Raw genomic sequence first — 50,312 nt, forward strand, 5'->3', positions numbered from 1 at the left:
CTATTTCTTTTACTTTAAATTTATCCTGAAACTCTAATAGAAACTCTTGCTGTGGTTGCTTATTATATTTTGCATACCCTACCTGCCCATTACTCTTTACTTCTATAGAATAATTAAACACACTCCAAGGATTATTGGGGTCTGCCGTTCCTAAATATGTCTGATTTTCAATATTAAAATATCCTTTATATGTTGATGGTATAAGGTCCCAACTTCCAGAACTTATATCTTCCGAGTCCCAAACAAAAACAAGTTTATTGTTTGGGTCATTGTTATATTGACCACAAACCAATGGCTTATTATAAGACTTTGAATAAATCAAATATGGTATTCCACTACTAGGTGGCAAAATCTTTAAATAGAATTTTGAAGAACTATAAGCTGAAAGTATCAATTCTTTTCTCATTCCTTGAGTAGAAAGATAAGGCTGTCCAACCACTCCACCTCCTCTGACTTTCAACGCAAAAGGAAGCTCTCTAACAGCATACATATTTGATGAATAAAATTCATCTGTCTCAGGATAATAAGAATAAGATTTCGTTTCTGGCTTTTTTTTAAACTCATCTATATTAGAAAACAGACTCACAGAGTCAGCAACAGAGATAGCTCTTGACTGGATTGAACTTTCTGATGTTTCCGAAAAATCATATAAAAGTTCAGAACTTTTTTCACAAGAGACAAGACCAATAGTCATTGCTCCTACCAATAATTGACTTACGCCCCAAAAAGAATAGAATTTTTTTTTCATAAATATAGTTTTAAAATTATGTCCTTAGAAACAAATACACAATAGAGTTCACGTAGATTTACTTTCTGACGCACGCGAATACGCCACATATACAAAAGGACGAAGAGAAAACAAATCCATGATGCCAAAAACTTTTAGGTAAATATATAAATAGCTCTTACAGCATATTACGTTAAGAGCTATTTATCCCAAAAAGTCAGTTATATTTTACTTAATTTCCCGAAAGACTTAGCCAAAGACGAACTGTTCTTTTAGCCTTATTCTGTTCTCCTTCTAGAATCTTTGCATCACCTTTCTTATAGCTTATTTTTAATTGAGAATCAGTCTGTATAGCATCATATAGAGGAAGCAAAAAGAAATTATCTTCATCTAAAAGTTTTTCCATTATTAACGGAATAATATTTTTACCCATCGCTTGCATTTCTTTAAACTGTGGTAATGTTGTATAAGCGAGAGTACTTGAACTATATTTAGTTTGTGGATTTATTGAAATTTCTTCGTTCCATGAATTAAACAAATCGTTAAACTTAGTCTTTACCTCACAATTAATATTTGCAGCTTTATCAATGACAGCTTGTTTTTCTGCATCAGAAAGTTCAATATCTTCTTGTGCTATCTGTTTTGCAAGTTCCTTTATCTCCGACATATCAGTCTTTGTTCTACTCTCGATAAAAGAAACCAAAATTCTACCATACAAAGTGCCAGATAGCTCACTCCTTTTATGGGTAATACGCAAATAACGCCCAAGTTTTGACTCCCAAGTACCGCTACTATATACAACACTTCCATGAGTCATATCTATACTACTTGTTCCCCAACCATCAACAGTAGCATTGCTACCTTCTGTACTAGTCTGTTCATAATTACAAGACGAACCATATAAAGTTTTAGCATTTTTATACTGTTCTATAAAATCATTGTAAAAAGATTCTGGGTCAATCCATTTGTTAGTTATCCCCATAGAATAAGCAATACAATTATATGTACCTGTTGCTTCTCCTGTTACAGAAATATTATTTACATCTAAATTTGGGAAATCCTTTTTAAGATTATCCTTTTCCGCTTGTGTAGGAACCCTTCTCATAGAAGCAGCTCTAGTAGTAAGTTCGTTTGGATTGGCATTATCCTCCACAGAACCAATCTCTTCGTTTTGCTGACAAGCAATAAGACTAAAAGAGAAACCTAATAAAATTAAAATTTGTTTTCTCATAAAACGATATTTTTAAGTTAGTAATTATTCAGCAAATGCATTTGCATATCGCAAATATACAATACAAATTGTATATAATATAAGAATTATATTGTTTTTTCCACTGTTAATGCTTAAAAACATAATATATTTGCTATTTTTGCAATATACAATCTAAATTATACTAATATGGAAAAAACTTATCATTCATTAAAAGACTTTGAACTATCCTATGGGAAAAATGCTATTGAGAGAGCAAATGATTTCCAGCAGTACATTGAGCAACTAAATGATTTCGGATGTAAAAGCTATTGGATAACTTCACATACAGGTATCGGTTCAACAATGGCAATTGAAGGCTTCAACGAACCTGTTATTGCATTTATTTCTAATGATTATTTAGGTATGTCACAAAGAGAAGAAACTAAACAAGCAGGTATAGATGCTATAAAAAAATATGGAACAGGTGCTTGCGCTGCACAAGTAATAGGTGGTTATCTCGACATACACCAACAGCTAGAGAAAGAAATAGCTTCTTTTGTAGGACAAGAAGAAGCTATTTTATTTTCTTCCGGATTTGGAGCAAATGCCGGAATACTAAGAGCCTTATTGGGTCAAAATGATATTGCATTGATAGACCCTTATATCCACACAAGCGCAATGGCTGGACTAAAAGGAACAAATATAAAACGAATTGGGCATAACGACCTAGAATATTTGGAGAAGGTACTAAAAGAAGTCAAAGGGCAATATCAAACTAAACTTGTAATAATAGATGGTGTATATTCCCAGGATGGGGATTTGTCTTTACTTCCGGAAATTATTACTCTTTGCAAGACTTATGAAACCATGCTGATGTTAGATGATGCACATGGAATAGGAGTAATGGGAGCCAATGGCAGAGGAACAGCTGAATACTATAACTGTTTAGGTCAAATTGATATTATTACTGGCACATTCAGCAAGTCATTTGGTTGCGTAGGGGGATTTGCAGCAGCTTCGAAGAAGATAATACAATACTTGAAATTTTATGCGGACAGCAATGTGTTTTCAGCAGCCCCTACCCCACAAGTCACAGCATCCATACTAAAAGCTTTAGAGATTATAAAAAAAGAACCACAAATAAGAACCAAACTTTGGGAAAATACGAACTATCTTAGAAAACGGTTGAAAGAAGAAGGGTTCGACATAGGAAAATCTGTTTCCCCTATTTTTCCTATTATGATAAGAGATAATAAAAAGGTTTACGAAATTGCTAAAATGTTGCAAGAAAAAGGTATCTTTACAATTGGAATTGTATATCCGGCTGTAAGAACCAAAGAAGCAAGATTAAGGGTCAGCGTTCTTGCCACGCATAAACTTGAACAATTAGAATCTTTAGTCAATACTCTTAATGATATAAATAAGAACATAAAAATAAAATAATAATGAAAGAAAGGAGAAAGCGAAGAAGTGCCAAAGACATAAAGGAAAGCATTATTAATGCGGCAACCCATTTAATTGAAACTGAAGGATTTTCTAATCTAACAGTTACAGGTATTATGCGACAAGCTGAAATTGAGCCTGTACAATTCTATAACAGATATGATGATTTGAATAAGTTCATTGACGAGTATGTAAAAAAATACGACTATTGGTTTAGCGATATTGTAAAATCACAAAAACAATCTAGTAACGATAAAGCACTATATATGAACATTCTTGTAGGTTTATTTCAATCTTTATCAGAAAATAAAATCATGCAAGAACTTCTAAAATGGGAACTAGCTAATAACAATGAAACTAGTCAACGTACCGCTCAACTACGGGAATTGCACACGTTACCTTTATGCCAAAAATTCTCAAACATATTCTCCAATACAGATATTGACATTGTAACTATATCTGCACTAATAATAGGAGGAATATATTATCTTATTTTGCATGATAAACTTTCAACTTTCAGTGAAATAGACTTAAAAAAAGAATCTGACAAACAAAAAGTTATTAAGGCTATAAGCAAATTGTCAGACATTTTATTTACGTTTATACCTTCTTCTATTACTAAAGAAAATATTGATATTATAATAAAAATGAGAGAAGATAATATTCCTGTAGAAAAAATAGCATATTATACAGGAATCCCTAAAGAAATTATTGTTTCTATCTAAAATATCCGTCCAATGAGGAAAAACCCATTGGACGGGTCTATAGCCTAACCAAAAATCTTTTGTTTCACAAAACGACCCTTTTTCTGTACTAAAGAAAACGGTTCTTTTTTTGCTTAATCAAAGAACTTATGTCGCTACGGTGTTTAGTTAACCAATCTTCCAAAATAAACGAAACTAAAGATGAAATAGGTATTTTGGCTTTAGCTTTGAGCAACCCAAACACCTCTTTTACATCTGTATCAACATATAGAACTTCCTTGCAATTATAATTTTTTCCTTTAATGTACTCTAATAAGTCCGTCAAATCCATTTCACTAGAGCCATTAAAATTAAAAACTTCCGAAGAAGTTGTTTCCATTTCTACATGAAGTGGTTCTTTCTCCTCTTCAACTTCATATTTAGCTTCTTGAATAGGAGCTTCATTTATACTACTCCCATGCAATTCTTCACCTCTTATCATTTTAGCTATTTCCAGAACACTAGAAATACCTTCATTTTGCTTTTTCCTTAATTTATCAGCCATGTGCAAATATATACAATAAATGAATAACTTTATAACAAATATCTATTAAAAGAATATTTTATTTTATTGCTCCTTCTTGAATGATATAATCATAAGCATTCTTCACCTTATCAATACACTCATTACTAATTGCTAATGTATTTATACGTTCCATAGCAACAGAAGCTGGTATTTCATCTGTAACAAAACCAACTTGCTTAAGAATATCAACTACCTGTTCTTTTGTTTCATATCTTACCGCAGTTCTCATATTGTTAGGTAAAAAGAATATTTTAGCTTTTACATTTAAATACTGTAACACTTGGATAAAAAAACCTGTACTATCCATTGTAAATTTATCGTATTTAAATGGGCATATTATTATATCCGCAGCTTTAAGAATAGTTCCCAGAGCATCATCATCAATCTTACCAGGCAAATCTATTAATAGATTTCCTTGCTCAACCTTAGTAAAATCACTAATAATTTTAGCAACATTAGATATATCGGTTTGTATAACCTCATATTTAGGTTCATTATCATAGGTCGCAATATCTTCTTTTCTTCTATCCGATAATGAACGCTGAAAATCTAAATCCAATACTAGAACTTCTTTTCCTTTTTCTACTAGATAGTTGGCAAATTGTATGCAATTAGTCGTTTTACCACAACCGCCTTTCTGATTCCCAAATAATATTATCATATCTTACTTATATTTATTAATTTTGTTGCTGTCCTCTTTTCTTTTTCCTATTAGGAGATTTATCTTGCTGTACATTTATATGCTGGCTAAGAATATCACAAATAGCATCAATCAGATTAAATCCCCTTGCCAGTTCTGAATCTTGTTCAACATTTATTCTTTCCATCTTATCAAGAGTAACTAGAGTAATCCTATCTTTACTATAGCCATCTTTTATAATATTGATTCCTAAATCATCAGTACTTACGATTACTTTATTCTTTTTATCTATTAGATAAACTAAATTATCATCTTCAACAAAAAGAATTCCTTTTTCTCTTAATGTAGAATGTAAATCTGAACTATGAGCCAAATAACTATTTATCATATCAGTATAGACAGTATTTTTTTTATCCATATGCTCTTGAATCAAAATATCATCTTTTTTCACATGATAAATTCTACTTAACAACTCGGCTTCTTTAAGTGTAGCAACATTAAATTTATTTGCTTCATACACTCTGCTATTATATCTAAGTTCTTTCAACAGTTTTTTATCAAGAACCAATAAAGCCTTATCATCACCATTTATAAATATTGTGCCATTCATTGAAAACCTATAACCGTAATCTAACATTAATTTCTTGAAACTATCCATTGTATATTTTGTTCCATCTTTCAAAAGAAGATTAATTATACTATTACAGTGTTCAACTTTTGCTTGTTTATTAGGCTCTACTAAAAGTTCCTTCAAATCCATAACTTCCCCACCTTTCAAAACTCTCTTATTTCTATAATCAATTAATGTATATCCATAAGGTTTAGTATGTCCTTTTCCTGTATGAAAGACTAAATTTATACCAAACTTATCTTTCATCAAAGTTTGAAGTTCTGTATAGGAAAGTCCTTGCTTATATTTAAATAAAAGAGCTGTTATCTGTTTTCTTCTTTCTTCATCAGGTGTATATTGTTTAGCTTTATCTTTTATCTGCTCTAATTGAATTGAAGCGTGCTTTTCACCACCCTTATACAAAATTAATAATCCATCCTTTTCTCTTAATTTCCATCCTGATTGTTCAAGTAACAACTTATATTGCTGCACTGTAGAAAAAGAAAACTCCATGTATTTTGAAATATCATCTTTAGCCTTCAAAGCTAAATCAACATTCATTATTTGATTTATGACTTTCTGTGAGCGCACAGCTTCCATATTATCTTTTACCTTCTGTCCGTTCTTCTGTACTCGTGTAGAAACAATATGTACATGATTATTTTCTGTATCAGAATGAAAATATATCATATAAGGATTATTTCCATAACCCATTTTATTTATATATTGCAAAGCTACATTTTTCAAATCCTCTGCCGAATATTCACGCCCCTTACATGAAATCACTGCATGAAATTGTTTTGCCTTGACCGCTGGATTAGTCCTACAGACAGATTCCATATAAGCTATATAATCCGACTTCTTCAAATTATCTGGATTCATAGCAAAATTTTCTGCAACAAGAAGTTCACTCTTGCCTTCCTCATTCTTTCGCTCATTATAATCAATACCAGCGAAAGAAGTTGCCGCTTTTAAAACTACTACTACCATATTTATAACTTCACACCGCAAATATACAAACAAATATTCAATAAAAGAATATTTCAATATAATTTATTCATACAATAAATATACAAATATTATATATTCATATATTATTTATATATATAATATTTTCCCCTAAAGTTTTTGGTATCATAATAATGTTTTCTCTTCGTCCATGCCGGGCAGAACCCGGAAAAGTACGGTATCAAATACCTTCCCGGTTTCTCTCCAGTGCAGGCAGAAAAGGTATCAATTAGATGCAATCCTTTTGCCGATGGGCGGTAGTTCCTGAATGGTGTCGGTGTCTTTTCTTTTATGATGCAGCCGTTTTCCTGTATTCAGGTATAGAGAGAAACGACACAAGGAACTTTAGGGAAAAGAAATAGTAACGCTGTCTTTATCACTAAAATTATATATATAAATATTATATATACATATATTATTTGATTGACATCAACTTACGCCAAGTAACATTCAATTTATCTTGCATAATTACATAGTCTGCCATTTTCTTTTCTACCTCATTAAGAACCTCTTGATTAACTTCTTCCTTATGAATATTTACATACCTAGCCAACTGATTTATATTATTTCCTATACGTTTCATTTCCAAACAAATTTCATCCATCGAACGAATAAATTCTTTAGGGTCAATAAGACCAACTCCTTTCCTAAAGACTCTCTGTCTAAAATAATCTGACATACATTTGCTAGATTTAGAAGCTTTAGTTAGTTCTTCATATTCTAAATTCGTTAAGCGAACTTTCACTATTCTATCTCTTTTATTTGCTTTCATACTATGATACTAAATAATATATGCCCCCAAGTTGCGAGGGGGCTAAACTCCTGATTTATCAGGCAAGATTTGGTTTTTGTGTCCACAAAAACACATCTTGCTATTAATTTCTACAAACGCAAATATATAAATTACTAAACACCCTCCCAAACAAAAGGGAAAAAAATACAATTAGATAAGTTTTTTTGGTATCATAATAATGTTCTCTTATCGTCCATGCCGGGCAGAACCCGGAAAAGTACGGTATCAAATACCTTCCCGGTTTCTCTCCAGTGCAGGCAGAAAAGGTATCAATTAGATGCAATCCTTTTACCGATGGGCGGTAGTTCCTGAATGGTGTCGGTGTCTTTTCTTTTATGATGCAGCCGTTTTCCTGTATTCAAGTATAGAGAGAAACGACACAAGGAACTTTAGGGAAAAGAAGATTTTTCGTGTGGCTCTTTCTGGAACTCTGGAAGTGAAGCGTGTTAATCACATATTATATATTATTTGTTTATATATTATATATTCACATATTATTTATATATATATAATATTGTATTTTGTTCCTGTTCTTTTTCCCTAATGTTTTATGGTATCAATTTTTTGCGTCCGGCTTCCGGCTGCTTTTTGTATTTGGTATCAAAAGGTCGTTCTACAGGGTGTGCCAGGAATGATAATTCGGTATCAATTTCTTTCCCTACAGTATATCAAAAAAGCATAGGGACAAAAACCCAACTTTTTAAAATATGTTTTTTTTAGATAGGGACAAAAACCCAACTTTTGATTGATTATTTGTATCATATAGTGTCTTTTTTTGTTAATAGATGTTCTTTTCCCTAAAGTTTGTGTTAAGATTATGAGAAAAGTTCCTTTTTTATGGGTTTATGTAATAAGAAAAGTTCCTTTTTTGTGTGTTGGTATGATTATCAGGTTTTTTTTATCAGCTAGTGATGGTAGTACCCTTAAAAATGAAAGGGTAACTATCTGAAAAACAACAGATAATGGTAAAAAATCAGGGACAAAAACCCAACTTCTTAGGGACAAAAACCCAACTTCTTAGGGACAAAAACCCAACTTCTTAGGGACAAAAACCCAACTTTTAGACCCCTCCTAGGGACAAAAACCCAACTTTTATTCATCTTCTTTTTCTTCTCCAATCATTCCGGGGAGTATTTCTACTTCTTTTAATAATACGGATAAACAATATTCTGCTTTATTTGAAATTTTATTCCAGTTATCTCTAACATATTCGCCTAGATAAAGCATCTTAGTTACTACTGCTTTATAGTTGCTTAATGTAATCTGTGGAATAAACTGCTGCAAATGCTCGTCCTTCATTGCAAAGTGCAAAGAACAAAAATTCGTTATCATCTTCTTTTGTCCTTTTAATAGTTCTTCTTCCTTCTTTGATAATGCAGACTTAATAACTTTGAAATTAAGTTTATAAGGCTGTGTATCGCCTGAATTACGATAAACTTCTGCCATTTCAAACCAGCAATCAGCCTGTTCAAACAAATCATCGTAAACAGGGCGTATTACACGTTTATACAAATCTTTAAATTCGGGGTATTTATCTTCTAATTTTAAGAATTTCCGAAATCTATCCACATAGATAGAAAAACCACCTTTTTCTTTCCATGAGCTAATCAGCATATACATTCTTATTGTATATCTACTTTGCGCTCTTAAAGCTATCTCTTTTATATAGCGTGTAAAACCTCTATCAACATTAATGAAAACTTTAGCAACCTCTCTATCCATTTCTAAAGAAAAACCTCTTGAATAAGGAGTTTTGGGTATATTTGCCTTAGTGAATAAACCAGTAATAGACCAACTATCCTCACCTGTTATTGGGTCTTTAACATCAAGCTCTACAGGAATACTGATTAATTTACGAACCATGCTTTTTACTTCCTTGTATTGGTCTGGATTAACGCCCAAATCCCGATATGCGATATCTACTCTTATACGGTCTGAATATTCTTGAAATAAAGATAATTGCTCGCATGGAATAGATGTACCATATTTATCTAGATGCTGAATACTTAATTCTATGACATCCTGTAATTTCTCTATAACAGCAATTAAGATTCTAATCTGTACTGTCTTAAAATCACCAGCCATTAATGTAACTACATTAGGTTGTTTCAGCCATGTGGGATTTTCTGGGAGTTTCACAGGAAGATTTGTACGAGGATGCCCTTTCCTAATTCTAACAATCTCACCGTCTATTTCTTCTTTTTCTTCTTTCACCGCACGTTTTCGGGCTTTTATTTCTCTATTTACCATCGCTTATTATTTTGACTGATTAATACTCCAAAAAAAAGTAGAATAAAGAACACAAACATAAACTTGGCTATATAAAATAGCCCTATGAAAATCATTCTAAAAATAGCAATGATAATTTCTAATAGATTTCTTATTATGTTCCTCCAGTCCATTTTCTTTGTTTTATAATTCCTGTCGCCAAAGCTCCGGCTGCACTATTGTATAACCAGCACTTTGCAAATATACTCTTTTAAATTCATCGGGCAACGTTCCTTCAAGGAATTGCTTTTTATGCCTTGATGCAGTTCGGCGGTCATATGGACTATTTTTAGACCAACCTCTTTTAAGAATTAGTTCCTTAAAGCATTCATCTAATGTTTTTGCTTTATCTATCATAATCTTTTCGTAAAGAAATTATAGGGTTTTTCATCCCTTTATACGTTTCACAAGGATTTCCTAACAGTTCGCACATAACAAAATGTACAATTTTTCCTTCATCCAATGATAAATTCGATTTATTTGCTAATTCTACAACTAATGTATATTGATAACTATAGTTCTCAACAACAATTTCTTTTTCATTGGAAACTTCATTGTAAATCTTTCTATACTTATGCCATAAAGACGTATTAAAAAGCTCTACCGTAAGAAAATTGTTTACCTGCTCTGTTGTATAGTCTTCTGGCAAACGTTTCCCTGTAAGTCTATAAACAGCCTCCATTTTTGCTTTTTTTCCTACAAACTTTTTTTTCCCAATCATCTGACAAGAAGGAAGTTCATCCCTAGATATAAAAGGCTTCAAATCTGACACCCTACGATATACCTTATATTCAATAAACATTCTATCTATATTTTGATTATATGACATCTATTCCCTTTCACACTATTCGAAAAATTATGGTCATTTATCCCAATCATAATTATCGTAATCTATTTCCTTTCCTGTAGCATGGCATTCAGCCACATAATCAGCCCATTTTTTTCGCTTCGTCACATCAAAAGGCATACGTAGAAACTCATCCTTCCAAGGCTGTATAAAGTAACCAAAATCGTGTTTGTTCGTTACATACTGAACAGCATCTCTAATGGCGTTATACTCATATCCTTCTTTCAACAATGGTTCGTCACCCAGTTTAGAGTATATGTTTGCCACTTCCCGAAGCATCTTTGCAAATTCTTTGTATGTGGCAAAATTCTTTTCTTTTTTATCCATAATCATTCTTTTTTGTTTTGAGTATTAATTTTTTTCGATGAAAGTATTGGTTGTATTCAACACCCCGGCTGAATCTCGACTTTTGCCATCTCTTATGAAGATTCCTTCTTCTTTCAACCGTTCATAATCAAATTCATTCATCATGATAATGACAATATTTTCATTTGTATATAGCTTACACTTCATAAATTGAGTACCTTCTATTTTTCCAATTACGTCTATTTGGATTGTTCTTTCATTCATAATTCGTTTATTTATATATCGATTTGAGGATTATTCTTGTTTTTTTACTTCATATCCCTTTTCTCTGAGATACGCTGCTATATACTCATCATCTCCGACATCATTAAGGACATCGAAAAGATAACCTTTTACATAACTGGCTACTGCAACCGCATTTGCATACTCGATGTTCTGCGAAATGAATCTCACTTTCTCTGTTCTTCCTAAGCCTCTGAAGGCTTCTTCAATTTTGCTCATATTTATACTGTTTTACGCTAATTCTGTTTCAATAAACTTCATCATCTGATTGTGAAAAGAACCACTCCTTTTTTGCGCAGCCTTACAATCATCAATGGAAAGATTCGATTCCTTAATTATCCCTATTGCGATTGCTGGCATATCTCTGACTACTACAATATGCTGAACAGCAAACCAAATACCATCAATAAATTCATTATTCATATCTTCATTTTATTGGTTAAAACTCATATTCACTTTCATTGAAATTTTCGATTGAATAAATTAAACCACCGAAGTCACCTGCTGAGAAGCCTCCAGTAATATTACTTCGATGTGTTCCCTTATACTTACCAAAGGTTAATGTTCTTTCTTGATTCATTACTATTCTGTTATGCGTTATTTGGTATGATAATCCCATTTTATCTTGACTTATATATCTGGAAAAGAGACCTGTGAACTAAAGACTACTCTTTCTTTTCCTTACGCCTCGATTTGAGAAATTCTTTAGCCGCTTCTTTGTCCTCATGTACTTCATCTGATACATAATATATTATAGCCTTTGAATTGTGAGGATTGTTTTTCCACTTTCTTCCTATTGCATCCGGATTTACAACATATCCTTCTTTTGCCCATTGCAGGGCTGTTAGGCTCTTTTGGTTCATTCTCTTATACCAAAGAACCTTACGATGCATTTTTGTCCGGGGAGTAATTACTCCGTCTGCACATACCAGTCCTTCACAGTTGTAACCGGGGCTTTCCAGAAATTCAATTTCTTTTTGAATTTCTTTTATGCTCATTTTCTCGATGCGTTCCATGTATTGTGCAATCGTTTCATCTGTCATATCCGCTGCCATATTTCATGAATTTATGTATTAAAATAAGGCTATTAACTAGTTTAATAGCCCATTTTTGATTTCAAATACTATCAAACGTATTTATCCAATTCTTTTTCTAGCTTTTCCCTATCAATCTCTGGAAATAGTTCAAGAACAAGACTTAGCGAATCGCAATAATTGTTTGCATAGTTTTCTGTATCCATCAATCGTAACACCATTGAACAAAAAATACTCTTTTCCTGCTTAAAAGTACGATTTAACACAGAACTAGATAATCTGAAAATTTTCTTCTCTACTCCAATCATAAATTAATCCTTTCACATTTCTAATAATTGACTATCAATCTGTAGTTTTCTTCAATGCTTCAAAAGAAGACAAGTAATCATCAACAGCTTTATTTAACGCTGCATATTTATCTTTCCACGTCCTTATTTGCCGTTGTGTTTCAATATACCTATCATTCAAAGTTGCATAATTCTGAATAGCAAATCTAATAGCTTTAGCATCTGTTTTTTCACCAGATAATTTTTTTAGATTTTCTAACTCTGCGCAGGCTGCATCGTCTAAGCGTAATGTAAACTCTTTTTTCATAAAAAAATGATTAATGAATTAATACTGAAAAATAGCACTAACAGTTGGCTACGAAATGGATTTAAGAAGCAATGTTTCATGATTTTGTTTGCTGTTCTTTATACTGGCAGCCAAACCAGCTTTAAAGGTTTGTTTATCTCTTTATTTTCAATACTCAAAGATAGTGATTTTCTATAAATGTCGCAAATAATAGGACAATTATTTTTGTTAAAAATGGTTTTAGGTTTATAGACTGCCGAGGTTTTATTTTTCCCTAAAGTTTTTGGTATCATAATAATGTTCTCTTATCGTCCATGCCGGGCAGAACCCGGAAAAGTACGGTATCAAATACCTTCCCGGTTTCTCTCCAGTGCAGGCAGAAAAGGTATCAATTAGATGCAATCCTTTTACCGATGGGCGGTAGTTCCTGAATGGTGTCGGTGTCTTTTCTTTTATGATGCAGCCGTTTTCCTGTATTCAAGTATAGAGAGAAACGACACAAGGAACTTTAGGGAAAAGAAGATTTTTCGTGTGGCTCTTTCTGGAACTCTGGAAGTGAAGCGTGTTAATCACATATTATATATTATTTGTTTATATATTATATATTCACATATTATTTATATATATAATATTGTATTTTGTTCCTGTTCTTTTTCCCTAATGTTTTATGGTATCAATTTTTTGCGTCCGGCTTCCGGCTGCTTTTTGTATTTGGTATCAAAAGGTCGTTCTGCAGGGTGTGCCAGGAATGATAATTCGGTATCATTTCATCATGCCATGTTTACCCATCAGTGCCGGAACTCCGAAAAGTACGGTATCAATTTCTTTCCCTATAGTTCTTATTGGGTTAGACAACAAGACGCATTAAAATGTATTCTCAAAGTGAGAATGTATTTTAATTTGCGTCATGTTTCCGCTTCTGCAATGCTTACTAAAGTGGAGTTACCTAAAAGGTAGTGGAACTTTACTAAGGATTGCAGAAGGGATAAAGAAACATACCTTAGAAGGGTGGGTGGGTTTACCGATAGCAAAACTATTGGAGCGTAACAAAGTGAAGCGATTAAGCCTTTTTGGTTCTTTTTTGGCGTTTGAAAAAAGAACTCCCCCCAATGAGGGGGGAAGGAACCTTTAAGCAACCTTTGTATTTTTCTCTTCTTCAACTTCTTCCACATCTAGCCTTATATTTAGATGCTGGGCTATGAATTTACTACCTTTAATAGCATCTGCCAATACAGTAAATAAAAATTTAGGTTCTTCTTTTATTGCTTTGCACCATGATTTTAAATAAGCCGCATTTTCTTCTCTGACGGTTACAGAAATACCCAAATATACACCAGACAAAGCCGATATTAATTCTGCTACAAGTTCTTCACGCCCATAATTGAATTTATCATTTTCATAAAATCCTTTTCGATTTAGTCTATTTTTAACACCTGTACTATGTCCCATTTCATGTAATTCTGTACCATAAAAACTTTCTCCGTCCTTAAATTGGCTCTTTAAAGGTAAAGTAATGCTATCATTTGATATTGAATAAAACGCACTATCACTAGAAACCGTTTGAATAGGACATACCCAATTTTGATTCTTATTCATTTCATCAAGTATTGGATTTACATACATTTCTTTCTCTTCTTGTGGCTGTTCCTCTCCTGAAAATTTAGCCTTTAATATATCCCATCTATTGGGATATTTTTCCGCAAAGTTTGTTTGGTCTAAATTAAAAACTTGGAAATATTTTGTATAAGCTGCTAAACGGTATTCTTTTTGTTCTTCTTCTGATAATTTGTTATATTCATCATATGAAATTTTTTCATTTGTCTGACGATGATAAGCACAAAATAATGTATAATAAACAGGAAAAGCAACAGCACCTTTTAGAACATTAATACCTTCGTTTCGTGCTTGATTGAATGTCAAAAAAACAGGAGTTTGATAATTATATTTTTCACACAAAAAATAAAGTAAAAAAGCGTTTCCACCACTATAAGTACGACCTGTTAAATTTTGTGGTAAAAAGTTCTGTTTAGAGTTGACTTTAGAGAACCAAGGTTTTTGCCAATTCATAGACAAGCTTTCAATTTTTTCAACCATAAGGTTTACAAACTTCTCTGCATTTTTATCAAAAGTAGATTTCATAATTTTGTTTGCTGTTCTTTATACTGGCAGCCAAACCAGCTTTAAAAGTTTATTTATCTCTTTATTTTCAATACTCAAAGATAGTAATTTTCTATAAATGTCGCAAATAATAAGACAATTATTTTTGTTAAAAATAGTTTATAATCGGCTGATTTTTAACGTATTATCTTTTCCCTAAAGTTTTATATATTTTGGGTGAGAGATAAGGTTTTATAAACGGAATATTCCCTTTAGGGAACATGAAGTCTATAAAACCGAATATCCAATGCCTTGCTTTTGTAGGTGCTTCATAGAAGCGGTGAAAAAAGCAAAGCATTGGATATACCTTAGAAGGGTGGGTGGGAAAATGCGTTAGGGATTGCAGCGGAAAGCCCACAGCGTAGCGAGGACTTGCAGCGAAAAGCCCGACCTGAAAGGTAACGCCCTATTTATTTCTTCTATTCATCAATCTTACTTTTTCATAGCGTAAATACCTATACAAAGTAGCCTTACTTCCAATGTGTAAAATTCTACATATTTCATCTATAGAATAATCCCGATTTTCATATAAACGCTTTGCTGCTATAGCTTTTCTCTTTGCATCTTCCGATAACCCTATAGGTCGTCCCGTAAGTTTCCCTCGTTCTTTTGCAGCTTGTAATCCAGCCCTAGTTCGTTCTACTATTATTTCACGTTCATATTCAGCCAATGAAGCAAAAATTCCAAATTGACATCTTCCTAAAGCACTATTAGTATCAATACCATCAACTATGCTTTTGAATGCAATTTTTCTTTTCTGCAAACAATCAACTATATAAACTAAATCTTTCAAAGAACGTCCTAATCTATCTAGCTTCCAGATAACAAAAGTATCACCTTCTCGCAAATATGCAAGGGCTTTATCTAATTCGGGTCTATCCTTTACTCCTGATACTTTTTCCTCAAATATAAGTTTGCATCCGGCTTCTTTTAAAGCATCTAGCTGCAAATCTAAATTCTGTTCCCTCGTTGAAACACGAGCGTAGCCTATTATCTCCATTTTATTTAAATCCAAGTTTCATAAATTCAACTATTCGCGAAACTATTTTAAACTAGGGCTTTCCCCCCTGTTATTACCTCTAGTACTATTATAAATCAAAAGTACAGAAAAAGGGTCGATTAATGAAACTTTTAAATTTAAGAATATGAGTTATTCACAATTTATCATGGCTGTATTTGCCATTTATGTAGTTTACTACGCTGCAAACATCCTGTATGATGCTTTCCTAAAGCAAAGCAAAACCAATACAGGTGAAGAAGAAGAAATTATTTCAATAGGAGAGGAAGAAGAAATACCTCACAAAGTTGTAGATGAAGATTTTGAAACAGGCTCATACGAAAAAGAAGATGAAAAAAAAGAATCTGAACAGAATTATGTATCTGTAAATGAATCTATTGAAATGGAAGTTGAAACACAAGGTATTCCAATGGAACAACTTCTTGCTAAAGGGAAAAGCATGTTTTCACACGTAAATTTTAACAAATAAACAACTAATTTTTATTCAAATGAAAAAGTTTTTTTCAAAAATTGCTCAAAGAGCATTCGCTTTAGCCATTAGCATAATGGTAGTAACTAACACTTTTGCACAAGGTGCTGCGGGAATTGATGCAGCTAGTTCTGAACTTGCAACCTACATGGACCCCCTAGGAAACATGATGATGATACTAGGAGGTCTAGTAGGATTAGTTGGAGCAGTGCGAGTTTATTTAAAATGGAACTCTGGTGACCAAGATGTACAAAAGGCTGTTATGGGCTGGATGGGGTCATGTATCTTTCTGGTTGTATCAGGTGTTGTCGTAAAAGCATTCTTCGGAATCTAATATGTCGAAAGAGTATCCAAGTTACAATGTATATAAGGGGCTACAAAAGCCCCTTATTTTCAAAGGATTTAAAGGCAAGTTCATATATATCGGTGGAGCTTGTATTATTAGTGCTTTACTTTTATGTGCTATTGTTTCTACTCTGGCTTCTTTTATGTGGGGAGGTATAACTCTTGTAATAGTTATGTTTGGAGGGTTAGGAATAACATCGCAATTACAAAGAAAAGGGCTTCACAGGAAAGATAAACGAAAAGGCATATATATAGTATCACGCACTTTTATAAGAGATAGAAAAAAATAAAGCTTATGAAAAAGAAAAGTGAATTTGAAGCTCCTTATATTGGTATTGAAACAATAGACAATACTCCTATATTCTATAACCGAAGGGGCGACTATTCTGTTATCATTAAATGTGAAAATCCTATAATACAGTATTCAGCAGATATGGATGCTTACTATGATTTTCACCACTTATTTACTAATATCCTCAAAGTATTAGGAACTGGATATAGAATACAAAAACAGGATATTCTATGTAAAAAATCATTTTTACCACCCCAGAATAGGAAGAACGACTATTTATCAAATCGTTATTTTGAACATTTTAAAGGACGAATATATACTGATATTTCTACTTATCTTGTTATTACAGGAGAAGTAGAAAGGTCTAAATTCTTTTCTTTTGACCCTCGAAGGTTTGATACTTTTATTAGAAACATCACAAAAGTATTAGGACTATTCGCTAACAGAGGAATAAGAGCTAAACTATTAAATGAAAATGAAATAGAAATATATATAAAAAGATTTCTATCTATCAATTTCAATCAGCAAACAGTAAGCCTAAAAAATATCAAAGCAAGAGAAGAAAATCTTATAATTGGAGAAAAAAACGTACAGTGCATTTCTCTTGTAGATATTGACGAAGTTAATTTTCCTTCTGTTATAAAACCATATAAAGAGGTCAATATTGGGCTAAGGTTTCCTGTTGACTTACTCTCTTTTTTGCATGATACACCAGGTATAGACACAATTATCTATAATCAAGTAATAAATATTCCAGACCAACGAAACGAAGCAAACAAATTAGAAGGCAAAAAGAAAAAACATAAAGGAATGCCTGACCCTGCAAATGATTTATGTGTAGAAGACATAGAACGAGTGCAGTCGGATATTGCCAGAGAAGGGCAAATGCTTGTATATGCACATTATAATATAATTCTTGCTGGTCTTGATGATATTAGTAAGGCTATCAACTATGTTGAAACATCTCTTTTTGATTGTGGCATTATTATTAATAAACAATGCTTCAACCAATTAGAATTATTCGAATGTGCACTGCCAGGAAACGCAATCAACCTAAACAGTTATGACAAATTTCTAACAACTTCCGATGCTGCAATTTGTCTTTTGTTCAAGGAAAAATTACAAGTAACAGAAAACAGCCCTTTTCTTACTTATTTTACAGACAGACAAGGATTGCCTGTTGGAATAGATATGTCCGGGAAAGAAGGTGAGAAAAAATATACAAATAACTCCAACTTCTTTGTTTTAGGTCCAAGTGGTTCTGGTAAGTCTTTCTATGTCAACTCCAAAGTAAGACAATGGGTTTTAGATAACACTGATATTGTATTGGTAGATACAGGGCATAGTTATTCAGGAATGTGCGAATACTATCATGGCAAATACATTACTTATTCTGAAAGCAAGCCTATATCTATGAATCCTTTCCGAATTACTGAAGAAGAGTATAATGTAGAAAAGAAAAACTTTCTTAAATCATTAATTTTCCTGATATGGAAAGGTGCAAATGGTGAGGTCAAAAAGCAAGAAGAAGAAATTATGGATATTACCATAGAAAAATACTATTCTTTCTACTTTCATCCCTTTAATGGTTATTCAGATGCGGAAAAAGAAGCCATACGTGAAAATTTACTACTCGAATTTCAAGTCAATGAAGAAGAATTTGAAAACGAAAGGGAAAAAGAAGAACGCAAGATACTTTCCGAAAAAATAGAGAAATTACAGCAACTAGTAGAAAAAGGAGAAGGCGGAGAAAAAACCAACGCAGAAAAAGCGATACAAAACATTCTCATCGAAAAAGGCTTTACACGCCAAGAGCTTGATAATCCTGAAACTAGATTACTTTCTATAATAGAAAGACGAATCCAGAAGAAGGAAGATATATTGAAAGAAATAAAAGTTGAAAGCTTATCTTTTAACTCTTTCTACGAATTTTCCCTACGCATTATACCTATCATTTGCAAAGAGAACAAAATTGATTTTGATATTACTAACTATAAGTTTCTATTAAAAAAATTCTATAAAGGAGGACAGTTAGAAAAAACTCTTAATGAGGATTTTGACACTTCCCTTTTTGAAGAACCCTTTATAGTTTTTGAAATTGATGCAATTAAAGATGACCCTGAATTATTTCCAATAGTAACCTTAATTATTATGGACGTTTTTATTCAAAAAATGAGATTAAAAAAGAACAGAAAGGCATTAATAATTGAAGAAGCATGGAAAGCCATAGCTAGCCCTATGATGGCTGGCTATATACTCTATTTGTATAAAACAGTTCGTAAATTTTGGGGTATGGCAATGGTTGTTACTCAAGAACTGGAGGACATAATTAGTAATCCTGTAGTCAAAAACTCTATAATCAGCAACTCCGATATTATATGCCTATTAGACCAAAGTAAATTTATAGACAAATATCAAGAAATAGCAAATCTTTTATCCCTAACGGAAGTAAATCAAAAGCAAATATTTACCATAAATCAACTTCCCAATAAAGAAAACCGTAATCGGTTTAATGAAGTATTTATAAAAAGAGGAAATTATGGAAATGTATTTGGAGTAGAGGTTTCTCTACACGAATATTTCACATTTACTACAGAACGAATTGAAAAAGATGCTGTTGGATATTATCATATCATTTATGGTAGTTTCCAAACAGGATTGGATAATTTTATAATAGACCTAAAATCTTCCAAATTAAAAAATATGGATTGGGTTTTACAAGTCAATAAGGTACTAGGGTATCACTCCGATGATGGAAGCCTAAAAGATATACTTAACATCATAGGGGAACAACCATTATATAAGTATATCCTAGATAAATACAAATGGATTACAAACCGTTAAAGATAATATCATGAAGAAAATCCTATTTATTTTAGTGGTAGCATCTACTTTAACCCAAGTTGCATATTCGCAAAAGGCAGTCTTGGATATAACCTGTATGGAAACACTTATAGCTAATCATAAGGTGCAACATACTTCTTTCTCTAAAGTGAAAGAGAATGAAGCTCAAATAAGCCTTATACAAAAACAAATCAGTGAAAAAATGGTTCAGATTGAATTTTTCCAAAGCAAATTTTATAATAGCCTAAAATCTGTAGAAGCCATCATAAAAACAGGAAAAGATATTATCTACTGCACTGATATTGCAGCAGATATTGGTAAATATCAAAAACAAATGGTTGAACTTGCTGTAGGTGACCCGGCTTTATTATTGGTGTCAGCAAAAACAGAGCTAGAATTAGTAAATCGCACTGCGGATTTGACACAATACATTTATCAGGTCGCTATTGTCGGGACAGATGTAAACCTTATGGATAATAAGCAAAGAATAGACTTGCTTAAGTATGTTATTAATGAACTAAGAAACATGAGAGGTATAGCATACGCTGTATGCCGACAGATGAAAACAGCAAAAAGAAATGGAGTATTACAAACATTAGCTCCGGGGGTATTTAAATACAAAGATAATCGTTCAAAATTAGTTGATGATTTATTACAGAATTATAAAGTAAAACCTAAAAGATAATATGAAAAGAGTGCTTTTATTTTTTTCCCTAATGTTGATTATTGGTACTTCTAATACCTATTCCCAAATGCCTGTAAAGGATAAAGGGAAATGGAGCGTGCTTAATAATATGGAATTTATGGATAGAGTACGACTACAACCAGAATGGTATCATTACTGGATATGGTATAAAAAGGTTTTGGGTATTAAAATTCCTTTGCCGGGCTTAGGGTTACACGACAAATACGGGAAGGAAGATAGACGTAATTTCCAGTTACAAGAAATTCCCATGATGGCAGCCGTAGAGTACAATAAATCAGAAACAGAAAAAGAAGGGTATAATGTTGATACCATATATAGACAGGAACTCTTCAAATTTGGAGATAAAGAAATTGATTATCAATATACTTTAACTAAAAATCGTAGAAATGATATTCTTAATGATATAAATAAAAAACTTGTCGAATATTCTTCTAATGGCGGTAATAAAGAACATGTTGAAGTTATAACTGATGAAGTTACTAGAATAAAAAAGAACATAGATATAATCCATGATTCACATATGAGTAACTCTAAAAAAAGGGAAGCCTATTTAGATTTTGATAAAGAACTAATAGAGGTTCTTTCATTAATAACAAGATTGAATAATATAAATAAAACAATAATGAGCCATGAATGAGTTAATAGATAAATTCTTATTTGAATTATTTGATGGACTAAGAGATAAAACAACTGTTCTATTCGGAGAATTTATTGCGGATGCACAAGCATTGGCAGCAATCTTTATGTTGTTATATTTTGGAGTAGAAAGCTTCAAAATGATGAGTGGAGATAAAAAATTAGAGATTATCCCGTTATTGCGTCCATTCGCACTGGGATTGGTTCTTATGTTCTGGATTCCCTTTATTAATCTAATCAGTTATCCCGGAGAGTTATTAACAGCACGAAGCAAGGCTATGTTTACGAATCAGATAGAAGAAGTAGAATTACTTTCTCGTAATAGATATGCACTCATTGATAGCGTAGCAGTAGAGTTATTACATACTTCATTAGAAGTTGAAAGAGCCGAAAATGAAGTTAAGGATAAGAAATGGTATGATTTTAGTATAGACTTCTCAGCTATTGGAGACAAGATAGCTGGATTATATGTATATGTAGTCGCTAAGGTTAAAATGATAATGTTTAATATCATTGAATTTATTGTCGTTACTTTTTGGCAAGTATGTACCTATTTTGTCTTTTTCCTACAAATCATATTCACAGGAATATTAGTTATTCTTGGTCCACTAGCTTTTGCATTCTCTGTTTTACCTGCATTTCGGGATGCTTATATACAATGGATAGCTCGTTTTGTCAGTGTTAGTTTATATTCATGTATTGCATATATAGTATTATCAATTTCTTTAGTAGTAATGCAATATGGGATAGAAAGAGAAATTGAAATTTTAGAATATGCGCTTAGAAATGAAGCTGCATTTGTCATGTATGTCGGAATGACCTCTGGAGGTGTCAATAGCTTCCTTCTTACAGCATTACTTGGAGCATTTGCCATGCTTACAATACCTTTTGTTTCTACATGGATTGTAAGTACAACTGGAGTAGGGCAAGCAGTAGGAGGCATGGTTGGAGGAGCAGCCATCGCAACCAAAGCTGTAGCAGCTCCGGCTACAGGTGGAGCCAGTGCAGCTATGTAAAAAGATTCATTAAATTTTAAATTCACATAATCATGATTATTAAAAACTTAGAAAATAAAATCAAATTAGCCGGAATTTTATCCATTGGCTGTTTTGCAACTAGTATAGTTATTTCAGGTATGGTACTAGCCTTTTGTTTCTCTTTAGTAAAAGCTGAAAGAAAAAAAATATATGTTTTGGATAATGATGTCCCTGTACTAGTAAAACAAACTGGTACAGAAGTCAACTTGGAAGTCGAATGTAAGAGCCACATAAATCTATTCCACACTTTATTTTTCACATTACCACCAGACGATGAATTTATAAAATACAACATGGAAAAAGCCATGTATCTAATTGATGATAGCGGATTAAAACAATATAATAATTTAAAAGAAAAAGGATATTTCAACACCATATTAGCGAGTTCTGCAACAGTAACAATTATGACAGATAGTATCAAGGTGGACATGAACAACCTATCTTTTGAGTACTATGGCATCCAACGTATAGAGCGAGAAACCTCTATTCTAAAAAGGCAACTTGTAACTACAGGGAAATTAAGACAAATTCCACGTACTGAAAATAATCCTCATGGACTTATTATCACAGATTGGAAAACGATACTAAACAAAGACCTAGATTATAAAGTAAAAAAGAATTTCTAATGAAACTGTTTAAACATAAAAAGAATGATAGAAAAGAAAGTATCAAGACTAAAGCCGAGCAAGCTACAGTTGTTCTTCTTACTAAAATATTTCAAAAGTTCGGAGTTAATAACGCTTGTGAACGCTTATTGGCGTGGGCTGATATACACCGTAAAGCTATGTTTGGAATTACGATTTCATTCCTTTCTTTCGTCACAATTCTATCATTAGTAATGCGTCCAGAAAGAAAGCCAATGCAAGTTTTCAACGAAGAAAAAAGCAAAGTACAAATTAACATTGATAGTACCCTACAAAAAAAACAAGTAGGAGTTCACGACTTGTTAGAAGTGATTAAAATGCAAAATGAAATTAATGAGCTAAGAAAAAATGGGAAATTAACTCCAGAAGACACTATACGAATAAAAAATTTATACAATAAATTAAATAAATAGCGTATGAAACAGATTGATATTAAAAAGCCTAAGTACATCATTCCGATACTCATCCTACCTTTTATTCTAGGGATAGGATGGCTAGTTAAGGATATGATAAACTCTGCCCCAGCAGAAGAAACTACATTAGTAGAAACGGAAGAATTAAATCTTGATATTCCTGATGCTAATTTAGAAAAAAGAGAGATAAAAAGTAAATTTGAATCACTCAAAGGAGCTTTCAATAAATCTTCTGATTATTCATCAATACAAACCATAGATAAAGAAGAAGAAGTTAGCGAAATTGAAAGTTCTGGTTCTCTTTACTCCAATGATGAAATAAGGCAAATTGACAGTTTAAATCAAGCTTCTAGAATCCGAGAAAAGGAATTGGAACAACAAATAAAAGGATTTCCTACTATAGATGAATCAAGTCAAACAGAAACTAGGAAAGCTCCTGAAAAATCCAAGATGCAAGAAGAAATGGAGCTTTTTAAAATGCAAATGGCTTATATAGATTCATTACAAAATCCACGTCCTAGAACACCTCAAAAAAAACAAGATGAAAAGCCAAAAGAAAAGGCTATAGAAGTTGTAAAAGCGAAAAATCCCGCAGAAGTATATTTTAATACTGTAGGGAAAGAACAAAAAACTTCACTAATCACAGCTATATTAGATGAAACTTTAAAAGTAACAGATGGTAGCCGAGTACGCATACGGCTTCTAGATGATATAATGATTAATGACGCTCTTTTAACTAAAGGCACTTACCTATATGGGAATGTATCTGGCTTTAAAGCTCAAAGAGTACACATTAATATTTCCTCTATAATGGTTGATGGCAGACAAATGAAAGTAGATTTATCTGTATATGATAATGACGGACAAGAAGGTTTCTTTGTTCCTTCATCAGCTTTTAGAGATTTGAGTAAAGATGTTGGAGCGCAAATAGGAAGCCAAACTATACAAATGAACAGCCAATCAGAAGGAGTAGAACAATTCGCTTTAGGTGCTTTACAAGATGCTTACCGTAGTACAACCCAAGCTCTTTCCAAAAACATCAAAAAAAACAAAGCCAAATTAAAATATAACACACAAGTTTTTTTAGTAAACAACAAAGATAAAGAACAATAATATGAGAAAGATTTTTATTGCATTATGCACAATGGTTTCTGTTATTACAGGAAATGCACAGAACACCCCTATTGGAGAAAACATCGAGCTTGCAGGTGAAAACCCAGAAGAACTAAAGGTTATATACGTCAACAAAGATGTTTCAACGCATTTTATAGCTATGGAAGATATAAAATATGTTGATATATCAGTCAATGATATTGTTGGCGATATTCCTACTGGTAACTCTCTTAGAATAAAGCCCACAAAAGAAGGAGCTAGTGGAGTTATCACCATTGTTACAGAAAGATTTTTCGTACAATATATGCTAGTATATAGTAGCGATTTAGCAAAAGCATACACTCGCTTTAATATCCCTTATGCTGATTTACGTAGCTATATGAATCCAGAAGTGAACTTAACCAAAGCACAAATGTATGATTACGCACATAGAATGTTTATTTCAAAAAATAAATTCTATGATGTTTCCAGTAAAAGTAACCTAATGAAAATTGTACTAAACAATATCTACACATTAGATAAGTATTTCTTTATTGATATTTCTATGATTAATAAAACAAAAATACGATATGATATAGACCAAATACGCTTCAAAATAGAAGATAAAAAACAAACAAAGGCTACTAATTTTCAATCTATAGAAATACTTCCATTGATGCAAGTTAATAAGAATCTTGTTTTCAAGAAGAACTATCGAAATATTTTTGTCTTTGAAAAATTTACTTTCCCAGACGAAAAAGTTCTTACCATAGAAATATCTGAAAAACAGATTTCAGGACGTACTATAACATTAAGAATTGATTATGCAGACATTCTTCATGCAGATGCTTTTACTGAATAAAATTTTACGATTATGAAAAGAATAGCATTTCTTGTTATCACCTTATTTTTTTCCCTAAAGTCAATGGCTGGTGATGGTGATAAGTTTTTTAATATTTCAGGAGGTTGGCAATGGAAAAATACCGTCAATGCAGTTGTAGGGCTGGAGTTTGAAGGTAAATATCACAATGCTTATGAACTATATATTGATTTAGCTACAGCATATGATAAATGCCCGGTATGTAATAAGGTATGCTCTGATAGTTTCTGGAGCTATAAAACATTCGGCATAGGTGCAGCATATAAACCTACAATCTCACGAGGCAAAAACAGTAATTTAAGATGGCGGTTTGGAGCAGATTTAGGAGCTAACAGAAAAGGGTTTCAGGCTTCCATTGATATAGGTTTAGAATATAGCTATTCATTTAGAAATGGAATGCAAGTCTTTGTAATGCAAAAAAATGATTTTGTCTTTTGGACACGTGACCATTTCCGAAATGGATTATTAGTAGGTGTCAAATTTCCAATAAATAATTAAGTATGAAAAAAATATATATAATTCTATTATCCATTATAGGGGTAATATCATCATGTACAAAACACGAAGATATTATAGACACATCATTACAGCCGGGTAGTATCTTATGTAGTGATGGAAGTATAGTGCATCCCTCACTTTTTTCACCCAATGAAAAAGAAGCCATTGGAGTTGTATTTTGGTGTAATGATGGGAATAATCCTGATATAAAAGAAACCGCTTATGCCGTTTCATTAGAAGATTTAGAAGAAAATCCTTTAATAGATACAGACGAGGATATAGCTAATGTTTCGGAAGATGAAAACAGCTTTGATGGAGCAGCTAATACTGCCGCAATAATGAACTTTGCTATAAAAGATAGTTTAGCTTATCCAGCAGCTCAAAAAGCTATAGAATACGCACCAAAAGGTGTTACAGGTTGGTTTATTGGCTCTATCGCACAAAACAAAGCAATCTCTAATAATCTTGAAAAGGTATATTCTTCTTTCTCAATCATTGGAGGAACGCACTTTGATGGTTGGTACTGGAGTTCTACAGAAGATGGAGCAGGAAAAGATACTCCTAAAGTGTTTGCACTAATTTCTTCATTAACAAAAGGAAGAGCAACCAGTACAAGCAAAAGAAATTCATTTAAAATCAGACCTATTATAGCAATAAGATAATCATGAAAAAGAAAATAATTATACTAGCAGCCTTCGTTGTTACATTTTTTACCGCATGTACTTCAACGCATATGATAACTTTCAGTAACGCTGAACTAAGCGACAAAGAAAAAGACATGATAGAAAATAATAGTAACTATTCAACCGCTTCAATAGTTGGTGGAAGTGCAAAATTAGTTAAAGAGGAAAGAGATAAAGCTATCCAAGAAAAGATAGAAGCTAGAAGAAATAAACTAAAAGCTATTGATGGCTTATCAATCTCCAGCTATAAAGATAAAAATGGAAAAGAACAGTTTAAAGCAACAGCTCAAAGTGAAATCCTATTCAAATTTGATTCATATGAATTAAATGAAGAAGCTCAAAAAATGCTTTCTGACTTATGTAATATCATTAGTGAAATACCCAATACTAAGATTAAAATAATTGGGCATACTGACAATATAGGAGAAAAACAATACAATATCATACTTTCTAAAAATAGAGCAGCAGCAGTAGGAAATTACCTTAGAACCGCTGGTATAGAAACAAACAACATAACAGAAGATGGAAAAGGATATAGCGAACCCATTGCAGACAATACAAGTGAAGCTGGACGTGCTAAAAATAGGAGAGTAGAAATATTTATCACAAATGATGAATATTAAAAAGAGAGATTTCTATTAACAAAGACCGGGAGGTAAAACTCTCGGTCTTTGTTTTATAGTCTGGAAAGAAATTGATACCGTACTTTTCGGAGTTCCGGCACTGATGGGCAAACATGGCATGATGAAATGATACCGAATTATCATTCCTGGCACACCCTGCAGAACGACCTTTTGATACCAAATACAAAAAGCTGCCGGAAGCCGGACACAAAAAATTGATACCATAAAACATTAGGGAAAAAGAACAAAGAGAAAACACTATATATAAATAATATATGAATATATAATATATGAACCTATAAACATATAATATATGATTAATATACTCCACTTCCAGAAAGAGCAACACGAAGAATCTTCTTTTCCCTAAAGTTCTTTGTGTCGTTTCTCTCTATATCTGAATACAGAAAAACGGCTGCATCATAAAAGAAACGATACCGACACCATTCAGGAACTATCGCCCATCAGCAAAAGGATTGCATCTAATTGATACCTTTTCTGCCTGCACTGGAGAGAAACCGGGAAGGTATTTGATACCGTACTTTTCCGGGTTCTGCCCGGCATGGACGATAAGAGAACATTATTATGATACCAAAAACTTTAGGGAAAAATAAAACTTCGGCAGTCTATAAACCTAAAACCATTTTTAACAAAAATAATTGTCCTATTATTTGCGACATTTATAGAAAATTACTATCTTTGAGTATTGAAAATAAAGAGATAAATAAACTTTTAAAGCTGGTTTGGCTGCCAGTATAAAGAACAGCAAACAAAATCATGAATATCTTAAGATTTCTTTTAAGTAGCTTTTTATGGGCTATGGGTGGAATTTTTGTATTAGCAATCTATGCGTATAGTGAACTAGTCTATTTGATTTTTATTTGCATTGCAATAGTAGGATTAACCATCTACTACAGAAAATCCATAATAAAAATGTACGCAGAAATCTTTAATGAGTTAGGAATCAATAAGTATGTTATACAAATTAAAAATCTAAAGAAATACAAAGAACCTATTTACAAACTAATCAATACAATAGGTCTATGATGATTGTTTTTTCTCTATCTTTGCTAAAGACATCAGCAAGATAGCTATATAAAATTAGAAAATAAATAGTTATGGAAACTAATCAAACATATCAAAATGAACTTGGTTCGGCTATGCTCCCATTTGTTATGAGAGAATTGGTTGATACAGTCATGAAAAGAAAAACGCTACCTTTAGAAGATGCGTTATACTATATATATTCTTCCAATTTGTACAAGGCATTATTGGACGAGAACACAAAACTATGGTATTCAAGTACATTATCACTTTATGAAGCATTAGAAAAAGAGAAAACAGAACAGAAGAAAGTACAAAAGGACAATCCAAAGATATTGCTTTTTCAAATGTTTTGTGCTGAAAATTACAGGGAAACTAAAAATATAAGTGCTAAAGAAACTCTTTTGCTGTTTTCCAATCATGGCGTTTTTGAATTTCTATATGAAAATTTTGAAATGCTGCACACACAAGATACAGAGTATATATTAGATACTATAATAACTTATATCAATAAAAAGGCATGAAACTATATCACGGCTCAACAGTTACCGTCAAATCCCCTAATATACAGAAAGGGCGTAAAGCTACTGACTTTGGAAAAGGATTCTATACGACAACTAATTTTGAACAGGCTAAGAAGTGGGCAATACTCAAAAGAAATCGGGAACATGGTAAAAAAGCGGTCGTTTCAGTTTATGAAGTCCCCGATAATATTCTTGATAGAGAGTTTTCAGTCCTTCGATTTGATGGGGCTACAAAAGAGTGGCTGGAGTTTGTAGTTAATAACCGCAGAGGAAAAGGAAAAAACAGCTATGATTTAATAATGGGACCCGTTGCCAATGACCAGTTATATGCAACAATCCGGCTTTATGAACAAGGTGTTGTTACGGCTGATGCAGCGATTGAAATGCTAAAGACCCATAAGCTTTTTAACCAACTTTCATTTCATACAGTGAAAGTTATTCCATTATTAAAATTCACAGAATCTATTGAAGTATAAATCATAAAACTATAATGAACCATGAATAAAGAAATGAGCTTGGATGTTGCGCTCGACATTATCGGGACACTCCGCATGATGAAGATAGATGAAATATCAGAAGAGAAGGATGAAAACAGAAAAAAAATACTGCAAAAAGAACTTTCTGTTCTCAACACAGAAGAAAAAATAGCAAATGGATTGTTGCAGTTTGAAGTTTCTGAAAATGTGCGCTTATCAGTCATGGATAAGATACAAAACTATTACGCACCTAAATTGAAAGCATATTATGCAACGCTATGAAGTAGAAGCCATCTTTGAACAAAAAAAAGATGGCTTATTTGAGGACATCAATATATCATCACAAAAGCCTATTGCTATAATCTTAGGTGGACAACCAGCTTGCGGAAAAAGCACTCTTATAAATGTTGCAAAGAAAGACCATCCTAACTTAGATTTTCTCACTGTTAATGGTGACCTTTACAGACAGTTTCACCCCAATAAGGAACTAATAAAAGACCCTATTAAATACCCCATTGAAACCCAGATTTTTTCTAGCGTTTTTACAGAAAGACTAATAGAAGAAGCCATTAAACGGAAATGCAATATTATTATAGAAGGAACTATGAGAAATCCAGATGTACCTTTAAAGACAGCACAAAAATTTAAAGATGCAGGATTTAGAGTTGAAGCATATATTATTGCAGCCCCCAAGGAGTTTACCCAACTAGGACTTTACAACAGGTATCAAGAAGAAGTACTAAGTAAAGGACAAGGACGATTAGCCGATATTGATTCACATAACAAAGCCGTAAATGGACTAATGAAATCTGCAAATCAATTATACAGTGATAAGGCTGTAGATAAGATTTCTATCCACACCTACTTAGCGAAAGAAAGAATTAAAGATTTCAATCTAGTAAATGGTGAATGGAGTTGCAAAAGTATGCCATCTATTTTTATAGATGAAAGTCGTTCAAAACAGATGAAGAATAAAGAAATACTTAACACTAACATTCAAAGAGGAAAAGAGCTTATTGAATCCGTAACGAATCCTGAAGTAAAAAAAGGAATGAAAGAAGCTCTGTCACAACTTCAATCTTCACTAGAAAAAGTTCAAAGACAAGAAAAAGGATTAAAAAAAGGTTTCTTCTGATTCTTCCAAAAAGAGAGGACTGGCTTTTCCAATCCTCTTTTTCTATTTATTTGCGTCTTAACTCATTATCTATTTGCTGTGAAATTTGTCCTTTAACGGTTCTGATTACCTCATTAATATAATCAAGAATTGGCTTAGGGTCTATAGTTTTATCTTTGTATTCCATTTGAAAATGTAAGTGTTCTCCTGTGCTGCGCCCGGTACTTCCACTAATGCCTATTGGTTGCCCAGCTTCAACAGCTTGTTTCGCATTTACAAGCACACTGTATAAATGCCCATAGATAGAAGTAAAATCACCATGACGCACTTCTACATAATTGCCCAACCCTTTATTTTTTCCTGTTTTTACAACCATTCCCGGCATTATCGAATAAACATAGTCGTTGTTGCCTTTAAGGTCTATCCCTCTATGATTTGCTATTTTTCCAGTAAATGGGTCTTTTCTTTTACCATAATGGGAAGTTATCACCATTGAATCAATGGGCAAAGATAAATACCTTCTTTGCTTCCAGTATGCAAGTCGTTCTGTAGTCAAAGCATCATTGACGACAACAGCCTTTTCTTTTTCTTCTATCAATTTATTTTCTGTCGTTGCTAATACAGGTTCCGCTTTAGGAATATCCTTTTTCTGTAATACCGTATTAAACTGACAGTAGCCATTCACTGAAAAAAACAATGAATAAGTAAAAAACATGATAAATTTATTCTTCATATTGATATTTTTATTACTTTTGAGCAAAAATATACATTACATGGATAAAAAGCAAGCTATTTTTAATGAAAATGATATTCCATATAAAGAATTAGAACTAATAGGAATATCAAAAAAACAGATATGGTCTTTGGATAAGGCAAATATCACAGCTCTATTATCTGGAAAGAGAACCAGTTTACTAGACCTTTCTTTTCACGATAATAATGGAGAAGAAATAAGTATGAAAGGAAAAATAAGTTTGTACTGGAAAGATAGCAACAATGCTGGCGTTAAAGTTCATCCAGTCAGACCAGAAATAATGAATGATATAAACCTTAAACCAAAGGAGTTAGAACGACTTCAAGATAACGAGATAATAACAAAAACTATTAACAATGAAAAATATCTCGTACAATTAGACCCTGAAACAAACGAATTGCTTAAAACAAAAATCAAAAGTATTTCAATACCTTCAAACATAAAAGGTGTTGAGCTGGATAAGCAACAAAAGGAAACTCTAAAATCAGGTAAGGAATTAATTTTGAATGTTGACAAAGAAAAAATTGCCATAAGATTAGATTTAAATAATCCAAGAGGAATAAAATTCCTAGACTTCGAGCAGAAACAGAAAATAGCTTATGACCGGCATAACCCACAAATTATAGGAACTATTCATACTGATAAAAACAGAAATGAATATATAGAATACATGAAAGGACAAAAAACAACACTTGGAAATGAATCGCAATCTAAAGTAGAACATAAATTCAAATTATAAAATGGAAGAAAAGAAAAAATTTGAAGCTTTGCAATATAGTTATGAAAATGCCGGACAATTCCGAGCAATAGCAGCAATTCTTGGATATTCAGAAGAATATCGGAATGGTGATATTACCTTTTCCAAAGGTAATGAAACATATACTTATCCACTGAATACACTTAAACTTGGCAATTTAGGAGATAATAGAGAATCTTTATTAGAGCAATCTAAAGAAAGAATAATCAGTTTCTTTGATAAAGAACAAGCTAGCAATAATTTCCAAGAATATAGCCAATATTTACGAGAAAACCACAATGTTGCAATTATAAAATGGGATGATATAAAACAAGGTACTAACAAGAATGAAGGATATAAAGACGGATTTACAGTCATTGACCTTGAAAATAAAATTGCATATAAAGGAGAAGACCTTTATCGATATGCTTATGAACAAAACCAAACCCTAGATGGTAAAGGTTCATATGTTGATATAGACTGGAACAAGTTTAATGAAGTAGGAGTTAAACCGGAAAATTTAAGCCCCGAAGATATTGCAAACATCAAAAATGGGAAAAAAACAGGTATGCTAAATTTTTCCATTGAAGATACTCCCGGTAATAGAACACTTCTAGACAATGAAAAAGTGTCTTATAAAACAGAAAATGGAAAACTCCATTTTGAGGGGAAAGCAACAACTCTTAAATATATAACAGCCGAGAATACACCTGAAAATAAATCTAAATTAAAAACCAACGAAATTGATTTCAAAGAAGAAGGTAAACGCATCAAAATTGATGGTATCAATGCTAGAAAACTAGCAATCGCAGCTATTACAGTAGTTTACCCAATCGCTGGGATTGCTATCTTGCTCATTCCTAAACGACAAGAAATAAAAAATGATTTATCCTTTACTAAGGATGAAATAAAAGCCCTAAAAGCTGATAATGTCGTAGTAAAGACTAATTCAAAAGGAGAAAGAACATTGCACCAACGTGACAAAGATACTAATGAGATAGTATCAATAAAAGCAAAAGACATTCATATTCCCCAAAAACTTGGAGGAATAGAGCTTACTCCTATGCAGCAAGAAAATCTCAAAAATGGAAAAGAAATTACCATTGTAAACGAGGAACTAAACAAAGCTGCAAAAGTAAAACTAGATTTGAATGCCAGAAATGGATTATCAATCAAAGATGCAAATACTATAGAAATTAAAGCGACTGAAAAGAAAGAACAAACAATAGGGAAAGAAAGATATATATCTGATAAAGAAAGATTAGAGTTTGTAGCCCAAAAAGGAGCTAAAGGGATTGATGAAATTTTTAAAGATAAACCCACCGAAATGGCTGCCTTTTTAGAGAAACATAAACTTTCTAAAGATTATGCTTCTTACAAGGAAGTAGAAAAAACATATTCCAGCTCTAGGGAAGCTACTAAACAAACTGTCGGAGAACAAATATCTACCCAAATGGATAAAATAGATAGTTCTATTAAAGCAACAGCGAAGCAAGAAGCATCTATTCTCGGATATGGTAGAACCTACGGAAAAAATAATGATACTCCAACAATGAAACTATAATATTATGCTAACATTTGACGATTATAAGGCTAAAATATCCATCATTCAAATACTTGAAGATTTAGGATATAAACAAGACATTAGCAAAGGAAAGGTTTCGCCTGTTTTTAAACTGACAGACGGAGCAGGTAACAAGTTGGATGAAATCATCATCAAGAATCCTCATAGTGTACAAGAACACTACTATGATAGGAATTATAAAGGTGGAGATTTAATTCAGTTCATCAAAAATCATATTAACGACTTCCCACAATTCCAACATCAAAATACATTTGTGCGAATCAATATGATTTTAGGACATTACGCAAATGAGCCTTATAGTCCTAAATATGAAGCATTCAAAGTTGTAAAAGCAGAAAACAAATCTTTTGACAGAGATAGATATAAAGAATTTCCTACTACACTCGCTGATTTAAGATTTCTCACAAATGAAAGAAATATAAATCATCAAGTCGTAGAAAAGTTTCTACCATTTATCACAAGGGTTAAAGACTTACAAGGAAACGGCAATTATTATAATATAGGTTTTCCCTATATTAATCCAAAAGATAAAGACAACAAAGTAACAAATTACGAATTAAGAAACTATGGATTCAAAGGAATGGCTGCCGGAGGTGATAAAAGTAACTCGCTTTGGATTGCTGATTTTTGCCCACACCCCCAAATGGCAAAACATATATACTTTGCAGAATCCGCTTTAGATGCTATGAGCTTCTATCAGCTCAATGCTAACAAAATCAAATTAGAAGAAAGTGTTTTTTGTAGTGTAGGAGGGTACATTTCAGTTAATCAAATAAAAAACACTTTATTGCGATACCCACAAGCTAAAGTACATACCTGTTTTGATAATGATTTAAACGGTAATTTGTATGACATTAAAGTGTCTGGAATCATTAGTAATACAGAAATGACAATAAAAGAAAATAAAGATGATGTGCTGTTTAAAACTAAGGGTAGAGAATTCACTATTAACAAAAATGACGTTTCACTAGAAAGTTTTAGGGAAAAAAGCAAAATAATAGCTCCTATGATTTCTCATAAAGCAGAAAAAGCAAAAGATTTCAATGAAATTCTAATGAAACAACATGAACAAAAAAAAAGTATTAAGTTATGAATGATGGAACAAACATAGCTTCTGATGATATTATATTAAAGCCTAAATTCCGATATTGGTTAATGAAGAATTTCCTTTTAATCACATTAGCGATTTTCGTATTCATTTTTAGTAAATATATAAGAGAACATGAATTATTAAAATTTATCAGTGGAACGATATTAGTATTGTTGATATTTATAATTTTCTACAGATATATTTCAATGTTACTTTGTACAAAATGGATTATAACTAGAGAGCAAATAAAAATATATCAAGGAGTGCTTTCAAAAAGGATTAACTACATAGAATTATATCGTGTATATGATTATGAAGAAAAGCAAAGTTTTATCCAGTCTTTAATAAACAACACCAATATCTACATTTATTCTGGCGATAAATCAACACCAGAACTACTGATGAATGGTCTTAAAGCTAATAGTGATATAATTCAAACCATCAGAAATAGAGTAGAAGAACAAAAAAAGAAAAAAGGAATATATGAATTTACAAACAGATAATGATATGAAAAGAGTGCTTTTATTTTTTTCCCTAATGTTACTGTTAGGCAACATAAAAGGACTAGCACAATCTATTGTCATTGACCCGGTAATGATTGGAACATTGGTTTATTCCCATCAGGAGCAACAAGGTGTATTGAAAGACATACAAAGTGAGGAAACAAAAATCCGCAACTTTCAAATTTTAATCCAACAAAAAATGAATCAAATTCAATCCTTACAGGAGAAGACATACAACTATCTTTCTACAGTTAATGCAGTTGTGAAAAATGGAAAAGATATTATTTATGCTTCAACCTTAGCTAGAGACATAGCTAAATACCAATCCGAAGCAGCTAAATATGCAGTTGGAGACCCTAAATTATTAACCATAATTGCAAAAACAGAGTATGAGCTTATCAGTCGAAGTGTAGATTTAATGATATACATAAACAATATAGCATTGCAAGGCGGTGAAAAAAATCTTATGGATAATAAGCAAAGGATAGATTTATGTATTCATGTGGTCAATGAACTTAGACGAATGCGAGGACTTGCATACGCTGTATGCCGACAAATGAAATCCGCTAAAAGGGCTGGAGTACTAAAAACACTTGTACCCGGACAATTTAAATATGTAAATAGTGGGAAACAAAAAGTAGATAATATTTTAAACGGTATTAAATGGATTAGTAAAGGAGGATATTAAATGGATAATGATACAATCAAAGATTTAGGCTTATGCCCTATTTGCCAGAAAGGACACATAATGAAAGGCAGTTTAGGATATTCCTGTAATTACTTCAAAAACATGAATGACAAATGTACATTTAATATTTATCATTCATATTGGGGAAAAGAGATTACAGAAGAAATAGCCAGGCAATTAATAACAACAGGGAAAACAGATATATTTCATGACTTCCATAATAAAAAAGGAGTTCCTTTTTCTGCATATCTGACTATCGAAAATGGAATCGTTATTCCTTCTTTCGTAAATGAAGTATTAGAAACTCCGTGTCCTGTGTGTGGTAGAGAAATTGAAATTTTACTAAATGGATATGCTTGTAAAGGGTATTCACAAAAGGACAAGGACAACAACAGAGTTTGTAACCTCTATATACCCAAAACTATTGCACAAAGAGAAATACCATTGGAAGCAGCAGAAATACTTGCCAGAGGAAAAAAAACACCGTTTATGACTGGATTTAAATCAAGAGAAGGAAATGATTTTTCTTCACGGCTGGTTCTAACAGAGAACTTAGATATTTCTTTTGACAATACATTGTGTAAGTGTCCTAAGTGTGGAGGAAACTTATATATAAACAAAAAAGCCTATAATTGTTCCAACTATAGAAATGAAGCCATAAAATGTGATTTTGTCATTTGGCGTGAAATGTCAGGACGTTCTATAACTCCCGAAGAAGCAATAGAACTTTGCGAGAAAAAAGAAACACCTGTGTTAACTGGATTTCATGATAAAAACGGGCAACCGATGGAAAGAAAGCTTGTACTGAACGATGATTTTAAAATAAAACTAATATGAAAATAGAATTTATAATTTATAGCCATTTTTTTAAAGAGAGAGGAATGAAGGTAAAGGGTGATTGGAATTTTCCGCATCTTCCAAGGATAGGCGAAGAAATTTCACCTCACATTATAATGTTTCAGAATGAATTTACCTATCAAAATTTATTAGAATATCTAACAGATGAAGCTAAAAGTGATTTTAATAAATTCAATGATGGTGAAGATGATTTAGAAGGGAATTTTAAAGCATGGGTATATGATGTTATCTGTGAGGTCAATATAGTTGAATCAATACATTATAGACCAGATACAGAAGACTATACCCAAATTATTCCTGAAATTTGTTTAAGTGATTTAAGTAATTAAATATTATTGATATGCAAATGAATAAGACTGATTTAATCAAAATGGTTGCTGAAAAGGCAAATAAACCAACAAAAGAAGTAGCAGAAATAATTGATAGTTTTTTCAAAGAATTATCTCAAAATCTAAGAGAAAAAGATGTTTCTATAAAAGATTTTGGTACTTTCAAAAAGATTATTCAGCCAGCTCGGATAGCTAGAAATCCGGCAACTGGAGAACCTGTAGAAGTTCCAGAAAAGGAAGTTGTTAAATTTAAGCCGTCCAAAAATATACTAAACATGAAATGGCTATGATAGAAATAAACATCCATATTCCTATAGATGGTGTGAACAATATTTCTATACCAATCCAATTACCTGTAGTTCCAAGGGTTGGAGAAAAGATTTATCTATCTGACAAACAAATAAATAATTTGATAAGTCTATTAGAAGAAGAATATTACCACAATCCACAAACAGAAGAATGGAAAGAATCAATAAGACGGTTCACCAATATTGAGGAAGTAGCATATAATGCTGCAAATGGAACGATACACATTGAATTATCAACTATTTAAAAGAAACAATATGAAAAAGTATTTATCATTAGTAATGATTGGTTTAAGCCTTATGTTGTCTGGATGCAATAAAGACGATAACAACGACCCTGATACTCCACCTACAGGAGATACAGGAAAAGTACGTTATGAAGCTACCGTAAGCGACCCAGAAAATTTCAAACTTCTAATACATTATACAGTAGGAGTAGATATTTCTTCCGAAGCTCCCGAAGAAGCTGCCAAAGAAACTATTGTAGAAAGTCCATTCACATTTGAGCAAGAAGCCAAACAAGGAACATATTTATGGCTATCTGCCTACCCTATACCTAAAGATGAAGAAAACCTTGAAAATTTACAGCTACCTAAGACAGTCGAAGTAAAAATTTTTATTGATGATAAGCTGCATAAGTCTAACAGTGGTGAAAATTATGCAATGGTTCAACATATATTCGGACAGGAAAATTACCAGTAGAATTGATACCTTTTCTGCCTGCACTGGAGAGAAACCGGGAAGGTATTTGATACCGTACTTTTCCGGGTTCTGCCCGGCATGGACGATAAGAGAACATTATTATGATACCAAAAAATAAAAACCAATACCACTCTCACTGCATAAAAGAGTGGTATTTTCATTTGAATTAATAAAATGAAAGACCAAAAAAGATTATTACACAAGTGCCTATTAGAAGACATTCCAGCTTTTGTAATATGCGGAACAGATATTTGTTCCGTCCAAGCAATGGAAGCATATTACCAGATAGCAGTAGAAAAAGGTTGCAATAGCAATTTTTTAGAAGACTTGAAATTAGCTATAGAAGATTTCAAGGCTTTTCAATGTGAGGAACCTGAAAAAGTTAAAATACCCGATTAAATCATGGAAGAAAGCAAAGAATTACAAAAACTATATGGATTCATGCAAGCATTCATTTATATAACTGTTTGCATAGAGATTCTACTATTTGTTCATTTTCCCTTTAGTGAACAAATTATGCCCTTATTATCAAAAATGGCAAAAATTCCTATCTATTCTAATATTCTTTATAGTAAACTATTTACATTCTTTATTATAATGGTTACTTGCATTGGAACACGTTCAAAAAAGGATTTAGAATTAGACCCGACTAAACAAATCATTTTTCCTTTAATCTTTGGATTCATAATGTTCTTTGGAAGTATATGCTTTCTTTTCTTTAAAGAAAAAGGAGAAACTAGTTTAGAATGGTATAATATAGCTTACATTATACTATCAATAATTGGAGCGACATTAATAAATTCAGCTCTAGATAACATTTCCAAACGTATTAAATCAAACTTTATGAAAGATAGATTTAATATAGAGAATGAAAGCTTTGAACAATCTAAAGACAAGGTAGAAACAGAATTCTCTGTCAATATTCCGATGAAGTTTTTCTACAATAGAAAGTGGCATAATGGGTGGCTGAATATATGTAACTGTTTTCGTGGAACTTTCGTAATAGGAACGCCTGGAAGTGGTAAATCTTTTTCTGTTATAAATTCTTTTATAAGACAACATTCAGCTAAAGGATTTGCAGAAGTTGTTTACGACTTCAAATTTCCTGAACTTGCCAAAATTGCATATTATAATTATCAAAAGAACAAGCAATTAGGAAAAATACCAAGTAATTTCAAGTTCAATGTCATTAATTTTTCTGATATTGAATATAGTAGAAGAATAAACCCATTGAAACGAGAATATATAGAAATCCTAGCAGATGCAACAGAAACGGCAGAAGCATTATATGAGAGTTTACAAAAAGGCGACAAAGGAAGTGGAGGTAATAGCGATTTTTTTAAAACATCAGCAGTAAACTTGTTAGCAGCTTCTATTTATTTTTGGTCTAGATACGAGAATGGCAAATATTCAGATTTACCGCATGTACTGGCTTTCCTTAATCAAGAATATGACGTACTTTTTAAAGTCCTCTTTTCCGAACCTGAATTAAAATCACTAGTTTCCCCATTTGAAGCTGCATATAAATCAGGAGCAGTGGACCAATTAGAAGGACAGATGGCAAGTCTAAAAGTACAGTTATCAAGACTGGCTACTAAAGAATCTTTTTGGGTATTTAGTGGCAATGATTTCAATTTAAAAGTATCAGATAAAAAAGACCCTAGTTATCTTATCATTGCAAATAACCCTAAAACACAAAGCATGAATAGTGCTTTAAATGCACTTATCATTAACCGATTAACTAGACTTGTCAATACAAAAGGTAACTACCCTACTTCAATCATAGTAGATGAATGTCCCACATTATATTTTTATCAACTTGCAACACTACTTTCTACTGCACGTAGCAATAAGGTTTCAATTTGTTTGGGATTACAGGAACTACCGCAATTAGAAGAACAATACGGCAAAGCTACCGCAAAAACTATAACTTCTATTATAGGTAACACTTTATCCGGGCAAGCTAAAGCTCCTGAAACTTTAGATTGGCTACAAAAACTATTTGGAAAAGTTAAGCAAGTAAAAGAAGGTGTTACTATCAGAAGAAACGAAACAACAATTAATATGAATGAACAAATGGATTTTGTTATCCCGGCATCCAAAATATCTTCATTACAAGCTGGTACATTAGTAGGGCAAGTTGCATTAGATTTTGGACAAGAAGATAATTTTCCAACAGCGATGTACCATTGCAAAACCAATTTAGATTTAAAAAAAATTAAGAAAGAAGAAGAAGCCTACAAAGAACTGCCAAAAGTATATAACTTTGGGACAGCAGATAATAGAGAGAAATTACTGCAAAAAAACTTTAAGAGAATATACGACGAAGTAGAAACAGTAATAGAACAATATGTATAACATTACATTACCAATTTTAGGCACAAGGTTAAAGCAAATCCGAGAGCATATAGGATATTCCCAAGCTCAATTAGCAGAACAGCTGAACTGTAAACAAAATGCGATTTCAAATCTTGAACTAGGAAAAGGGGGCAGCCTAAAACTTTTATTTCAAGTGCTGAATTTTTATTCTAACTATGTTTTTATAGATTTAATATTTAGTGAAAAGTTTTATCTGATTTCTAATACAGAAGAAGATGAAGCGCAAAAAGCCAATTATAATTCTGTTATAATAGAAATTATAAGACAATCAGAAAAAAACTATGAGGATGCTATGTCAAACGCTAAAAAAGAGCTAGAAGCTAATCTTCAAAAAGCCATCAATTTATTACAGCCCTAATAAAATAAAAGAGAGTACAAAATACTCTCTTTTATTTTCCAATATTACTTTAAAGAATTTGTGATACCTATTCTTTTGGAGTTCTGGCACTGATGGGCGTATATAGCATGATGAAATGATACCGAATTATCGTCCCTGGTACACCCTGAAGAACTCCTTTTTGATACCAAATACAAAAAGCTGCTGGAAGCCGGACACAAAGAATTGATACCATAAAACTATAGGGAAAAAGAAGAAGGACAAAATGCCATATTATATATAAATAATATGAATATGTGATTAATATCCTTCACTCCCCGAAACCCAGAAAGAGCAACACGAGAATCTTCTTTTCCCTATGTCCATTTCATAAAAATGATACCAGTATAATAACAAATACTTATAATATGAAAAGAGAGCATCCAAATACATACCTTTTAACAATACAATCGAAATCAATCTATCCTATCTAATTCTATTATAGCTACTTTCTCTTTATCTGGACTTGCTTCATTTTGTATAAGAGTTATATGTTTTTGGGTATAGCTTTTAATAACCCAAGGAGCACCACCTAAATATAAAGCATTGCTATTAAATATGATATATTTTCCTTCTATTTTGTAAGTAATATCAATTTCATCGTAACTTTCCCAATTTACTTTCCCCGATTGAGTATCTATAAATTGCATACCTACTCCCATATTGGGAACTACCCAAGCATCACAACGACCTGTACCACGCCATGAGGTTTGATATAGTTTTTGGGGAGTAAGTTCTCCTATTTGTACCTCTGGATTTTTATCATCACAACTTGTAAAACTTATGTTTACTAAAAATAATGCCCAAAGCATTAATAAGCAAGATTGTTTAAAATAATGTACCATGTATTAAAATAGATTATATTAATATAAATACCAGACTTCAAAATTACAATCCTATAATTGTGTATAGATTTGCTAATGTTGCTATTGAAATCTGTTTTTCTACTAAATTAGAAGCCCATGAACTAAGACCATATACTTCCAGCAAACTCTCATCTCTTTCATCTGCAAAAAATGAAAAACAGAGTTTGGTAGTTGGGTCGTATAAATATTCCATATTAGTTGCCTCATGATAGTACTTACAGAAACCTTTTTCATTGAAGTTCTCCAAAACCATACATAGCGGAGAACGCATTTGAGGATTAATACGCTTTCTAGTATTATAACTTATCTGAATATCAGAGCTGAAATACCTTGATATTTCTGCCGATATAATTTGGGCTTTTTTGATAAAAACATTATCATCTTCATTTTGCCTTAATTCCGCATCCGTAGCATTACTTTTACTCAATACTATTTGGTCACCCTGTCTTGTTGTTAACACAGCAGCTACATCATATAAACTTTCTCCCGAAGCAGATGTCTTTGTCAATACTCTTGCAATCGTAATAGACGGAGTATAAAGTCTTGTAACAGGAAGAAGAATTTCCTTAGAAGTATCATCAAAACGTCTTTGAAAGTTTCTTTCCAGTACAAAATCCGACATTGGATATAATCCTTCTTCTATTAAATCAATCACTGTATGATTTTTTGAATCATTTAATGATTTTCTCCAAGATTGCAAGTTTATATTTATGTCTTTAAGTGCCATTGTAGTATTCACTACACCTGTTTCATCTTGAATACCACCCAATGTTTTTACACGTATAAATATATCTTGTCTTTTGTAAACTGTAGAATCAAAAGTACCATCCTTTCCATTAAATCCGAACGACCCATTAAGTGAATCACCTTTATATACAAGTGAAGCATTAATATTTTTCTCTAAGGATTTAGTTTTCTGTTCAACATTCGTATTTGAATCCGCATTACCCATATATTGCGCAAAAGCTCTTCCACCTGTATAATAACCAACAACAACAAAATCTCCATATGAATCAATGATAGATGATATAGGAGAGGTATATAAATTATTAATAAAAGACCTTCTTAAAAACTGCCTTGCAAACACTTTATTAGAACCATTGGAACTTAACAAGGTAAATTTGCCATGAGCAAACAATATATTCATTTCCCCATAAGCTTGTTCTTTTGATTCATTAATAAAAGTTCTAAATGTTTCGGTTGTCGTTTTCTTTTTCCCTATAGAAAAAAATCCTAGATTTAAAGAAAATCCACTTTTCACAGTTTTACTTATTGATGAAAAATGCGTATAATTATTAAAATCATAATAAGCAAACGATGACTGGTCGTTCCAGTTAGGATAATTTTCATCAATATATGATTCATCATATTCTTTTAGAGATTCAATATCAAGTATGGAATGCGTAAAGTTATCAAAATCACTTGGTATATAATTCCCCTTAAGCAATTTATAACCATAACCTAGATATTTATCAGTTCCCCCAATCATCTCACCACTTCTTGTCAACTCTTCATCAAAAGAAGGTTGTCCTGTAATAACATCTGGAAGAGATGGATTACGTTCTTGAAGAATCACATCATCACATGAATAATCAGTTTCAACCACTGTATTTTGCTGTGCGCATAAGTTCAAATCCTCTGAACAAGCTATAAACAATGGAGCTATAACAGATAAAATTATTATATATAATATTGATTTCATAATCTTTTCTTATTGCAGATTATTATTAGATAAACTTTTCATATATTCTTCTAAAGGAATTGTTACTATTTCGTCTGGTTTTGCCTTTGATGTAGTATTTATTATTCCATACCAAGAACCTTTAAATTTAACTTCTCTATCATTAGCCTCATTTCCATTACGATAAGTCATAGTAATAGTATAGTCAGCCTTTACACTATATTTCTTTAAATAAGTCGTTACTTTAATTAAAGATGGCTCATCAACTTCTACCGGAATAGTCACCGATAATGTTTTAGGTATCTCATACGTTGTGGAAGTATAAGGAGCTCTAGGCAAAAATATTGTTGAATCAGGCATTTCCCCACTACTAAAATTGCCAGGGGCAATAAATTGCCCGGCTATTATTGCAGGACGTAAAAACATTTGTTTTTCATTTGCCATTGGAATTTTCAAAGCTCCTTTTTCTGTATAACAAGAAGTATCTTTTACATCTTTTTTTGCATAAATTGTAATATTTGATGGTCCAGCAACTGCTCCTGTCTGACCATTTGAATACACAACAACAGGGTCTAATTCCGTCACTACAGCTTTAGGTTCAAATGCTATTTCTTTTACTTTAAATTTATCCTGAAACTCTAATAGAAACTCTTGCTGTGGTTGCTTATTATATTTTGCATACCCTACCTGCCCATTACTCTTTACTTCTATAGAATAATTAAACACACTCCAAGGATTATTGGGGTCTGCCGTTCCTAAATATGTCTGATTTTCAATATTAAAATATCCTTTATATGTTGATGGTATAAGGTCCCAACTTCCAGAACTTATATCTTCCGAGTCCCAAACAAAAACAAGTTTATTGTTTGGGTCATTGTTATATTGACCACAAACCAATGGCTTATTATAAGACTTTGAATAAATCAAATATGGTATTCCACTACTAGGTGGCAAAATCTTTAAATAGAATTTTGAAGAACTATAAGCTGAAAGTATCAATTCTTTTCTCATTCCTTGAGTAGAAAGATAAGGCTGTCCAACCACTCCACCTCCTCTGACTTTCAACGCAAAAGGAAGCTCTCTAACAGCATACATATTTGATGAATAAAATTCATCTGTCTCAGGATAATAAGAATAAGATTTCGTTTCTGGCTTTTTTTTAAACTCATCTATATTAGAAAACAGACTCACAGAGTCAGCAACAGAGATAGCTCTTGACTGGATTGAACTTTCTGATGTTTCCGAAAAATCATATAAAAGTTCAGAACTTTTTTCACAAGAGACAAGACCAATAGTCATTGCTCCTACCAATAATTGACTTACGCCCCAAAAAGAATAGAATTTTTTTTTCATAAATATAGTTTTAAAATTATGTCCTTAGAAACAAATACACAATAGAGTTCACGTAGATTTACTTTCTGACGCACGCGAATACGCCACATATACAAAAGGACGAAGAGAAAACAAATCCATGATGCCAAAAACTTTTAGGTAAATATATAAATAGCTCTTACAGCATATTACGTTAAGAGCTATTTATCCCAAAAAGTCAGTTATATTTTACTTAATTTCCCGAAAGACTTAGCCAAAGACGAACTGTTCTTTTAGCCTTATTCTGTTCTCCTTCTAGAATCTTTGCATCACCTTTCTTATAGCTTATTTTTAATTGAGAATCAGTCTGTATAGCATCATATAGAGGAAGCAAAAAGAAATTATCTTCATCTAAAAGTTTTTCCATTATTAACGGAATAATATTTTTACCCATCGCTTGCATTTCTTTAAACTGTGGTAATGTTGTATAAGCGAGAGTACTTGAACTATATTTAGTTTGTGGATTTATTGAAATTTCTTCGTTCCATGAATTAAACAAATCGTTAAACTTAGTCTTTACCTCACAATTAATATTTGCAGCTTTATCAATGACAGCTTGTTTTTCTGCATCAGAAAGTTCAATATCTTCTTGTGCTATCTGTTTTGCAAGTTCCTTTATCTCCGACATATCAGTCTTTGTTCTACTCTCGATAAAAGAAACCAAAATTCTACCATACAAAGTGCCAGATAGCTCACTCCTTTTATGGGTAATACGCAAATAACGCCCAAGTTTTGACTCCCAAGTACCGCTACTATATACAACACTTCCATGAGTCATATCTATACTACTTGTTCCCCAACCATCAACAGTAGCATTGCTACCTTCTGTACTAGTCTGTTCATAATTACAAGACGAACCATATAAAGTTTTAGCATTTTTATACTGTTCTATAAAATCATTGTAAAAAGATTCTGGGTCAATCCATTTGTTAGTTATCCCCATAGAATAAGCAATACAATTATATGTACCTGTTGCTTCTCCTGTTACAGAAATATTATTTACATCTAAATTTGGGAAATCCTTTTTAAGATTATCCTTTTCCGCTTGTGTAGGAACCCTTCTCATAGAAGCAGCTCTAGTAGTAAGTTCGTTTGGATTGGCATTATCCTCCACAGAACCAATCTCTTCGTTTTGCTGACAAGCAATAAGACTAAAAGAGAAACCTAATAAAATTAAAATTTGTTTTCTCATAAAACGATATTTTTAAGTTAGTAATTATTCAGCAAATGCATTTGCATATCGCAAATATACAATACAAATTGTATATAATATAAGAATTATATTGTTTTTTCCACTGTTAATGCTTAAAAACATAATATATTTGCTATTTTTGCAATATACAATCTAAATTATACTAATATGGAAAAAACTTATCATTCATTAAAAGACTTTGAACTATCCTATGGGAAAAATGCTATTGAGAGAGCAAATGATTTCCAGCAGTACATTGAGCAACTAAATGATTTCGGATGTAAAAGCTATTGGATAACTTCACATACAGGTATCGGTTCAACAATGGCAATTGAAGGCTTCAACGAACCTGTTATTGCATTTATTTCTAATGATTATTTAGGTATGTCACAAAGAGAAGAAACTAAACAAGCAGGTATAGATGCTATAAAAAAATATGGAACAGGTGCTTGCGCTGCACAAGTAATAGGTGGTTATCTCGACATACACCAACAGCTAGAGAAAGAAATAGCTTCTTTTGTAGGACAAGAAGAAGCTATTTTATTTTCTTCCGGATTTGGAGCAAATGCCGGAATACTAAGAGCCTTATTGGGTCAAAATGATATTGCATTGATAGACCCTTATATCCACACAAGCGCAATGGCTGGACTAAAAGGAACAAATATAAAACGAATTGGGCATAACGACCTAGAATATTTGGAGAAGGTACTAAAAGAAGTCAAAGGGCAATATCAAACTAAACTTGTAATAATAGATGGTGTATATTCCCAGGATGGGGATTTGTCTTTACTTCCGGAAATTATTACTCTTTGCAAGACTTATGAAACCATGCTGATGTTAGATGATGCACATGGAATAGGAGTAATGGGAGCCAATGGCAGAGGAACAGCTGAATACTATAACTGTTTAGGTCAAATTGATATTATTACTGGCACATTCAGCAAGTCATTTGGTTGCGTAGGGGGATTTGCAGCAGCTTCGAAGAAGATAATACAATACTTGAAATTTTATGCGGACAGCAATGTGTTTTCAGCAGCCCCTACCCCACAAGTCACAGCATCCATACTAAAAGCTTTAGAGATTATAAAAAAAGAACCACAAATAAGAACCAAACTTTGGGAAAATACGAACTATCTTAGAAAACGGTTGAAAGAAGAAGGGTTCGACATAGGAAAATCTGTTTCCCCTATTTTTCCTATTATGATAAGAGATAATAAAAAGGTTTACGAAATTGCTAAAATGTTGCAAGAAAAAGGTATCTTTACAATTGGAATTGTATATCCGGCTGTAAGAACCAAAGAAGCAAGATTAAGGGTCAGCGTTCTTGCCACGCATAAACTTGAACAATTAGAATCTTTAGTCAATACTCTTAATGATATAAATAAGAACATAAAAATAAAATAATAATGAAAGAAAGGAGAAAGCGAAGAAGTGCCAAAGACATAAAGGAAAGCATTATTAATGCGGCAACCCATTTAATTGAAACTGAAGGATTTTCTAATCTAACAGTTACAGGTATTATGCGACAAGCTGAAATTGAGCCTGTACAATTCTATAACAGATATGATGATTTGAATAAGTTCATTGACGAGTATGTAAAAAAATACGACTATTGGTTTAGCGATATTGTAAAATCACAAAAACAATCTAGTAACGATAAAGCACTATATATGAACATTCTTGTAGGTTTATTTCAATCTTTATCAGAAAATAAAATCATGCAAGAACTTCTAAAATGGGAACTAGCTAATAACAATGAAACTAGTCAACGTACCGCTCAACTACGGGAATTGCACACGTTACCTTTATGCCAAAAATTCTCAAACATATTCTCCAATACAGATATTGACATTGTAACTATATCTGCACTAATAATAGGAGGAATATATTATCTTATTTTGCATGATAAACTTTCAACTTTCAGTGAAATAGACTTAAAAAAAGAATCTGACAAACAAAAAGTTATTAAGGCTATAAGCAAATTGTCAGACATTTTATTTACGTTTATACCTTCTTCTATTACTAAAGAAAATATTGATATTATAATAAAAATGAGAGAAGATAATATTCCTGTAGAAAAAATAGCATATTATACAGGAATCCCTAAAGAAATTATTGTTTCTATCTAAAATATCCGTCCAATGAGGAAAAACCCATTGGACGGGTCTATAGCCTAACCAAAAATCTTTTGTTTCACAAAACGACCCTTTTTCTGTACTTTTGATTTATAATAGTACTAGAGGTAATAACAGGGGGGAAAGCCCTAGTTTAAAATAGTTTCGCGAATAGTTGAATTTATGAAACTTGGATTTAAATAAAATGGAGATAATAGGCTACGCTCGTGTTTCAACGAGGGAACAGAATTTAGATTTGCAGCTAGATGCTTTAAAAGAAGCCGGATGCAAACTTATATTTGAGGAAAAAGTATCAGGAGTAAAGGATAGACCCGAATTAGATAAAGCCCTTGCATATTTGCGAGAAGGTGATACTTTTGTTATCTGGAAGCTAGATAGATTAGGACGTTCTTTGAAAGATTTAGTTTATATAGTTGATTGTTTGCAGAAAAGAAAAATTGCATTCAAAAGCATAGTTGATGGTATTGATACTAATAGTGCTTTAGGAAGATGTCAATTTGGAATTTTTGCTTCATTGGCTGAATATGAACGTGAAATAATAGTAGAACGAACTAGGGCTGGATTACAAGCTGCAAAAGAACGAGGGAAACTTACGGGACGACCTATAGGGTTATCGGAAGATGCAAAGAGAAAAGCTATAGCAGCAAAGCGTTTATATGAAAATCGGGATTATTCTATAGATGAAATATGTAGAATTTTACACATTGGAAGTAAGGCTACTTTGTATAGGTATTTACGCTATGAAAAAGTAAGATTGATGAATAGAAGAAATAAATAGGGCGTTACCTTTCAGGTCGGGCTTTTCGCTGCAAGTCCTCGCTACGCTGTGGGCTTTCCGCTGCAATCCCTAACGCATTTTCCCACCCACCCTTCTAAGGTATATCCAATGCTTTGCTTTTTTCACCGCTTCTATGAAGCACCTACAAAAGCAAGGCATTGGATATTCGGTTTTATAGACTTCATGTTCCCTAAAGGGAATATTCCGTTTATAAAACCTTATCTCTCACCCAAAATATATAAAACTTTAGGGAAAAGATAATACGTTAAAAATCAGCCGATTATAAACTATTTTTAACAAAAATAATTGTCTTATTATTTGCGACATTTATAGAAAATTACTATCTTTGAGTATTGAAAATAAAGAGATAAATAAACTTTTAAAGCTGGTTTGGCTGCCAGTATAAAGAACAGCAAACCAAAATTATGAAATCTACTTTTGATAAAAATGCAGAGAAGTTTGTAAACCTTATGGTTGAAAAAATTGAAAGCTTGTCTATGAATTGGCAAAAACCTTGGTTCTCTAAAGTCAACTCTAAACAGAACTTTTTACCACAAAATTTAACAGGTCGTACTTATAGTGGTGGAAACGCTTTTTTTACTTTATTTTTTGTGTGAAAAATATAATTATCAAACTCCTGTTTTTTTGACATTCAATCAAGCACGAAACGAAGGTATTAATGTTCTAAAAGGTGCTGTTGCTTTTCCTGTTTATTATACATTATTTTGTGCTTATCATCGTCAGACAAATGAAAAAATTTCATATGATGAATATAACAAATTATCAGAAGAAGAACAAAAAGAATACCGTTTAGCAGCTTATACAAAATATTTCCAAGTTTTTAATTTAGACCAAACAAACTTTGCGGAAAAATATCCCAATAGATGGGATATATTAAAGGCTAAATTTTCAGGAGAGGAACAGCCACAAGAAGAGAAAGAAATGTATGTAAATCCAATACTTGATGAAATGAATAAGAATCAAAATTGGGTATGTCCTATTCAAACGGTTTCTAGTGATAGTGCGTTTTATTCAATATCAAATGATAGCATTACTTTACCTTTAAAGAGCCAATTTAAGGACGGAGAAAGTTTTTATGGTACAGAATTACATGAAATGGGACATAGTACAGGTGTTAAAAATAGACTAAATCGAAAAGGATTTTATGAAAATGATAAATTCAATTATGGGCGTGAAGAACTTGTAGCAGAATTAATATCGGCTTTGTCTGGTGTATATTTGGGTATTTCTGTAACCGTCAGAGAAGAAAATGCGGCTTATTTAAAATCATGGTGCAAAGCAATAAAAGAAGAACCTAAATTTTTATTTACTGTATTGGCAGATGCTATTAAAGGTAGTAAATTCATAGCCCAGCATCTAAATATAAGGCTAGATGTGGAAGAAGTTGAAGAAGAGAAAAATACAAAGGTTGCTTAAAGGTTCCTTCCCTCCTCTTTGGGGGAGTTCTTTTTTCAAACGCCAAAAAAGAACCAAAAA

Annotated in this window: 59 protein-coding genes and 2 pseudogenes; 37 read left to right on the forward strand and 24 right to left on the reverse strand. The window is 32.2% G+C overall.

The annotated features are described in order from the left end of the window. Positions 1–748, reverse strand: a pseudogene (locus tag BACPLE_RS03705) (hypothetical protein); the annotation flags it as partial. Between the two features lie 211 nt (positions 749–959). Beyond that, positions 960–1,958 (reverse strand): DUF7689 domain-containing protein, encoded by a 999-nt coding sequence (locus BACPLE_RS03710; RefSeq protein ID WP_004295351.1) that lies wholly within the window; start codon positions 1,956–1,958, stop codon positions 960–962. Positions 1,959–2,126: 168 nt separating this feature from the next. Between BACPLE_RS03710 and BACPLE_RS03715 the strand changes: the two genes are divergently transcribed. Together BACPLE_RS03715 and BACPLE_RS03720 are read left to right on the forward strand one after the other, a co-directional pair. Further along, entirely contained in the window at positions 2,127–3,362 is a 1,236-nt protein-coding gene (locus BACPLE_RS03715; protein ID WP_007559081.1) for an aminotransferase class I/II-fold pyridoxal phosphate-dependent enzyme, read from the forward strand. 2 nt (positions 3,363–3,364) lie between these two features. Then, positions 3,365–4,087 carry a TetR/AcrR family transcriptional regulator gene (locus BACPLE_RS03720; RefSeq protein WP_007559082.1) on the forward strand — a complete coding sequence of 241 codons (723 nt, stop codon included), beginning with the start codon at positions 3,365–3,367 and terminating at the stop codon, positions 4,085–4,087. Positions 4,088–4,175: 88 nt separating this feature from the next. Here the strand turns inward: BACPLE_RS03720 and BACPLE_RS03725 are convergent, their stop codons facing one another. The 17 genes from BACPLE_RS03725 to BACPLE_RS03815 all read right to left on the reverse strand — a co-directional run bounded on the left by BACPLE_RS03725 (position 4,176) and on the right by BACPLE_RS03815 (position 16,149). After that, positions 4,176–4,610 (reverse strand): hypothetical protein, encoded by a 435-nt coding sequence (locus BACPLE_RS03725; protein WP_007557648.1) that lies wholly within the window; start codon positions 4,608–4,610, stop codon positions 4,176–4,178. 58 nt (positions 4,611–4,668) lie between these two features. Beyond that, positions 4,669–5,292, reverse strand: coding sequence for a ParA family protein (locus BACPLE_RS03730; protein WP_004295355.1), 624 nt, complete (start codon positions 5,290–5,292; stop codon positions 4,669–4,671). 16 nt (positions 5,293–5,308) lie between these two features. Then, the gene (locus BACPLE_RS03735) at positions 5,309–6,871 is read right to left on the reverse strand and encodes a relaxase/mobilization nuclease domain-containing protein (protein ID WP_007559083.1); all 1,563 of its coding nucleotides are present in this window, start codon (positions 6,869–6,871) and stop codon (positions 5,309–5,311) included. A 433-nt stretch (positions 6,872–7,304) separates the two neighbouring features. Next, positions 7,305–7,661, reverse strand: coding sequence for a plasmid mobilization protein (locus BACPLE_RS03740; RefSeq protein WP_007557662.1), 357 nt, complete (start codon positions 7,659–7,661; stop codon positions 7,305–7,307). Between the two features lie 1,113 nt (positions 7,662–8,774). Next, positions 8,775–9,932 (reverse strand): replication initiation protein, encoded by a 1,158-nt coding sequence (locus BACPLE_RS03745; protein WP_007559085.1) that lies wholly within the window; start codon positions 9,930–9,932, stop codon positions 8,775–8,777. Between the two features lie 162 nt (positions 9,933–10,094). Next, the gene (locus tag BACPLE_RS03755) at positions 10,095–10,307 is read right to left on the reverse strand and encodes a hypothetical protein (RefSeq protein ID WP_004295360.1); all 213 of its coding nucleotides are present in this window, start codon (positions 10,305–10,307) and stop codon (positions 10,095–10,097) included. Continuing rightward, positions 10,297–10,779: a hypothetical protein gene (locus tag BACPLE_RS03760; protein WP_007559088.1), complete on the reverse strand. Its 483-nt coding sequence runs from the start codon at positions 10,777–10,779 to the stop codon at positions 10,297–10,299. Before BACPLE_RS03760 ends, BACPLE_RS03755 begins: the two co-directional genes overlap by 11 nt. Positions 10,780–10,812: 33 nt before the next feature. Further along, on the reverse strand, positions 10,813–11,130 hold the full coding sequence (locus tag BACPLE_RS03765) for a hypothetical protein (protein ID WP_007559090.1): 318 nt from the start codon (positions 11,128–11,130) through the stop codon (positions 10,813–10,815). An 18-nt stretch (positions 11,131–11,148) separates the two neighbouring features. Further along, positions 11,149–11,367: a hypothetical protein gene (locus tag BACPLE_RS03770; RefSeq protein ID WP_004295363.1), complete on the reverse strand. Its 219-nt coding sequence runs from the start codon at positions 11,365–11,367 to the stop codon at positions 11,149–11,151. 30 nt (positions 11,368–11,397) lie between these two features. After that, on the reverse strand, positions 11,398–11,604 hold the full coding sequence (locus tag BACPLE_RS03775) for a hypothetical protein (RefSeq protein ID WP_007559092.1): 207 nt from the start codon (positions 11,602–11,604) through the stop codon (positions 11,398–11,400). 12 nt (positions 11,605–11,616) lie between these two features. Beyond that, on the reverse strand, positions 11,617–11,808 hold the full coding sequence (locus BACPLE_RS03780) for a hypothetical protein (RefSeq protein ID WP_007559094.1): 192 nt from the start codon (positions 11,806–11,808) through the stop codon (positions 11,617–11,619). Between the two features lie 16 nt (positions 11,809–11,824). Continuing rightward, complete coding sequence (locus tag BACPLE_RS19405; protein ID WP_007559096.1) at positions 11,825–11,965, reverse strand: hypothetical protein; 141 nt, start codon at positions 11,963–11,965, stop codon at positions 11,825–11,827. Positions 11,966–12,050: 85 nt separating this feature from the next. Next, positions 12,051–12,440 carry a hypothetical protein gene (locus BACPLE_RS03790; protein ID WP_007559098.1) on the reverse strand — a complete coding sequence of 130 codons (390 nt, stop codon included), beginning with the start codon at positions 12,438–12,440 and terminating at the stop codon, positions 12,051–12,053. Between the two features lie 71 nt (positions 12,441–12,511). Continuing rightward, positions 12,512–12,727 (reverse strand): hypothetical protein, encoded by a 216-nt coding sequence (locus BACPLE_RS03795; RefSeq protein WP_007559101.1) that lies wholly within the window; start codon positions 12,725–12,727, stop codon positions 12,512–12,514. 34 nt (positions 12,728–12,761) lie between these two features. Then, on the reverse strand, positions 12,762–13,013 hold the full coding sequence (locus BACPLE_RS03800) for a hypothetical protein (RefSeq protein ID WP_004295365.1): 252 nt from the start codon (positions 13,011–13,013) through the stop codon (positions 12,762–12,764). A 1,107-nt stretch (positions 13,014–14,120) separates the two neighbouring features. After that, positions 14,121–15,131, reverse strand: coding sequence for an ArdC family protein (locus BACPLE_RS03810; protein WP_005780952.1), 1,011 nt, complete (start codon positions 15,129–15,131; stop codon positions 14,121–14,123). A 424-nt stretch (positions 15,132–15,555) separates the two neighbouring features. Beyond that, positions 15,556–16,149 carry a recombinase family protein gene (locus tag BACPLE_RS03815; protein WP_007559111.1) on the reverse strand — a complete coding sequence of 198 codons (594 nt, stop codon included), beginning with the start codon at positions 16,147–16,149 and terminating at the stop codon, positions 15,556–15,558. A gap of 145 nt (positions 16,150–16,294) precedes the next feature. Between BACPLE_RS03815 and BACPLE_RS03820 the strand changes: the two genes are divergently transcribed. The 18 genes from BACPLE_RS03820 (at position 16,295) to BACPLE_RS03915 (ending at position 30,508) form a co-directional block, all read left to right on the forward strand. Next, positions 16,295–16,636: a hypothetical protein gene (locus BACPLE_RS03820; protein ID WP_007559113.1), complete on the forward strand. Its 342-nt coding sequence runs from the start codon at positions 16,295–16,297 to the stop codon at positions 16,634–16,636. 19 nt (positions 16,637–16,655) lie between these two features. Then, complete coding sequence (locus BACPLE_RS03825) at positions 16,656–16,970, forward strand: DUF4134 domain-containing protein (RefSeq protein WP_004295370.1); 315 nt, start codon at positions 16,656–16,658, stop codon at positions 16,968–16,970. Position 16,971: 1 nt separating this feature from the next. After that, positions 16,972–17,271 (forward strand): hypothetical protein, encoded by a 300-nt coding sequence (locus BACPLE_RS03830; protein WP_004295371.1) that lies wholly within the window; start codon positions 16,972–16,974, stop codon positions 17,269–17,271. 5 nt (positions 17,272–17,276) lie between these two features. Then, complete coding sequence (locus tag BACPLE_RS03835) at positions 17,277–20,117, forward strand: TraG/VirB4 family ATPase (protein WP_007559115.1); 2,841 nt, start codon at positions 17,277–17,279, stop codon at positions 20,115–20,117. Positions 20,118–20,127: 10 nt separating this feature from the next. Next, positions 20,128–20,802 carry a hypothetical protein gene (locus BACPLE_RS03840; RefSeq protein WP_004295374.1) on the forward strand — a complete coding sequence of 225 codons (675 nt, stop codon included), beginning with the start codon at positions 20,128–20,130 and terminating at the stop codon, positions 20,800–20,802. Position 20,803: 1 nt separating this feature from the next. Continuing rightward, positions 20,804–21,460 (forward strand): hypothetical protein, encoded by a 657-nt coding sequence (locus BACPLE_RS03845; RefSeq protein WP_007559119.1) that lies wholly within the window; start codon positions 20,804–20,806, stop codon positions 21,458–21,460. Further along, positions 21,453–22,475 carry a plasmid transfer protein gene (locus BACPLE_RS03850; protein WP_007559121.1) on the forward strand — a complete coding sequence of 341 codons (1,023 nt, stop codon included), beginning with the start codon at positions 21,453–21,455 and terminating at the stop codon, positions 22,473–22,475. Before BACPLE_RS03845 ends, BACPLE_RS03850 begins: the two co-directional genes overlap by 8 nt. Positions 22,476–22,507: 32 nt before the next feature. Further along, positions 22,508–23,122: a conjugative transposon protein TraK gene (gene traK, locus BACPLE_RS03855; RefSeq protein WP_005647312.1), complete on the forward strand. Its 615-nt coding sequence runs from the start codon at positions 22,508–22,510 to the stop codon at positions 23,120–23,122. Next, positions 23,122–23,553: a hypothetical protein gene (locus BACPLE_RS03860; protein WP_007559125.1), complete on the forward strand. Its 432-nt coding sequence runs from the start codon at positions 23,122–23,124 to the stop codon at positions 23,551–23,553. The genes traK and BACPLE_RS03860 overlap by 1 nt, the downstream gene beginning before the upstream one ends. A 3-nt stretch (positions 23,554–23,556) precedes the next feature. Then, positions 23,557–24,666: a conjugative transposon protein TraM gene (gene traM, locus BACPLE_RS03865; protein WP_007559128.1), complete on the forward strand. Its 1,110-nt coding sequence runs from the start codon at positions 23,557–23,559 to the stop codon at positions 24,664–24,666. Between the two features lies 1 nt (position 24,667). Continuing rightward, positions 24,668–25,507 (forward strand): conjugative transposon protein TraN, encoded by an 840-nt coding sequence (gene traN, locus BACPLE_RS03870; protein ID WP_004295380.1) that lies wholly within the window; start codon positions 24,668–24,670, stop codon positions 25,505–25,507. Positions 25,508–25,519: 12 nt separating this feature from the next. Continuing rightward, on the forward strand, positions 25,520–26,023 hold the full coding sequence (locus BACPLE_RS03875; RefSeq protein ID WP_007559132.1) for a hypothetical protein: 504 nt from the start codon (positions 25,520–25,522) through the stop codon (positions 26,021–26,023). Positions 26,024–26,025: 2 nt separating this feature from the next. After that, positions 26,026–26,685, forward strand: coding sequence for a hypothetical protein (locus tag BACPLE_RS03880; protein ID WP_007559134.1), 660 nt, complete (start codon positions 26,026–26,028; stop codon positions 26,683–26,685). A gap of 2 nt (positions 26,686–26,687) precedes the next feature. After that, positions 26,688–27,329, forward strand: a complete 642-nt coding sequence (locus BACPLE_RS03885) for an OmpA family protein (protein WP_007559135.1) — start codon at positions 26,688–26,690, stop codon at positions 27,327–27,329. A gap of 1,118 nt (positions 27,330–28,447) precedes the next feature. Beyond that, entirely contained in the window at positions 28,448–28,897 is a 450-nt protein-coding gene (locus BACPLE_RS03900; RefSeq protein WP_004295329.1) for a DUF3791 domain-containing protein, read from the forward strand. Continuing rightward, positions 28,894–29,373 (forward strand): DUF3990 domain-containing protein, encoded by a 480-nt coding sequence (locus BACPLE_RS03905; protein WP_005647329.1) that lies wholly within the window; start codon positions 28,894–28,896, stop codon positions 29,371–29,373. The genes BACPLE_RS03900 and BACPLE_RS03905 overlap by 4 nt, the downstream gene beginning before the upstream one ends. A 21-nt stretch (positions 29,374–29,394) precedes the next feature. Further along, the gene (locus BACPLE_RS03910) at positions 29,395–29,655 is read left to right on the forward strand and encodes a hypothetical protein (protein ID WP_005647331.1); all 261 of its coding nucleotides are present in this window, start codon (positions 29,395–29,397) and stop codon (positions 29,653–29,655) included. Further along, entirely contained in the window at positions 29,642–30,508 is an 867-nt protein-coding gene (locus BACPLE_RS03915; RefSeq protein WP_007559145.1) for a zeta toxin family protein, read from the forward strand. Before BACPLE_RS03910 ends, BACPLE_RS03915 begins: the two co-directional genes overlap by 14 nt. A 46-nt stretch (positions 30,509–30,554) precedes the next feature. Here BACPLE_RS03915 and BACPLE_RS03920 read toward each other — a convergent pair whose 3' ends face one another. Then, on the reverse strand, positions 30,555–31,220 hold the full coding sequence (locus BACPLE_RS03920) for a M23 family metallopeptidase (protein WP_007559149.1): 666 nt from the start codon (positions 31,218–31,220) through the stop codon (positions 30,555–30,557). 40 nt (positions 31,221–31,260) lie between these two features. Between BACPLE_RS03920 and BACPLE_RS03925 the strand changes: the two genes are divergently transcribed. The 13 genes from BACPLE_RS03925 to BACPLE_RS03985 all read left to right on the forward strand — a co-directional run bounded on the left by BACPLE_RS03925 (position 31,261) and on the right by BACPLE_RS03985 (position 40,774). Next, positions 31,261–31,980, forward strand: coding sequence for a DUF4099 domain-containing protein (locus BACPLE_RS03925; protein WP_029425721.1), 720 nt, complete (start codon positions 31,261–31,263; stop codon positions 31,978–31,980). A 1-nt stretch (position 31,981) separates the two neighbouring features. Beyond that, positions 31,982–33,541 (forward strand): DUF3945 domain-containing protein, encoded by a 1,560-nt coding sequence (locus BACPLE_RS03930; RefSeq protein ID WP_007559152.1) that lies wholly within the window; start codon positions 31,982–31,984, stop codon positions 33,539–33,541. A 4-nt stretch (positions 33,542–33,545) separates the two neighbouring features. Then, on the forward strand, positions 33,546–34,655 hold the full coding sequence (locus BACPLE_RS03935; protein ID WP_007559154.1) for a toprim domain-containing protein: 1,110 nt from the start codon (positions 33,546–33,548) through the stop codon (positions 34,653–34,655). After that, positions 34,652–35,155: a PH domain-containing protein gene (locus BACPLE_RS03940; protein WP_005647342.1), complete on the forward strand. Its 504-nt coding sequence runs from the start codon at positions 34,652–34,654 to the stop codon at positions 35,153–35,155. The genes BACPLE_RS03935 and BACPLE_RS03940 overlap by 4 nt, the downstream gene beginning before the upstream one ends. Then, positions 35,136–35,843, forward strand: coding sequence for a hypothetical protein (locus BACPLE_RS03945; protein ID WP_007559156.1), 708 nt, complete (start codon positions 35,136–35,138; stop codon positions 35,841–35,843). Before BACPLE_RS03940 ends, BACPLE_RS03945 begins: the two co-directional genes overlap by 20 nt. Continuing rightward, positions 35,844–36,680, forward strand: a complete 837-nt coding sequence (locus BACPLE_RS03950; RefSeq protein ID WP_007559158.1) for a topoisomerase C-terminal repeat-containing protein — start codon at positions 35,844–35,846, stop codon at positions 36,678–36,680. Continuing rightward, on the forward strand, positions 36,677–37,030 hold the full coding sequence (locus BACPLE_RS03955; RefSeq protein WP_004295339.1) for a hypothetical protein: 354 nt from the start codon (positions 36,677–36,679) through the stop codon (positions 37,028–37,030). The genes BACPLE_RS03950 and BACPLE_RS03955 overlap by 4 nt, the downstream gene beginning before the upstream one ends. An 11-nt stretch (positions 37,031–37,041) precedes the next feature. Continuing rightward, complete coding sequence (locus BACPLE_RS03960) at positions 37,042–37,320, forward strand: HU family DNA-binding protein (protein WP_004295340.1); 279 nt, start codon at positions 37,042–37,044, stop codon at positions 37,318–37,320. Then, positions 37,311–37,583 (forward strand): hypothetical protein, encoded by a 273-nt coding sequence (locus BACPLE_RS03965; RefSeq protein WP_004295341.1) that lies wholly within the window; start codon positions 37,311–37,313, stop codon positions 37,581–37,583. Before BACPLE_RS03960 ends, BACPLE_RS03965 begins: the two co-directional genes overlap by 10 nt. A gap of 10 nt (positions 37,584–37,593) precedes the next feature. Beyond that, positions 37,594–38,037 carry a hypothetical protein gene (locus tag BACPLE_RS03970; protein ID WP_007559162.1) on the forward strand — a complete coding sequence of 148 codons (444 nt, stop codon included), beginning with the start codon at positions 37,594–37,596 and terminating at the stop codon, positions 38,035–38,037. A gap of 174 nt (positions 38,038–38,211) precedes the next feature. Continuing rightward, positions 38,212–38,436, forward strand: coding sequence for a hypothetical protein (locus BACPLE_RS03975; RefSeq protein WP_004295344.1), 225 nt, complete (start codon positions 38,212–38,214; stop codon positions 38,434–38,436). Between the two features lie 3 nt (positions 38,437–38,439). Next, positions 38,440–40,395, forward strand: a complete 1,956-nt coding sequence (locus BACPLE_RS03980; RefSeq protein WP_004295345.1) for a type IV secretory system conjugative DNA transfer family protein — start codon at positions 38,440–38,442, stop codon at positions 40,393–40,395. Then, on the forward strand, positions 40,388–40,774 hold the full coding sequence (locus BACPLE_RS03985; protein WP_007559164.1) for a helix-turn-helix domain-containing protein: 387 nt from the start codon (positions 40,388–40,390) through the stop codon (positions 40,772–40,774). Before BACPLE_RS03980 ends, BACPLE_RS03985 begins: the two co-directional genes overlap by 8 nt. Before the next feature lie 434 nt (positions 40,775–41,208). Here the strand turns inward: BACPLE_RS03985 and BACPLE_RS03990 are convergent, their stop codons facing one another. The 4 genes from BACPLE_RS03990 to BACPLE_RS04005 form a co-directional block, all read right to left on the reverse strand. Further along, a complete protein-coding gene (locus BACPLE_RS03990; RefSeq protein WP_005780925.1) occupies positions 41,209–41,637 on the reverse strand; it encodes a hypothetical protein in 429 nt (142 codons plus the stop codon). Between the two features lie 43 nt (positions 41,638–41,680). Beyond that, positions 41,681–43,360: an MAC/perforin domain-containing protein gene (locus tag BACPLE_RS03995; RefSeq protein ID WP_007559167.1), complete on the reverse strand. Its 1,680-nt coding sequence runs from the start codon at positions 43,358–43,360 to the stop codon at positions 41,681–41,683. Positions 43,361–43,369: 9 nt separating this feature from the next. Continuing rightward, on the reverse strand, positions 43,370–44,692 hold the full coding sequence (locus BACPLE_RS04000) for a hypothetical protein (RefSeq protein ID WP_007559169.1): 1,323 nt from the start codon (positions 44,690–44,692) through the stop codon (positions 43,370–43,372). Between the two features lie 211 nt (positions 44,693–44,903). Beyond that, positions 44,904–45,902: a DUF7689 domain-containing protein gene (locus BACPLE_RS04005; RefSeq protein WP_004295351.1), complete on the reverse strand. Its 999-nt coding sequence runs from the start codon at positions 45,900–45,902 to the stop codon at positions 44,904–44,906. A gap of 168 nt (positions 45,903–46,070) precedes the next feature. On the opposite strand from BACPLE_RS04005, the gene BACPLE_RS04010 reads away from it, so the two are divergent. From BACPLE_RS04010 to BACPLE_RS04030, 4 genes and pseudogenes are all read left to right on the forward strand, one after another. Beyond that, positions 46,071–47,306, forward strand: coding sequence for an aminotransferase class I/II-fold pyridoxal phosphate-dependent enzyme (locus tag BACPLE_RS04010; protein ID WP_007559081.1), 1,236 nt, complete (start codon positions 46,071–46,073; stop codon positions 47,304–47,306). Positions 47,307–47,308: 2 nt separating this feature from the next. Then, positions 47,309–48,031, forward strand: a complete 723-nt coding sequence (locus BACPLE_RS04015) for a TetR/AcrR family transcriptional regulator (protein ID WP_007559082.1) — start codon at positions 47,309–47,311, stop codon at positions 48,029–48,031. 190 nt (positions 48,032–48,221) lie between these two features. Continuing rightward, positions 48,222–48,815, forward strand: a complete 594-nt coding sequence (locus BACPLE_RS04020; RefSeq protein ID WP_007559111.1) for a recombinase family protein — start codon at positions 48,222–48,224, stop codon at positions 48,813–48,815. Positions 48,816–49,240: 425 nt separating this feature from the next. Beyond that, a pseudogene (locus BACPLE_RS04030) lies at positions 49,241–50,252 on the forward strand (ArdC family protein). Positions 50,253–50,312: the final 60 nt, after the last annotated feature.

It is taken from the genome of Phocaeicola plebeius DSM 17135 (assembly GCF_000187895.1).
Lineage (GTDB): Bacteria > Bacteroidota > Bacteroidia > Bacteroidales > Bacteroidaceae > Phocaeicola > Phocaeicola plebeius.

Bases quoted from the DNA above. Each gene is read 5' to 3' on its own strand.
- BACPLE_RS03980 (WP_004295345.1), top strand. From the start codon at position 38,440: ATGGAAGAAAGCAAAGAATTACAAAAACTATATGGATTCATGCAAGCA.
- BACPLE_RS03715 (WP_007559081.1), top strand. From the start codon at position 2,127: ATGGAAAAAACTTATCATTCATTAAAAGACTTTGAACTATCCTATGGG.
- BACPLE_RS03885 (WP_007559135.1), top strand. From the start codon at position 26,688: ATGAAAAAGAAAATAATTATACTAGCAGCCTTCGTTGTTACATTTTTT.
- BACPLE_RS03880 (WP_007559134.1), top strand. From the start codon at position 26,026: ATGAAAAAAATATATATAATTCTATTATCCATTATAGGGGTAATATCA.
- BACPLE_RS03905 (WP_005647329.1), top strand. From the start codon at position 28,894: ATGAAACTATATCACGGCTCAACAGTTACCGTCAAATCCCCTAATATA.
- BACPLE_RS04000 (WP_007559169.1), bottom strand. From the start codon at position 44,692: ATGAAAAAAAAATTCTATTCTTTTTGGGGCGTAAGTCAATTATTGGTA.
- BACPLE_RS03765 (WP_007559090.1), bottom strand. From the start codon at position 11,130: ATGATTATGGATAAAAAAGAAAAGAATTTTGCCACATACAAAGAATTT.
- BACPLE_RS04015 (WP_007559082.1), top strand. From the start codon at position 47,309: ATGAAAGAAAGGAGAAAGCGAAGAAGTGCCAAAGACATAAAGGAAAGC.
- BACPLE_RS03940 (WP_005647342.1), top strand. From the start codon at position 34,652: ATGAATGATGGAACAAACATAGCTTCTGATGATATTATATTAAAGCCT.
- BACPLE_RS03770 (WP_004295363.1), bottom strand. From the start codon at position 11,367: ATGAATGAAAGAACAATCCAAATAGACGTAATTGGAAAAATAGAAGGT.
- BACPLE_RS03835 (WP_007559115.1), top strand. From the start codon at position 17,277: ATGAAAAAGAAAAGTGAATTTGAAGCTCCTTATATTGGTATTGAAACA.
- BACPLE_RS03745 (WP_007559085.1), bottom strand. From the start codon at position 9,932: ATGGTAAATAGAGAAATAAAAGCCCGAAAACGTGCGGTGAAAGAAGAA.
- BACPLE_RS03950 (WP_007559158.1), top strand. From the start codon at position 35,844: ATGGATAATGATACAATCAAAGATTTAGGCTTATGCCCTATTTGCCAG.
- BACPLE_RS03920 (WP_007559149.1), bottom strand. From the start codon at position 31,220: ATGAAGAATAAATTTATCATGTTTTTTACTTATTCATTGTTTTTTTCA.
- BACPLE_RS03825 (WP_004295370.1), top strand. From the start codon at position 16,656: ATGAAAAAGTTTTTTTCAAAAATTGCTCAAAGAGCATTCGCTTTAGCC.
- BACPLE_RS03860 (WP_007559125.1), top strand. From the start codon at position 23,122: ATGAAACTGTTTAAACATAAAAAGAATGATAGAAAAGAAAGTATCAAG.
- BACPLE_RS03850 (WP_007559121.1), top strand. From the start codon at position 21,453: ATGAATGAGTTAATAGATAAATTCTTATTTGAATTATTTGATGGACTA.
- BACPLE_RS03995 (WP_007559167.1), bottom strand. From the start codon at position 43,360: ATGAAATCAATATTATATATAATAATTTTATCTGTTATAGCTCCATTG.
- traN (WP_004295380.1), top strand. From the start codon at position 24,668: ATGAGAAAGATTTTTATTGCATTATGCACAATGGTTTCTGTTATTACA.
- BACPLE_RS03840 (WP_004295374.1), top strand. From the start codon at position 20,128: ATGAAGAAAATCCTATTTATTTTAGTGGTAGCATCTACTTTAACCCAA.
- BACPLE_RS03725 (WP_007557648.1), bottom strand. From the start codon at position 4,610: ATGGCTGATAAATTAAGGAAAAAGCAAAATGAAGGTATTTCTAGTGTT.
- BACPLE_RS03815 (WP_007559111.1), bottom strand. From the start codon at position 16,149: ATGGAGATAATAGGCTACGCTCGTGTTTCAACGAGGGAACAGAATTTA.
- BACPLE_RS03965 (WP_004295341.1), top strand. From the start codon at position 37,311: ATGGCTATGATAGAAATAAACATCCATATTCCTATAGATGGTGTGAAC.
- BACPLE_RS03845 (WP_007559119.1), top strand. From the start codon at position 20,804: ATGAAAAGAGTGCTTTTATTTTTTTCCCTAATGTTGATTATTGGTACT.
- BACPLE_RS19405 (WP_007559096.1), bottom strand. From the start codon at position 11,965: ATGAATCAAGAAAGAACATTAACCTTTGGTAAGTATAAGGGAACACAT.
- BACPLE_RS03985 (WP_007559164.1), top strand. From the start codon at position 40,388: ATGTATAACATTACATTACCAATTTTAGGCACAAGGTTAAAGCAAATC.
- traK (WP_005647312.1), top strand. From the start codon at position 22,508: ATGATTATTAAAAACTTAGAAAATAAAATCAAATTAGCCGGAATTTTA.
- BACPLE_RS03795 (WP_007559101.1), bottom strand. From the start codon at position 12,727: ATGATTGGAGTAGAGAAGAAAATTTTCAGATTATCTAGTTCTGTGTTA.
- BACPLE_RS03710 (WP_004295351.1), bottom strand. From the start codon at position 1,958: ATGAGAAAACAAATTTTAATTTTATTAGGTTTCTCTTTTAGTCTTATT.
- BACPLE_RS04010 (WP_007559081.1), top strand. From the start codon at position 46,071: ATGGAAAAAACTTATCATTCATTAAAAGACTTTGAACTATCCTATGGG.
- BACPLE_RS04020 (WP_007559111.1), top strand. From the start codon at position 48,222: ATGGAGATAATAGGCTACGCTCGTGTTTCAACGAGGGAACAGAATTTA.
- BACPLE_RS03740 (WP_007557662.1), bottom strand. From the start codon at position 7,661: ATGAAAGCAAATAAAAGAGATAGAATAGTGAAAGTTCGCTTAACGAAT.
- BACPLE_RS03830 (WP_004295371.1), top strand. From the start codon at position 16,972: ATGTCGAAAGAGTATCCAAGTTACAATGTATATAAGGGGCTACAAAAG.
- BACPLE_RS03780 (WP_007559094.1), bottom strand. From the start codon at position 11,808: ATGAATAATGAATTTATTGATGGTATTTGGTTTGCTGTTCAGCATATT.
- BACPLE_RS04005 (WP_004295351.1), bottom strand. From the start codon at position 45,902: ATGAGAAAACAAATTTTAATTTTATTAGGTTTCTCTTTTAGTCTTATT.
- BACPLE_RS03970 (WP_007559162.1), top strand. From the start codon at position 37,594: ATGAAAAAGTATTTATCATTAGTAATGATTGGTTTAAGCCTTATGTTG.
- BACPLE_RS03990 (WP_005780925.1), bottom strand. From the start codon at position 41,637: ATGGTACATTATTTTAAACAATCTTGCTTATTAATGCTTTGGGCATTA.
- BACPLE_RS03900 (WP_004295329.1), top strand. From the start codon at position 28,448: ATGGAAACTAATCAAACATATCAAAATGAACTTGGTTCGGCTATGCTC.
- BACPLE_RS03975 (WP_004295344.1), top strand. From the start codon at position 38,212: ATGAAAGACCAAAAAAGATTATTACACAAGTGCCTATTAGAAGACATT.
- BACPLE_RS03810 (WP_005780952.1), bottom strand. From the start codon at position 15,131: ATGAAATCTACTTTTGATAAAAATGCAGAGAAGTTTGTAAACCTTATG.
- BACPLE_RS03960 (WP_004295340.1), top strand. From the start codon at position 37,042: ATGCAAATGAATAAGACTGATTTAATCAAAATGGTTGCTGAAAAGGCA.
- BACPLE_RS03760 (WP_007559088.1), bottom strand. From the start codon at position 10,779: ATGTCATATAATCAAAATATAGATAGAATGTTTATTGAATATAAGGTA.
- BACPLE_RS03820 (WP_007559113.1), top strand. From the start codon at position 16,295: ATGAGTTATTCACAATTTATCATGGCTGTATTTGCCATTTATGTAGTT.
- BACPLE_RS03945 (WP_007559156.1), top strand. From the start codon at position 35,136: ATGAATTTACAAACAGATAATGATATGAAAAGAGTGCTTTTATTTTTT.
- BACPLE_RS03875 (WP_007559132.1), top strand. From the start codon at position 25,520: ATGAAAAGAATAGCATTTCTTGTTATCACCTTATTTTTTTCCCTAAAG.
- BACPLE_RS03755 (WP_004295360.1), bottom strand. From the start codon at position 10,307: ATGATAGATAAAGCAAAAACATTAGATGAATGCTTTAAGGAACTAATT.
- BACPLE_RS03720 (WP_007559082.1), top strand. From the start codon at position 3,365: ATGAAAGAAAGGAGAAAGCGAAGAAGTGCCAAAGACATAAAGGAAAGC.
- BACPLE_RS03730 (WP_004295355.1), bottom strand. From the start codon at position 5,292: ATGATAATATTATTTGGGAATCAGAAAGGCGGTTGTGGTAAAACGACT.
- BACPLE_RS03775 (WP_007559092.1), bottom strand. From the start codon at position 11,604: ATGAGCAAAATTGAAGAAGCCTTCAGAGGCTTAGGAAGAACAGAGAAA.
- BACPLE_RS03910 (WP_005647331.1), top strand. From the start codon at position 29,395: ATGAATAAAGAAATGAGCTTGGATGTTGCGCTCGACATTATCGGGACA.
- BACPLE_RS03790 (WP_007559098.1), bottom strand. From the start codon at position 12,440: ATGGCAGCGGATATGACAGATGAAACGATTGCACAATACATGGAACGC.
- BACPLE_RS03800 (WP_004295365.1), bottom strand. From the start codon at position 13,013: ATGAAAAAAGAGTTTACATTACGCTTAGACGATGCAGCCTGCGCAGAG.
- BACPLE_RS03955 (WP_004295339.1), top strand. From the start codon at position 36,677: ATGAAAATAGAATTTATAATTTATAGCCATTTTTTTAAAGAGAGAGGA.
- BACPLE_RS03915 (WP_007559145.1), top strand. From the start codon at position 29,642: ATGCAACGCTATGAAGTAGAAGCCATCTTTGAACAAAAAAAAGATGGC.
- BACPLE_RS03935 (WP_007559154.1), top strand. From the start codon at position 33,546: ATGCTAACATTTGACGATTATAAGGCTAAAATATCCATCATTCAAATA.
- BACPLE_RS03930 (WP_007559152.1), top strand. From the start codon at position 31,982: ATGGAAGAAAAGAAAAAATTTGAAGCTTTGCAATATAGTTATGAAAAT.
- BACPLE_RS03925 (WP_029425721.1), top strand. From the start codon at position 31,261: ATGGATAAAAAGCAAGCTATTTTTAATGAAAATGATATTCCATATAAA.
- BACPLE_RS03735 (WP_007559083.1), bottom strand. From the start codon at position 6,871: ATGGTAGTAGTAGTTTTAAAAGCGGCAACTTCTTTCGCTGGTATTGAT.
- traM (WP_007559128.1), top strand. From the start codon at position 23,557: ATGAAACAGATTGATATTAAAAAGCCTAAGTACATCATTCCGATACTC.